Below are 56980 nucleotides of genomic sequence, written 5' to 3'. Positions count from 1 at the left end.
ATGGCCGTTCCCCACAGGCTAGCCCCCAGTAAATTGCACAGTAGGAATTTCCAGTAGGGCATCTGGGCGATACCTGCCAGGGGTCCAGCAAAAATGCGTAGCAGTGCAACAAAACGGCCAAAAATCACCGCCTTGTCCGCATTTTGACTAAACCGATCGCGGATGTTGACCAGCGCTGATTGATCCAGGCGCAGCAGGTTGCCCAACCGCACCAGTAGGGGCCACCCACCATAAAACCCAATCCAGTAACCGATGCTATCGCCAACGACGGCACCTGCGATCGCACTGAATAAGACCCAGCGATACACTAGTTCTTCACTACCGGCTAAAAAGCCCCCCACTAGGGTCACCGTTTCCCCGGGCATAGGAAGCCCCATATTTTCGAGCATGATCCCAAAAAAGATGGCCCAGTAGCCATAGTCTTCAGCCAGAGTTTGGATCGTTTCGAGAGAGAAAAAGTCGAACGTCAGCGGGACAGTGTGCATGCAGGCGGGTTTAAACTTCTTCTATTTTATTCACTTTTTCTTACAATTGGGGGACATCCACGGCAGGAGAAACCAAGATTTTCACCTGTCCCCTAAGTTCGATCCCATTGCTACACAAATAACGTTCCCAGCTATGGGGTGAACTATGGGTGCACACCGATAAATAGAGCTACGAAAAAACCTCCCCAAGGGGAGGTCAGTGAAGAACCTAAGCCATGAGAGGCGGACTTAAGCTTCTGAAAAGCTAGCCATTGATGCCCGACCCAACATGGACTGGGGAAAGGTAGGTAAATCCAAACAATGCTGAGTTCGGCGAGTTCTAACGGCCAAACGGTAGCTCACATTTTGCAATTCAGCATTGAGCTGACGATTTTCCTGTTGAATAAGGGCGACACGATTCTTCACCGCCAACATCCGCTCAGAAAACTTTTGCTTATAGATTTTAGGCAGCTCTTGAACAACTTGCTCCAGCATCCGGGTACGGTCGGTCAGTTCTTCAACGGTCTGACGCATCTGATGAATTTCTTCATCCCGACTTTCTATCTGTTCTTGGTAAAACGCAACCTGGGTTTCTACACCCTGTAGCTGTTCTCGCAGGGCCCGAACCTCAGCCTGATGACGCTCAGAAACATCCGGCGACGGCAGAAAATCTTGGTTTCCTTTCACCAAGCGAAATAGCTCTTGAGACAGCTGTTGTACCAGCTGATCTCTCATTTGCAACTCTTCTTGCAAACGAGCCAATTCTACTTGGGTGTCAGACGTTTTCAACTTAGTCAATGGGGCCACGAGATCACTCCTAAAATACTAAAGATGACTTTTAAACTGTCCCGGTTCGCCGAATTATATATAGACAAGAGCCAAATCACTAACGAACAAACGAGTACACAGGAAAAGGTATTACAGCGAACACCCAAGTGCCCACAAATTTAGCACCAATTCTGCAAAATGCAAGAAATTTATTCTATAGGTTTGTGATTATCACTTTGCTCGCCTAATTCACCCCAGGGAAGCGCACCAGAGAATACACCAGGGGGAGTCGCGAGAACCTTAGGAAACAGCAGCTATAGGCGGTGCAATCCGATGCATGGATTCATTCAGATGCCAAACCCCAAGACTTAAAAACGCTGACTTTATCAAATGGCCAGACCCCAATACTTAAAAAGACCGCTGCTCAAAAACGAAGCGGCGGTCTTGATGTCTATTCAGATGGACTACTGTCAGATGGACTACTTGCCCAACCAAATCAAAGAAAACTGTTAGGAGCCCAAAGGAGCAGCCTGAGCTGGAGCTTCCTCAGGTTCAGCTTCGCGGGGTTCATCAATGACGAGTGTTAAGTAGCGAATAATATCCTCACTAAGGCGCATGTCACGTTCCATGGGAGCAATGGTTTCCCCTGGAGCATGGTAGTTCATCTGAATATAAATGCCTTCACGATACCGGTTGATTTCATAGGAGAGACGACGCTTACCACGATGCTGAGTTTCTAAAATCTCACCACCCTTCTCCTTGATCATTCCTTGATATTTACCAATGGTATTATCGACGGCCTCATCGCTAATATCGGGCCGCATAATATACATGGTTTCGTAAAAATTACTCATGCTACTCCTTATGGACTAAATGGTCTGGCATCAGAAGCGCGCCAGACAAGGGTTCACCATCATAGCAGAAAGGAAACCACCATTAACAGGCCATAAACCAAACCGCTCACCATCCACTAGCGGATCTGCATGTGAACCGCTTCCGAAATCGTTGGAATCTCGGGATAACGCCCCATCAAACATTGAACAATAGAGTAACCAACGGCAGCTATGCCACCAAATAGCAACACGTTATAGAGCGTATCGGTAATTAGCTCCAAACCTGGCAAGGTCAATAAGCTCAACAAAAGGCTGCCAATAGAAATAATGAAGCCGATCAAAATTGCCTGCAGCGTATTGAACCGAATAAAGTGGCTAATGTTTTCGTTACGCACCACTAAAAGGAACAGGGCAAAGAACACCGCCAATGACCCCAGCCCGAATGGGACAAGCTGATAGACAAACATAACGGGAGAAATCAGCAATAAGAGCACCTCACCCACGGGTGCCAATGCAGGAAAGTTTGCAATTAACTTAAACAGAGCCCCCCCGACCACAACAGCGTCAAATAGGGGTAGCAAGTAGGGCAGTCCCCCCAGTACCTTGTCAGAAGTTTCATTTGTGCCGCTGCGCCAAGTCATAGGAATACTCAAAAATAAATACTATTAGTAGCTAAAAATTTTGGCAGCCTTGTGGTTTACGGTTGGGTAACCGGCCAGCTGTCTCAAAACTATCCCTAGGATAGCGCAGCTTCCAGAGACCGTTCTACGGTTTCTACGAAACGGTACGGATGCAACCGTTTTATAGCTAATAAAAAACGAATAAAAAGCCCATAGATACCATAGACCTCATGAGGCTGGCCAGGATTCAATATTGGCCAGCCGAAAACCCATTTGACACTGGTAATGGGGAAGTGGGGTGGAAGAGTCTAGCGGTTGAGCACAGCCTAACTTACCATCGTGAAAACGGGGTTGGCCGCTCTGATTGGCCATGAGGCAACTGGCGCAAACCGTGGCTGATGGAATCACATGGTTGTCTAGCAGAATCACCAGCATAGTATGACACCCCTCCTAGAACTTAACCCCATTTTAAGTGAGGTTTAGGGGGATTGGGCAATCCTTAGGCCGGACTTTACCGGACTAAAACATACTTTTAGATACAGGTGACTGAATCCGGCGACGACGAGCCCGTTGGCTCCGTTGACGATTGGGCTCTTCCTCAGCGAAATAGGGTTGATCTTCATTATCCCCACGCATCCAAACCGGACGGGTTTGGTCGTAGGCCATTTGCAATGCGGCAGCGGCCACCGTGTGGGGATCGTATTCTGCCGTTAGCTGGGACACAATGGGTAAAAATGAAGCTAGGCGTTCGCTGGTGACGGCCTCTTTGATTTGGGTTTGCAATTTTTCTAGGGAGCGGGCAGCAATTTCTGCTTGGGTAGGTACCTTGCAGAAGGCAATCTCTTGCTGAATATGCCGCTCTACTTGACGCAGCTGATACTTTTCTAAGGGATGGACAATGGAAACCGCTCGGCCTTCTTGACCAGCCCGCCCAGTGCGACCAATGCGATGCACATAGCTATCGACGTTGTCAGGTAGCTCGTAGTTAATCACATGGGTTAAATTGTCCACATGGATACCCCGGGCGGCAATATCGGTGGCCACCACCCAACGGACTTGGCCCTGCTTAAAGCGAAGTAGGAGACGCTCCCGCTGAGGCTGGTTGAGATCACCGTGGTATTCGTCAACGCTGTGGCCGGAAAACTGTAGCTGCCGGGTAAGCTCGGCAGCTGTGCGGCGGGTACGGACAAAAATGATCGCCGATTCTGGGTCTTCCATTTCTAGAATCGGCATTAGTGCCCGGGGTTTACTCCAACCTGGGGGTACCACATAGGCCAACTGGGTAATCCGCAGGGGTGCGGTATTTTGCGCCTTCACTTTAACCGTGACCGGCGATTTTAGAAATTTAGCCGCTAGCTCACGGATCGCTGGTTCCATGGTGGCGGAGAAGAAAGCGGTTTGGCGATCTGCCGGAGCATGGTTCAAGATAGTTTCCACATCTTGAATGAAACCCATATTGAGCATTTCATCAGCTTCGTCTAACACTAGCCAACTCAGCTGATCCAGTTCCAGAGAGCCCCGATTGAGCAAATCGAGCACACGACCTGGGGTGCCTACTACCATGTGGACGCCCCGCTGTAGCTGACTGAGCTGGCGTTCAATGGCTTGACCGCCGTACACCGGTAACACTTGGAGTTGGGAGTTTTGCTTCAGACCTTGAACGGCCTGACATACCTGCATCGCCAGCTCACGGGTGGGGGTCAGGACTAAGGCCTGCACCGCCCGCTTGTTAACATTGATCTGCTCCAAAATCGGCAGGGAGAAGGCTGCGGTTTTGCCAGTGCCAGTCTGGGCTAAACCCACCACATCATGCCCAGCAAGCATGTGGGGAATAGCTTGGGACTGGATGGGGGTGGGCTCTTTAAAGCCAAGTCCATCTAAATGTTGAGCTTGGGGTTCAGACAAACCGAGATCGGCAAAAGACAAGGTCATTTAGACTCCTTTGTTTAAGATCGTTTGAGGTTGTTTAAGACCGCTAGGGATGGACAAGGGGGATTTAAAGAGAAACTCTTACGGTCCCAGGAGCGGCTAGGGGGGACTTGTCAGATACAACTGTGCCAAACAAGTCATAGGTATCAGCGCCACTGATCTGCACAGGGACTATCTGGGCTAGGGGGGGAGCACCGTTGACATAAACTAGGCCATCGACATCGGGCGCAAAGCGAGCAGAACGGCCAATACATTCACCCTGCCCTGGGTTTTCCTGTTCGATCAACACATCGACGATCTGTCCAATCTGGGCCTGATTGCGCCTGAAGGAAATCTCCTGTTGGGTCAACATCAGCTCTTCTCGACGTTGATGCATCACCTCTGGTGCAACTTGGTTGGGCAGGGTGGCCGCCGGGGTACCCTCTTCGGCGGAAAAGGTGAAGACACCCACGTGGTCAAACTCGTGGCGTTGCACAAACGCTTTGAGATGCTCAAAGTGGGCATCGGTTTCACCGGGGAAACCCACAATAAAGGTGGTGCGCAGCACCGCATCGGGCAGGGCGGCTTTGAGCTGATGCATGATGTCGTCGTTTACCCGCCCCTGCCAAGGGCGATTCATGGCACGCAGAATCTCTGGGTGGGAGTGCTGCAAAGGCAAGTCTAGGTAAGGCAGAACATTGGGTGTAGTACGAATGGCTTCCAGTACCTCTGGGGTGAGCCCCGTGGGGTAGGCATAATGCATTCGGATCCAGGGCACATCCACATCGCCCAAGGCCCGAAGAAGCTCGGCTAACTGGGGTTTACCGTAGAGGTCAACGCCATAATTGGTGGTGATTTGGGAAATGAGCACCAGCTCTTTGACACCTTCCGCCGCCAGCTGATGAGCCTCGGCCACAATGGATTCGATCGGGCGGGAGCGCTGGTCACCGCGCAGGTGGGGAATGATACAAAAAGCACAGCGGTAATTACAGCCTTCGGCCACCCGGATGTAGGCCACACCTTCACTGGTGGTGCGATAGCGTGGGACCGTTTCGTCTGCAATGTAGGTGGGCTCGGCGGAAACCAACTTAACCCGTTCACCGGCTTCGGCCCTCTCAATGACATTCACGATGTGGTGATAGTCACCGGTGCCAATGAGGGCCACGGCCTCGGGAATTTCGTCGAGCAGTTCGGATTGAAAGTGCTGGGCTAAACATCCTGTAATCACAATCTTTTTGTCAGCTTCAGCTAGCTCGACCAATGTCCGCACTGACTCTTGACGGGCTGCCTCAATGAAGCTGCAGGTATTGACAATGACGTAATCGGCCAGTTCCTCGTTGGCGTCGACTTGATAGCCGGCCTGCACCAGGAGGCCCAGCATATGCTCAGTATCGACACGATTTTTCTCACAGCCTAGGTGAGATATGGCAATCGTTGGCTTATGGACCATGAATTCTTATGTAGACGGAAAATGCTGATATCCAAGCAGGCGTTGCGATCGCAAGGATGACTCAGCACCCTACCCTATCACTTCCAATTTGCCATGGCCACTATTAAAGGACTCTATTAGGAAGTAGCAATTAGCTACTAACGGCAGTGGATTTCTAAACAGGTAGCGATTGTTTTTGCCCGGTTGAGGAAATTATAACATAACTATACAATTCTGTGAGCCGTTACCGGAAAAAGCTGATTTACCTGGGATACAGCCTTATGGCCTAAGCCACAAATTCAGGCATGCTTAGGACTAGAGCAGCCTAAATCTGAAAAAGCTGGGCTAATGCTGTTCATTCAGCTCAATTCATTCTGAAAATCAGCAATGGCAGAAAATATTGCTTTTCCCTTCTTTGAGGCTTTGTGGAGTTAAACGCACTTTTTCAAACATCAACCCCCGTTATTGGGGTCGTTCATTTACTGCCCCTGCCTCCGTCGGCCCGCTGGCAGGGATCGTTACAGGCCGTAATCGAACGAGCAGTGCAGGAGTCGGTAGCGCTGGCCTCCGGTGGTGTGCATGGGATCATTGTGGAAAATTTTTTTGATGCTCCCTTTACCAAGGGAGCGGTGGACCCGGCGGTGGTCAGTGCCATGACCCTGGTGATCAGTCGGCTGCAGCAGCTGGTGGCGGTGCCCATGGGGGTCAATGTATTGCGGAATGATGCCCATAGCGGCTTGGCTATCGCCGCCTGTACTGGCGCTAAGTTTATTCGCGTCAATGTACTGACAGGCGCGATGGCCACGGATCAGGGGGTGATTGAGGGAGATGCCCACCGCCTGCTGCGCTATCGGAAAGAATTGGGAGCCGATGTCAAAATATTTGCCGATGTGCTGGTGAAGCATGGGGCACCGGTGGGCAGCATAGTCCCAGAAACCGCCATGGCCAGTGCCGTAGCCGATACCCTCCATCGAGGTCTGGCGGATGCTGTGATTGTTTCCGGTGGAGCTACGGGGGAGCCTCCCACGGTGCAGGATCTGGCTAAGGCCAAGGCAGCGGCGGGGAAGATGCCGGTTTTGGTGGGCAGTGGGGCCAATGTGGACAACATTCCCCAGCTGATGCAGTCAGCGGACGGAGTAATTGTTTCCAGTTCCCTGAAACGCTGGGGACAGATTGAGCAACCGGTGGACCCTCATCGGGTGGGGCAATTTATGGATGCCCTATGGGCATCAAGATAGAGTCTGGGTAGAGTCCGAATATGATGGATAATTTCCTTACCGAACCCCCCGTTTTTTGTCTAAGATGCAGTCGGGGTTGTCTTGAGGATAATTTGCCCAACCGGGCATGACTCATTTTCGACTTGTTTTTGTGTACTGATTAGCTTGGATCCAGCCATAAGACTATGGGACGTCGCCGTAAAGAAAATCGTGGGATTTATCGTTGGTCGCGCCCGGCCATTGGTGCGATCGCAACCGTCGGAGCCTTAGGCACAGCCTATCTGACGGTGATCAAATTGATGGGAAATAGCGCCGCTTGCCCGGTCAAGGGCTGTGACCAGGTCCTAACCAGCGCCTATGCCGATGTTTTTGGTATTCCCCTAACACTGTTTGGCTGTCTGGCCTATTTGGCCATGATGGCCCTATCGTTGGCCCCCCTAGCCATCAATGAAGACACCAACCAGGAACAGCGGCAAAAATTAGAAGATACCACCTGGCCACTTCTATTCATTGGCGCGACCGGCATGATGGTCTTCAGCGGATACTTAATGTATCTCCTGGCTACAGAGCTGAAAGCTGCCTGCCTCTATTGTCTGGCCTCAGCTAGCTTTACCGTGATCATGTTCCTGCTAACCATCCTCGGCCGGCAATGGGACGATCAAGGAGCATTAGTCTTTCGAGGGGTCATCATGGGATTGGTCACCCTGGTGGCCACCATTGGTATGTACTCCATCAGTATCAACGGCCCAACCACCAACGCTAGCGGCAACGCCGGTCCGGCTGTCACCAATACCTCTGGTACGGCGGAAGTCGCCTTGGCCAAACACCTCCAAGAAGTGGGAGCAAAAATGTATGGGGCCTACTGGTGCCCCCACTGCTTTGATCAAAAGCAGCTGTTTGGTATAGAAGCCAAGAAATACATGCCCTATATTGAGTGCGCCGATGACGGCGTCAACTCCCAAACCGCCCTCTGTAAGTCGGTACCCGAGGTAACTGGGTTCCCCACCTGGGAAGTGAATGGCAAATTTCTTCCAGGCACCCAATCCTTAGCCACATTAGCTGAAGCCTCTGGCTACCAAGGACCAACGGATTTCAAGAATTAGAGTCAGTCATTAGGAGCTTTGGTTAGGGTCATTAGCAACTACGCCAAAACCGCTGGCAAATAAATTGCTCAGTGGGCGGCCATGGCCCTAACCAAGCTAACCAAAATTGATCTCTAATAATGAGAGATCATCCAACAATGGAATCTCTTCACCCACCGCAGCATTAAGGTTGGGCATCGTCGCATAGCTAATCAGCTGATCGAGCTGGCCAGGGCGAGGACATTTAACAATATGGTCAATAAAGCTATCTAGACCCAAAATTTCCCCCGTTTCAGCAACGGAGGTTTCCGGCACCTCATAAACACCATCACTAAATATATAGAGGTAGCTGTTGTCGGGTATCGAGCAGCGTTTCCAGGTATAGGACGTATCCGGCATCATGCCAATGGGCATGCCAGGTGTCCGCAGCCGCATAGCCTCTAACATGTGGCCCTTGGGCCCCGCCCCATTAGCCGCCGCCCCATTGGCCTGTCCAGGTTCCGCTTCAGGCGGTTGCGACAGCAAGACGGCGGGGGGATGGCCAGCACTAGCGTACATCAGCTGCCGGTTCACTCGGTTATAAACGCCGTACCAAATGGTGAAATATTTTTCGTTTTGATCGGTCATCTGAAACATATTGTTCAGACTTTCCAACACTTTGTCGGGGCGATAAAAGTTGGTGCCGGGTAGGGATTGGGAGCGCAACACATTGAGCACAGAGGTGGAAAGTAGAGCTGCCCCTAACCCATGACCGGAAACATCCAACAGGTAAATCACCAAATAGTCAGGATCTAACCAATAGAAATCAAAACAATCCCCCCCCAGCTGTTGGGATGGGAGAAAACGGGTTTGAATTTTGACCGGAGCCTGATCGGTATCTTGGGGTAACAGGGACTGAACATAGGCGGCGGCCTCCGCCAGTTCATTTTCTAGATACTGCTTTTGTTTCTTTAAGTCTCGGGTCAGCTGACATAGCCGCATGCCGGATTTTACCCGCGCTTTCAGTTCTGCCATGTCGATGGGCTTCATCAGCAAGTCATCGGCCCCTGCCTCTAGGGCTTCCACACGGCTGGCGGTTTCAGCATGGGCCGTAATCAGCAGAAACGAGCTCATGGATAAATCCGGATACTCTTTCAACCGACGACAAATTTCTAAACCATCCACCGTTCCCGGTAAACGCCAGTCGCAAAGAATGACCGGTGGTGTGATCGCCAACGCCTGCTCTAAACCGTCCTCTGCGGTTTCTGCCATGGCAACGCGATACCCCTGGCTTTGCAGCATCCGCTGAAGGATACGCCGAATGATCGGATCGTCATCGATCACTAAAATATCTGCGATAGGATTAGCTGCCTTAACCATTACACCGATACGACGCAGAGGTTTGTTTGATAGTGCCATGACCCTAGACCCATGTTGGCGTTTTTCCATGGGCCATTGTTAGTTTCACTACTCATGGCATTCAGGTCCTACCCAAGTCATAGCAAGTGACCAGCAATCGAATGATGTCAAAATGTAAAAGGGAACAGTCTCAATAAACAAAAATTATTGGTTTCAGCTAGAGTGTACCCGTTTCAACCAGACATATGTAGATATGTAGATGGTTGGCTAAATATGCACATTACAGACTTCCAAAGGGCAAGGGGCAAAAACAGCAAAACAACGGTGATATTTTTTGAGCCTCCAAAAACAATAGCTAGCTACCGGCACCATAATCGCCTATTTTATCAGCCTAAAGAGAATATCTGTGATGGAGAATTCGTTCGTTACGACGCTAAACCGGAAGCATTGGCTATAGCTTTGACGTCCCCAGTCAAAAAAGTGTGCCCTTTAGGGCCCCTGATTAAATCTAGAAGTTAGATTCAGGAGTGAGATCCAGGAAGCGCAGCATCAAATACCCGACCTTCATGTCAGCAAGACATAACCCAGCAAGTGAAAAATTATTGCGAGACCAGTCTGGGTTCAGAAGTGATTTCTAAGCTAAAGGGGCGCCGCTAACGTTTGAATAATGAACTATGGACATCACCTGCGATCTGCCGACAAGCTGCGTTTTACCCGTTCTTAAATCACCTAATGATTACCAGGTATTTCGCATAAGTCACAATGATAAAAACCGATTGGCGCTACTGGTAGACCCCACCCTGGGCCACGCTAAGTTGACGTGCTGCATAGAAATTTTTGACGTGGGGGGACGAACACCGTCCCACCGCCATCAGGTGGCAGTAGAAATGTTTTACGTGCTCCAGGGGGAAGGCCGCGTCGTCTGTGATGGAAAGAATTCAGTCATTCGGACAGGGGACAGTATTTTAGTGCCGTCCCATGGGATTCATTTTGTTGAGAATACGGGCTCCGCCCGCCTTTATCTCCTCAGTGTGATGGTACCTAACGAGGATTTTGCAGAGTTGATTCGTCAAGGTGTACCGGCGGAGTTAGATGAGGAAGATCGGGCGGTGTTAGGCCGGACCCACTGTGTTTAATGCCCTCTGAGGTTTTGTCGGTGAATTTGTCGGTGCAACCGAAGCAGGTGCAGTCACTGCTGACCCGCGATGGTGTACGGCTGGATGCGGATGTGTACGTTCCCAACGGCGAGGGTCCATGGCCGGTATTGCTGATGCGCCAGCCCTATGGGCGTGCGATCGCATCCACCGTCGTCTATGCCCACCCCACCTGGTATGCCGCCCAGGGCTACATTGTGGTCATTCAAGACGTGCGGGGTCGAGGCAGTTCAGAGGGTCATTTCGACCTGTTTGCCCACGAAGTAGAAGACGGCTACGACAGCGTACAATGGGCCGCCCAGCTCCTCGGCAGCGATGGTCAGGTGGGCATGTATGGGTTTTCCTACCAGGGCATGGCCCAACTCTATGCCGCCCAGGCCAAGCCTGAGGCCCTCAAGGCATTGGCTCCGGCCATGGTGGGGTACAACCTCTATCACGATTGGGCCTACGAGAATGGTGCGTTGCGGTTACAGGCTGGGCTAGGCTGGGCGATCCAGATCGCAGCGGAAACTGCGCGTTTAAGGGGCGATCTGGCTGCCTTTAATGCCCTGCGGGCAGCATCGCGAAATCTACCGCTGAATGAATCTATCGCCGCCTACCCCGAGGTTCTCAAACAGTACGCCCCTGATTCGTTCTGGTACGACTGGGTGGCCCATCCCCAGGACGATGACTATTGGCAGGGGTTAAAGCCTGATTTGTCGGGGGTAGATCTGCCCATGCTCCATGTGGGCGGATGGTTTGACCCGTATCTTACGGGGGATATTCGGCTATTTCGGGAAATGGCTGGCAGTCAGCATCCTCAGCATTTATGGGTGGGCCCTTGGGGACATCTTCCCTGGAGTCAGCAGGTGGGGGCTGTGGATTTTGGCCCCCAGGCCATGAATCCCATTGATCGGTTGCAGGTGCGCTGGTTTGATCACGTCCTCAAAGGAAAGGATACGGACCTCTGGCAACAGTCTCCTGTAAATCTTTTTGAAATGGGCAGCAACCGGTGGCGCCGGTTTGACCAGTGGCCAACTGACGTTAGCCCCCAAACCTACGGATTAACCAGTTCTGGACTAGCGGCCATGCGTGAAGACGATGGCACCTTGGTCTTAATGAGTTGCCAAAAAGTAGCGGCGCCAAATATCGCTGATACGTTCGTGCACGACCCATGGCGGCCTGTGCCGTCCCTGGGGGGACATGCTAGCTTTCCATCGGGATCCTTTGACCGCAGTGCCTTAGATGGTCGCAGTGACGTTCTCACCTACACCACGGATGGATTAAAAACAGACTTAGCCGTGGCGGGGGACATCACGCTGCAGCTAAATGTCCAGGCCAATGCGCCTAGCTATGACCTGTGTGCTGTGTTATCGGTTGTTCGTGATCGTGGTGTGTTTAATCTGACCCAGGGCTACAGACGCATCCAGGGAGGTCAGGCTCAAACAATTTTGATCCCGTTACAACCCACCTGTTTTCGCTTGATGGCTGGAGAAGCTCTCCGATTAAGCCTCAGTGCAGCTTGCTTTCCAGCCTATGCCGTCAACCCTGGTACGGACACCCATGACCTGAATGCCGTACCCAATATAGAACATCGCATAATCACCCTGACGTTATATCAGGACAGTGGTACTAGGCTGACCTTGCCCCTCGCCGGATAAGGCCCCATCCAACTTAATCATCTAGCTCGATTCCTTGAGCTTTGAGTTTTGCCTTGAGCGCCCTTAGATCTGCTTCTGCCTGGTCCGCTCGCTGGGCTTCCTGGTCCGCTCGCTGGGCTTCCTGGTCCGCTCGTTGGGCTTCCTGGTCCGCTCGCTGGGCTTCCTGGTCCGCTCGCTGGGCTTCCTGATCAGCGAGTTCCCTCTGTTCCTCGGGAATTAAGAGCTTGGTGCCGGTTTCTAGCTCATAGAACTCAATCAGGGTGCCTACAGCAATTAATCGTAGGCCTAGCACTTGGCTGATGCTATCCGTAATCGGTTGGTAGCTATCGTTCTCCAGACGATACCCGCGCAGCTGCTCAGTAATCCATTCGCCTTTGGGATCAAACTGCCAATATTCAAGTACCCCCATGGCTTCATAGAGTTCGTACTTACTAACTTCATCTTTTTGGCGAGTTCCTTGGGACGTCATTTCAAAGACCACCGCTGGCACAGAACCTTCTTCCCAAACCTTATAGCTGTCACGGCCACCGGGCTCTACATCAAAAATAACCATGACGTCGGGAGCTATCCTGAGATTGGGTAGCCCCTGGGCGTAGTACAGAAACTGATTACCTAAGACCGTGGCTTGCTGCCCTTGCAAATACTGGCGGAGCACTTCAAGGGTGACAAAGAGGGCATAGAGATGGTCATAGGTTTCCGCCACGGGGGTGCCGTCTCCTGCGGGATAGATAACGGGTTGGGGGGTCTTTTTTGGGGTGTTGGGGAGTATGGCTGTCATCACATTCTCCAGCCCTAGGGCTTGTAAAAATTCTGGCTAATAGCCCTGGGTACTACAGGGTAGGGGACCAAGGGGTACCCCTACTCGGATCTTACTGACGATGTCGGGAGCTGTCACCTAGAGCTGTAAGACTCCTTTAGAACTGGGGATAGCATGGGCACGGCGGGGGTCGATCTCGGTGGCCATGCGCATGGCGCGGGCAAAGGCCTTAAAGGTGGCTTCGATGATGTGGTGGGAGTTGATGCCGTCGAGCTGACGGATGTGGAGGGTCATGAGGCTGTGGTGGACGACGGCCATGAAAAATTCGCGGACCAGCTGGGTGTCGTAGGTACCGACGCGCTGGGTGGGAATGTCCAAACCATAGGCCAGGTAGGGACGACCGGAGAAGTCTAGGGAGACTTGGACGAGGGATTCATCTAGGGGTGCGACAAAGTGACCGAAACGAACGATGCCTTTGCGGTTGCCAAGGGCCTGGTGGAGGGCCATGCCCAGGGTAATACCGACGTCTTCGTTAGTGTGGTGGTCGTCGATTTCTAGGTCGCCTTGGGCTTGGATGTCGAGGTCAAACAGTCCGTGGGAGGCGATTTGGTGAAGCATGTGGTCCAGAAACGGAATGCCGGTGTGGGCATTGCAGTTGCCCTGGCCATCGACGTTGATGGTGACACGCACGTCGGTTTCTTGGGTGGTACGGGTAACGGTGGCGGTGCGGGTGGGGAATTCGAGGTTTGCAGTGGTGGGGATGTCTTTTGTTTGCATGGTGATTATGGGATGTAAGGACTGCCTGGTGGCGGCCCTGGACAGGATTTAACTAGACCATTTTCTCTAAAACACTGCGCACAATGTCGTCAGTGACCTGGTCGGTGACAAAGGCTTCGCCGATACGTTTGGGGAGGACAAAGCGAACTTTGCCGGATTTAACCTTTTTGTCGCTGCGGAGGGCAACGAGGATATCGTCAATGCTGATAGTTGATGGCAGTTGGGTGGGGAGACCGGCTTTTTTGATCATGGCCAGCTGGCGGTCGGTAGCGGTTTGGGGCCAATGGCCTAGGGCGGTTGCGATCGCACCCGCCGCCACCATCCCAATCCCCACCGCCTCGCCATGGTTCACCAACTTGTAACCCGTCAGACTTTCCACCGCATGGCCAACGGTGTGACCATAGTTGAGGATGGCCCGCAGGCCTGCCTCCTTCTCATCCTGGCTGACCACATCGGCCTTAGCTTGGCAAGAATGCTTCAGGATATCGTGAAGCAATGCTTCACCCACATAGCGCATCTGATCCAGGCGTTTAGCCTGCTCTAGCTGGTCAAACAGCCCTTCATTCCAGATAATGCCGTACTTGATTACTTCGGCCATGCCCGCCCGAAACTCACGCCCCGGCAACGTAGCCAGCACATTGGGATCAATCAGGACCAAACTGGGCTGGTGAAATGCGCCAATCAGATTCTTGCCCTGGGGATGGTTGACCCCGGTTTTGCCCCCCATGGAGGCATCCACCATGGCCAGCAGCGAGGTGGGCACCTGCACAACACCGATACCCCGCAGCCAGGTAGCCGCCGCAAAGCCCGTCATATCACCGATCACGCCTCCCCCTAGGGCCACCATGGTGGAGCTACGCTCTAAGTGGTTTTCAAAGGCAACGTTGTAGATTTTTTCGATGGAACGCAGGGTTTTATAACGTTCCCCAGGGGGCAAAATGCATTGGCAAACATCGAAACCAGCCTCAATGAGAGAGGTTAAGGCGGTGCCACCATAGTGTTTAAAAATGGCAGGATTGGAGACCAGCAGCACCTTACCCCGCTTACCGAGGGCCGAAAGCCAGGACCCTAAATATTGCAGCCCGTCGGTAGCGATCTTGATGTCATATTGCAGTTGGGGTAGCTCGACGGGGATAACGGTCTTCATGACATGGAAGTTGCGATGTACTCCCCTATATCCTACTGCCCCCGATGCGTCAGGCTAAGGGTCTGAGTCAGGCTGTCCCTAGCCTAGGCACCAGGGTTAAACACTTGAAAGATTTGTCGACAGCAAGCTTTAATTTTTTCGCCAGCGGTGGTTTGGGGCGGAGCCACCCCCTCAAATTGCCAGTTGTTAATGGTAGAAAGATGCCACTGCTGGCCCAAGTGATTAAAGCCCACCACTTCAACTCCAATTACTTTGGCCATATTGGCCATGGGATGGGTAGTCGAGGTGTCATCCTCGGTAACCTGATGCAAACGAATTTGCACCAACAAGCTGCGGCAATTGAACGAGCGGCTAAACCCGGGAAAATGGAAACCAATATCAATGGAGTCAGGATCGACTAGCTCCCTCGTATCCGGGTCATTGGCCCAAGGTTTAAGATCGGAGCGCAGGTCGGGAAGCTGACCTTTAAAGGCACCGACCGTGGCAGCTATTTTACTAGCGTATTCGATACTAAGGGCTTGTTCTGCTGCGTTCACACCTACGACCAATGGAAATTAAGGATTTTCATTTTCTACGATAAAACAATGCCTCAGCATATAGCCAAGGCATCATTTAAGCGTTTTCATTAGGGAGCTTCGTTAGCTAATGCTACTAGGAAAATAAAATAGCTCGGCTAAAGAAACTGTAGCTGATTAAACGGAAGCAGTGGACAGCGCGCCAGCCAAACAACCTAAATGGTCTCGTTGTAACTGGCTTGGCAGGTGTTTAACATACGTAGATCGTTCTCACTCACTGCGTCCAATTGGTGAAATCCTTCAATGGCAAATTGATTGCCCCCTGCCCCAGCAATCGCCGTATCTTCCAGATTCAGATTATAGGCGTAGTCTTCCTGGGAATAGGTTTCGGTAATGACCAGGGAGAGCTGGGTATTTTGCACATTGCCCCGAAAACAGTCAAAGGAAGAATGGGGAGAATAGAAAGCCCCAACCACCTGTCCGGCCCGCGCTTCAAAAATCATATAGGCGGTTTGCAACTGGTCAGGCAAGGGCTGCTCGCCAAAAAGATAAATGCCGTTGGCAAGGCTGCCAGCAATAGTGGGAGCTGTTTGAGTCAGCAGGGGCTGGACAATGGCGGTATCAGACTGCAAGGACGTCTGGATTCTGGCCTGGGCTGGGGCGGCAAGCAACGTCACGGTGCCCAACAACAAGGCCCCTGAATGCAAAGTATGATTAGTAACCGTTTTTTGGCCCTGCTGCTGACGGATGTAACGTTGGATAACTGATAAAAATTGCATGACCACCGCGCCTCACTGTGCCTACCGAGTACCGCTCAAGAATGACTAAATGCAATCCAAAGCAACTCCCTTAAACTCACTGTAGGTGAGAAGTTCACAGTGAACTTATTTAAGGTTGTTACTTTAATATCTCTTTAACGACTGCAGTCAATCTTTAGGTCCGCTACTCATCCATTATGGTGCTCTACATATTCAGGGGGTTTGATTCCGCATGGACGGGTTTTACAACTGGCATATTCTGCCATATTCGTTGAATATGGTTTTGACCGGACGAGGCGATCTGCATAATTCTTTCGTCCAGCTGCCGCTATCGAACCTGGGAACGAGGTAGTCTAAAGAGATATGTGGCTAAGCAAGGCACCAGCCATTGGATATCCCGTATTGCTGAGCAGGAGTCAAACGTTCATCTATGCCGTCCCTTGAAGTGCCGCTCAAGCTATTGCTGTTTATTGATAAGCGGCCGAGTTCTGCCGAGCAGGTTCGTCAGATTCGGGAGCATGTTGAGGGGCTAGAAGGCGAAACAGCTCCCGTTTTAGAAATTGTTGACGTCACTGAACAGCCCTATTTGGCCGAACATTTCAGACTGGTGATCACCCCTACGTTGATTAAGATTTCAGCGGTGGGACGCCAAACCCTGACCGGCAGCAACATTATTTCCCAAATCGACTACTGGTGGAGTCGTTGGCAAGCAGAAGTGAATAATGGGAAAGCCACCTTGGATGAGCGGCTACTTGAAAGTGCCTCCATTGCGCAATCCACGGAAATTATTCACCTATCGGATGAAATTTTTCGGCTCAAGCAGCTCAATGCTGAGGCGAACGCCAAGCTAGAGTTTAAGGACCGGATCATTGCCATGCTGGCCCATGATTTGCGGAATCCACTCACGGCGGCCTCCATCGCCATTGAAACCTTGGAGATGGGCTACGATCCTGAGCACGCACGCCACTCTCGATTCCGACCTGAACTGACGATCAAGCTGTTGCACAATGCCAAAACCCAGATTCGCTCCATTGATCGGATGATTACGGACATTTTGCAGGCAGCCCATGGCCCCAGCATCGATCTGCATATTTTTCCCAGGGATTTGAATTTGTATGATCTCTGCCAAGAGGTGGTGGATTCGATGGTCGCCAAGGTGCAAACCAAAGAGCAAACGATGACCCTGGATATTCCCCAGGATTTACCCCACGTACATGCGGATATCAATCAGGTGCGCCGAGTGATCGTAAACCTGTTGGATAATGCCGTAAAGTACACCCCTATGGGGGGTAAGGTGATGATTACGGCCCTCCATCGCACCACACAAAAGGTTCAGATTAGCATCCAAGACACGGGGCCGGGCATTCCTGCAGATCAGCAGATGCGTATTTTTGAAGAGAGTTTCCGACTCCAGCGAGACCAGTCCAAGGACGGCTATGGTCTAGGATTAGCCCTGTGTTTGCGCATTGTCAGGGCACACTACGGCCAAATTTGGGTGGATTCGGTACCCGAACAGGGCAGTACGTTTCACTTTACGCTGCCGGTGTATAAGCAATCGAATAATCGTCAGAGGTTATTGGAGGAGGAGTCAGACGTGTAGGGTGGCCGCCTTCCGGCCCACCGCCTTCCGGCCCACCGCCCATCTTTACCCTCCATCCTGGGGAATGACTAGCTTTCAGGCAGTTGCAAACGAGATTTTAGGGCCGCTAGCTCAGCCTCCACCGGATTACCGGCGGCTTCTAGGGCGGAGAACTTCTTTTCTAAGGGGTCTTGGCTGAGCTGGTTAATTTCAGCGGCGGCGGCAGCCTTTGCTTCCATGGCCAGAATTTTGTCTTCGATTTGGTTAAAAGCTCCCCCGTTCACCTGGGTCATCATTTCGTTGAGCTTTTGACTGGCTTTGGCTGAGCGGGCCCTGGCGATGTACATATCCTTTTGCGTGCGCGCTTGGGCAATTTTGCTCTCCAGGGTGCGCATGTTGGTCTTGAGCTGCTGGACGCTGATTTGCTGTTGTTTCAGCTGTCCTTCCAAGGCTTGGGCCGTTTCTAAATAGCTTTGACGGCGGTTTAAGGCTTCACGGGCGAGGGTCTCATTCCCTTTTTCGAGGGCGCTCTGGGCCCGGTTATAGAACTCGCGCGCCTGGGTGTAGGCCTGCTCGTATTGACGTTCACTGCGTTTTTGGGTGGCGATCGCAACTGCCACCGCCTGCCGCAGCTGTAACAGGTTTTCCTGCAGATCTGCAGTTGTTTGTTCTAAGAGCTTCTCAGGATCTTCGGCCCCATTAAGGGTGTCATTGAGGCTGGCCCGAACTACCCGAAAAAGGCGATCTAGCAATCCCATAGGTTTTTTCTGGCTGGGCAAAGGGGAACGGCGAACCAACATAGAATGCCTGTCACAGCCGTTTTCCCTAGGATAACAGGGCTATTCGTTCGTGGGGCCAAATAGCTCTACGGTGGCCCCCTGTTGTTTTAATGCCGTCACTTGCTCCTCCGCCTGGGCACGATTGTCGAAGGCCGCTAGCTGAATGCGAGCTCCGGCCTGGAAATTGCGGACAAAGGCATCGGGGACCAGTTCACGGGCTTTATTTAGGGAGTCATCACCGGTATAGCTGGCGATGACATAGAAATTAGAACCGGTGACCGCCGTGGGGGGCGGTAATGTTGCCGGGGTTGGTGCCAGGGTGGCACCTGGGACCGTGGGGCTAGCCCCAGGCTGGCCCGCTGGGGTGGGCGTCGCAGCCGGAATGGGGGTTTGGGCTGGATTGGTCAGCGGTGGAATTGTGGGTGCAGTAGCACTGCCGTCATCAACATCCAAGGTGCTTAAACTTTCTAGATCCAGTTCTTTAAACTCTCGGGTAGAAAGATCGGGACCTGGGGGTTTGTAGCCGTCGGGGTTAACCTCTGGAGCGGTTGCAGTGGCCCCAGGAGCGGTATCAGTAGCCGTGGGGGGCACCTCGGCCCCTTCTCCAGCCGGTGTTTCGGGTGTAGCGGCATCGGGTAGTTCGGTACCGGCGGGCCAAAATTGCGATCGCAACTTTTGTAACTGGGATGGGTAGGTAATGGCAAACCCCACCCCCACACCACCGAGCAACACCAAAATCAAACCAGCCATCTTTAGTAACCCGTTATTCTTCCGCTCGGGGGAATAGGGTTCCGGCATGGAATCGGGTTCTACCTGGTCCTCGGCCATGCTTTTCAGCAACTCTTCCGACGACTCCAAATACCCTTCAGTCGGTAAGTCATTAGCATGGACCGGCAGGGCCATATTGGCCTCGGCTTCAGCCTGCGCGATCTCAGCCATCAGACTATCTAGCTCTGAGGTTGGCTCGGCATCGGCGCTCCCTAGGTCCATGTCAGGCAAATCCAGATCCGTCCCTGACTCAGCCTGATCTAGAAATGGATTGGGTGGAACCGGAGGTGGCGTCGGTCGCTGGCCAGATGGATTGGGTGGAGGTGGCGTCGGTCGCTGGCCAGACGGAACCGAAGGTGTAGTTACATCGTTACCCTGTGATGCCCCCCCTGATGACCCTGCCGCCGTAGCTGGCACAGAGATCAGATCAATGGTGTGGCGTTGGGCCATGCGCCGTGGCGGTGGCGGTGGCGGCACCTGACCATGACGCTGACGCCGATAGCGAATCAGTTCGTCCTCGAGGTTAACGTTAAGATTTCGCAAAACATTCTCTAGCTGAGGATCAATGTCGGGGGTAGATCCTGAACCAGATCGGGGTGGCATGGCAGCCGATGGGCTGGAGGGGGAAGAAGCCATGGGACACAGCTAAAATAACAGGTGCAAAATTGGCCGATGTAGGTAGATGATAACCGTTGACGCTGCTAACCCTCGGGATGGTTTAACCTACAAAAACCCGTCATAGCAGCATGGGTTCAGAGCGGTGCATTCGCCTAAACCAACAACAACCAAAAACGAACATTTGGCCGATGATAGCCCATACGTTAGCACGTTAGTCAAAGGTTGTTAGGGTTAAATCAACAATTAAAACTCAACCATTAAAACTGAGGTCGAAATGGGTCTTTCTGGATTGCAGTCACTGATTACGGACATTGAAAGTCAACCAGGCTGGCAAGCCCGACGACAGTTTAGCCAAGTGGTGGACTATTGGCCCAAGGCGGTGGGCTACGTGGTGGCCCGCCAAACCAAGCCCGCCAGCATTCAGCGCCACGTCCTTTACGTCACCGTGGCCAATGCCTCCTGGGTACAGACCCTCACCCTAGAGCGGCGGCGCGTCCTCCATCAGCTCAATCGTCTCCTCGCCCTCCCGCTAGAGGACATCCGCTTTTCCAGTGCTAAATGGCACGATAAACCCGTCCGCATAACTCAACCCGATAGTGACTGGGTGAAAAACCACCCCAGCTATATGGGACCAACCGGGGCACCAAGGCAAGCCAAAATTCAGGGAACAGCCGCCCCAGACCAGGCCAAAACCCCAGAAGAAGCCTATGCCCTTTGGGTAACCCGAAAAAAAATGCAGCAAAAGTCCCAAGAAACTTGCCCAGAATGTCAATGCGCCTGTCCACCGGGAGAAATCGCGAGGTGGACCATGTGTGCCCTATGCATTGTCAAAACCTGGAAATAAATCATGAAGTTTTTATTGAACTTCATCGAAAATAATTACCACTTTTAGCCCCAGCTGACCTCCAAGATTCTGACTATTTGCTAATCCAAATCATCCTTGGGGATCACCTACCCAAAGGCGATCCCCGTCAAACAAAAAAATTATTGATTTATTTAAATAGAATATAAAGAAAACATTAATTGGGATCACCGACCTGATGGACTTCCAAGGCTTGATGTATCAAGCTTCTAACTTTTTTGCGATACAAGTTTTTCCTTAGAAACTAATTCACAATGTCAAAAGAAATGCTTCTTGCCCTGATTCTCTTGATTTTTTTTCATGAACATTAAAAAAAATGAGACTGCACGATGTGGCGCTTGCCGATTTTATACACCTGTCGGTCGTCGCGGAGGGGAATGTTCACAGTTTACGGTGCCAGTTCGCTCTGAATGGACGTCATGTTGTTTAGCAGAATCCCCGTTTCAAAAAGTAACTAAAGTTAGTAATTCAGAAATAAAAGAAATAAATTTGACCAAGGTAACCGCAGACAAAAAAGTGATGGCAGAATCTTTATCGTTACCAACAGGTCGGTTTGCTGCCTCAGACAAACAGCTGGCCGTCCACCTGCAGAAGTAACCCCCTGGTAGAAAATGCCTTGGTAACCAGTAAACATGACCTTCCCAATATTTACAGACGAAGGGGCAACGATAATTTCTATCGTTGCCCCTTCGTCTGTAAACCCAACTGCACTTGATGGAAGCTAGCCAATCAATCGTCTCGATTACACACTTCCGCCAGAATCTTACCTTTGTTTTCTAAGACGCTTAGAGCCTCTACCCTAGCGCGGGTCAAGGTCGCAGCCACGCCCCAGGCTAGGCTGCGATTGTATTCTGCGACGGCACCACAACCACGAAATGAGACTCGGATGGAACAGTTGACATCACCACAGCTGCGGAGAGCTTCTCGCTCGGCATTGGTGACTGATAAGTAATTGGCCGCCACACCCCAATCACCGGAGCGCGATATGGCGATCGCACCATAGCGATGAGACGCCTGGGCCTGGGTGGCCAGGAGAGTGCTCAATATCAATAGACTCAGAATAGTAGGCTTTAGCATGGGAGAATAAGGAACAACAAGACTGCTGATACAACATCAAACGTGCACAAGCGACAATGCAGAACGGCTCCGTAGTCCTCTTTACGGAGCCGTTCTACATAATCCGAAGCTACCTAGGAGAGATCATCCTTTTTGTTACTCTCACTAGATGTAATCGTTTTTTCGGTGCGGGCGAGGAAGTCGGGTACGAGTACTTCGCTAAATCCGGCGATAAATGCGATCGCAAAGTACAAATACTTCGACTGGGTTTCAGTCTCAGTGGGGTTAAACCCAGACACTATCACCACCTCCGACTCAATCAGGGCCACAGCCAAAAGGCTAAAGGCCGTCCCCACCACTGGCTTAAAGAAACCAATAAAGAAGGGAATCACCGACTGGGAGCGGTTGCGGTTTTCTAGCTTGCGCGATCGCAACATCACGCTCACAATACTGCCCAATCCGCCAGCCGCCAGCACCAGCTGAATATATTGCCATTCCTGGGACGAAAACAGCTCCACCTGGGACCCTTGGGTTTCACCCTCCACAATGGTAGTGGCCCCCGACCGTTCGCCTTCGACCACAATCGGATCAGCGTCGATAGGGCCTTCCGGCGGTTCAGCAATCGGCTCAGCCACTGGCTGGGCATGGTTAATGCCATGTTGATAGCCAGTTTCATATTGATTGGCCCAAAACATCCGGGCAGCGGTACTACCCCCAATCAGCACCATAATGGTGATAGTGAACCAGGTGAGACCTGATATTAACTGCGCAGCCGGAGAGCCCCCAGCGCTCAGCACCGCCACCAGCGGATTGCGATAAATCCGAATCTCACGGGCGACGCGTCTACGAATATCCCGCGCCAAGGACACCCGTTCGGCCATGGACATAGCCGGGGATTGGTCCTTTTGAGGCGTTGCCTCTGTCGGTAACAACAAACTCACCGCCAGCTGCATCATGGGCATGAGCATTTGGTCATTGGTCAGTTCTAGATGGGGCACTTGCTCTAGCAACTTACCCAACTCGCGATAGGCAGATTTGGATAGATGCTCAGACGCCAGCCCCTGATCAATGCGGTCGATTAACTCCCGCACATCTTGACGAATAATCAGATCAATATCGTCTATTAGGCCTGATGGTAAGCCTATGGATTTTGCAGCCATTACTTTGTGTGCATCCTGAGGGTGACAACGAAAGAGTAATTACATGCCGCTGCGGATATAAACACACCTGATTCTGACATGGCAAATGTCCTGATACACTAAGCTTTCTGAGCGTCACACTTATACAAAGATAAGAATTTGACGCCGACATATATGGGAACTGTCTTGACTAAATGTCTTGACTAAATAAGGAATTGTCTTGACTAACGGTCTTGACTAAATTGTCTTGACTAACGGTCTTGACTAATAAGATAGAAGTTCGAAGGCTCTGCGAGGAGAACCTATAGATAGCACCCAGCGGCATTAACTAGACCCTAGCGATCTGTTCTTGAAACCATACGAAACAGAGGCCATTCTTCTAAGCGGCACAGGTGGAAATGTTGTTATTCCGTTGTTAGAGGCGGGGTCACCACCGTCTACTGGGGACCAGTTACCAAACTGTTCTCTAGCCAGGAACAATAGGATCCAGATCAAGGCACTTTAATCTGGGGAGATGTCATCAAACGGTAAGATCTGCCTCACCGGTTGGAGTGATCGGTATCGTCATAGCATCCCCCGAAGAAAGAATAGAACTGGGCCAGTAGGTGACCATCACCTGACAATCACCACATCAACAGCTTTTCAAAACTTCATCACAAAAACTTAAAAGGAGCTTACAAAGCCTCCCCTACGGAATCCAATCTACTAGGCTAGTAAAATCCACTTGCATTAGGAGGTCGCCCATGGGAAGACGCGATTCTAAGCGTTCCTTCAGACAGTTATCGAATCTCTCGAAACCGTCATTAGGTGACCAAATTAACCAATGTTACGACCAGGGCCTCTATCAGCAAGCCCTGACAAAGCTAAAACAGGCCCAGAAAATCAATCAGGCCAGCGATATCAGCCTCAGTGAAGCTGATATCTTGCTCGCTTGGGGCATCGACGATAGCAAGCAAGGGGCCTACCGTAAAGCCGAAAAAACCCTGCGCCAAGCCATGGAACTAGGGGCGGTCGGCGAGAAAGGAGAAGCCTACTATTGGTTAGCCAAAAGCTTAGTCGAACAAGAACAGCCCCAAGCCGCCTTAGACCTAATCCAAACGGCGTTTGAAACCAACCAATTACACAAGCAGCAAGGGGGATGCTATCTCAAGCTGCTAGTACTCAACGATCGCCTAGACACCTTGGCAGAGCTGATCGAAGCCAAAAAACATCGCTTCTATGCCGCCCAGCTCCACTGGGCACGGGGGGTGCTATCGCTACACCAAAAGTCCCCCGCAGACGCCCTGACCCATTTCAAAAAAATGGGTAATCACATCACCCCAGGAGATTGGTCCTCTGCCTGGACGATTTATACCAAACAGCAAACAGACCAGTGGAGCGGTTTAGAGCAACCCCTAGGGCTGAGCCGTCCGACCTTTGGCTATTCGCCCCTGTCAAATTTGACCCCAAAGCGGGACAAACATCCGGCTATCGTGCGTCTTGCCCTGGTGCAGCTGGCCCATACCTTTAGTGATGATTTTTCAGAGCATATTCCCCTGGACGCCCTCCCACCAGCCCAAAAACGAGCGGTAATGGTGTTAGAAACCCTGCGCATGATCGACGAGGACGAAGTCCATGACGCGGCCCACCTGTTTCTAAATATCCTCAAGGAGACCCTCGATGATTTCCCCCTCCTGCAGGAGCTGCACGACCCGCTGATGACCTTGGCTGGTGCAGACGCGATGAGAACGGATGAGCCCCACTGTGCCGAAAAATTCTGGTCCCGTCTGGTCACCCCCACCCTCAAGGATCCACAAATAGCGATCCATCTGCGTCAGGCCATGTTTGAAAATGGCTCCGAACAAGCGGCCATGGGCCTGATCAAACAGTTAATTCAATGGGTAGAAACCCAGACTATCTGGAGCGATCAGCAGCGGCGGGCCATCTTGACCCAGCTCCACTGCTGGACCTGCGATCATTTAATTAACCTCAAAAAAATCGGCCAGGCCGAACAAGCCCTCAAGGCAGCCATCAAACTAAATCCAGATGCCGCCCCTGTTGTGGGTCGTCAAGGGTTACTAGCCGCAAACCGTAAGCACTATCAGCAGGCTATTCCCCTCCTCACCCAGGCCCTCAAGGGAGGCTCTGATTTTGTCAATATCTATGAAACACTGACTGACTGTCTAGAAAAAACCGGGGATACCGCCACCCTCAAACAAATTCGCCGTGAGTATGGAAAAGCCTTCGGAGACCTGGACACCGAACCAGATATTCCCCGCTGGCAGGAGATCTTTACCTACCGTCTCTTCTTTATGCTGCAGGATGCCACGGGGAATCTAGACCGTAAAGATTTTCCCAGCCGTGCCCTCAAGATCTTTGTCGATGCGGTGACCGATACGCCCAACAAAGACCAGCGGGTGACCTTTGACCAAACCGAAGCCGCCGACAAATGGGAGGCGCTACTAGCCCCCCTCAGCCCAGCCCAGCAGGTGCCCGTGCTCCAGGCCATCTGTTTGGTGATAGCCATCTATGCCAAACGCAAAAAAGGGGTCGCTGCCCTGGAAAGCCGTTATCAGGCCCAGCTGATTAGCCTAATCGATGCGCAGCCCGAGGCCCGCATCGCTAACCTGGTATACCTAGCGGTGAAAGAAACTAAAGCCGAGCGCCTGACTCCACCCATTGAGAGCTATCTCCGGTCTACGGCCCAGCCCTACCAGGCCATCGCCCAGCTCCAGCTCAATGTACGCTGGTTTGTCACCACTCCTGTGCTGCTGCCATGGATAGACCAGGCCCTGGCCAAAGAACCCCAGAACCCCCTACTGCTGATCGCTAAAGCCACCCTCTACCCCTATCAAACCCGCGAGTATCAGAAATTTTTCGATCAGGGGTTTGACCTTGCCCGTCGACTCCAGCAAACCGATGCCTTAGACGCCTATCGCGATGAAGAATGGCTCCAGTCCCAGGCCATGACCCGCTCTGCCATGTCAGGCCTGGGCCGCTCCGGTCGCCCCCCTTCCATGCAGGACATGGTAGATATGATCACCAAAATGGCCCAGGCCCAGTTTGGCGACGAGATTCCCCCTGAGTTAATGGAGCAGATGATCTTACAAATGCTAGCCGCCGAAATGGGAGAAGCGATGCCGCCTGGGGGACCATTCGGCAATCTTCCTGGCGGCGGCGGATTTCCCCTGCCCATGTTTGGAGGGTTTGAAGACGAGTCAGACGGATTTGAGGATGACTTTTTTAGGCCGCTACCGGGGGCAAGAAAAACTAAAAAGTCCAAACGATCTAAACGATCTTGATAGACTGGCCAGCCAATCTACCAGGCATATTTCTAGCCCTAGCCTAGGATGACTCCCCCGGTTACTCCCTATTTTCAAGCTCTCTCACCCTGCACCCTGTCCTATGAGCACCCCTTTTGAACAGTTAGGCATTGCCCCAGATGCCAGCCCCAAAGACATTAAACGGGCCTACCACGCCAAACTCAAACAATTTCCAGCCCATACCCACCCCCAGGAATTCAAGGCTATCCGCGCTGCCTACGATGCCCTGCGCCAAGGCAGTACCGCCACCGTGGAGGATTTTTTTAAGCGCAAACCGTTAGAGGCTAGCTTTGCCCCCCAAACCCTGGCTACCCTCAGAGAACAGGCCACTGCCGCTGTTCAGATTGACCTAAAAACTCTCACCCGTCTAACCTTTTAATTTAACTTCTAGAAAGAATTCTAATGACCCAGTCTCCTCGCGATCGCATCGCCCAGCGGCGTCAGCTCCAAAAGCAGCAATCCCAGATTTTTCTGGAGCTGTTACCCGTTTTGGACGATTTAGATCGCGCCTGTAGCCATTGGCAGCAGGCACAGCAGCAGTGTCAGATTCAACAAGCAGCAGCGGAGCAGGCTACCTCGGAGGGTTGGTGGCAAACGTTGATTAGCTGGTGGGTCACTCGCCCTGGGGCTAACCATCACTCCCCACTCCCCACGGCTGAACTCAGCTCTACGGTAGAAAGCGCCTACGAAGGCGTATTCCTCATTCGTCAGTCGCTGCTAGAAATATTGGAGCGTCAGGCAGTTACCCCCATAGAAACCTTGGGGCATCCCTTTGATCCTAGGGAGATGAGTGCCATCGGGCGAGAACCCAGTGCAGCGCAGCCAGCCAATACGGTAATTAAAGAAATTATCAAGGGGTATAGGTGGCAGGATCGGGTCTTGAGGGAGGCCCAGGTGATTGTCGCTGAGGCTACCGATCAGGCGTCTTCGGCGTCTTTAACGTCTTCTTCGTTGTAAAATTCTGACGGATAGCGCCGGTTGTCAGGGCTGGTGCAGGCTGCTAGGGCTGGTACAAGGCACAGCCCCTACAAGTTTTTTTACTGATCGGGGATTTATTTGTACTATGGCTATTATTGGCATTGATCTGGGTACGACTAATTCGGTTGTTGCCGCCTTGGACGGGGGTCAACCTTGGGTGATCCCCGATGGGGATGATGAGCTGCTGCTGCCTTCCTGTGTGGGGTTGGATAGTGATGGCACTTTACTGGTGGGGGCCTATGCGCTACGTCAATACGCCTCTGCCCCAGAGCGGACCATCAAATCCATCAAGCGACAGATGGGAACGGACTTTGAGGCTACCCTTGGCGGTCAAACCTATTCGCCCCAGGCCATTTCGGCCATGATTTTGCGAACCCTAAAGCAACAGGCAGAAACGGTGCTAGAAGAGCCGGTGACCCAGGCGGTGATTACGGTACCCGCTTACTTTACCGATGCCCAGCGTCAGGCGACAAAAGAAGCCGGAGAGATTGCGGGGCTCGAAGTGTTGCAAATCTTGAATGAACCCACCGCCGCTGCCCTGGTTTTTGATAACCGCAGCGAAGAGGGAGAAACTGTTTTGGTGTACGACCTGGGTGGAGGCACCTTTGACGTATCGATTGTAGACATTGCCGGGGATGTGACGGAGGTGCTGGCCAGCCATGGCAACAATCGCCTCGGTGGGGATGACTTTGACCGGCAGCTACAGCGTTACTTGAGCGATAAGTTTCAGCAGATCCATGGTGAGCAGCTCCCCGACGATGCTGCGGTTGAAGCCCGGCTGCTACGGGCGGCAGAAGCCGCAAAAATTGAACTGAGCGACCATGGGTTTGTGGCAGTGCGAGAGCCATTTTTGGTGAGTCGGGGGAGTACGGCCCTGCACTTAGAAACAGAAGTAGCCCGAGAAGATTTTGAGCATTTGATTACCCCCATGCTCAAGGGGACATTAGAAGCAATTGATCGCGCCCTGAGTGATGCCTCCATGAAGGGCGACGACCTCGACCGCATTGTGTTGGTAGGAGGCTCGACACGAATTCCTTTGGTGCAACGACTGGTGCAAAACCATTTGCCGGGGGTGCCCCTGAGTAGTTTTGAGCCGGACCTGTGTGTGGCCATGGGAGCGGCAGTCCAGGCAGGGGTGTTGTCTGGAGCCGAGATCGGGTCGATTTTGGTGGATGTGGTACCCCATTCCCTGGGCATTGCCGCCATGATGGATGTGGGCATGGGCATACCGATACCGGGGATGTTTAGCACAATTATTCCGCGCAATACGGTGATTCCAACATCGCGCTCTGAGGTGTATTCCACCGGCAGCGATGGGCAGGAAAAGGTGGAGGTGGAGGTATTTCAGGGGGAAAATGCCATCGCCAAAGAAAACGTTCCCCTCGGCTCCTTTATGATTGAAGGCTTACCCCCCAAACCCGCAGGCGCTATCCAAGTAGAAGTCACCTTCGACTTTGACATCAACGGCATCCTCACCGTCACCGCCACCGAAAAAGGAGCCGGACAGCAGGGCTCACTCGTGGTCAACGATGCCGAGACTGGACGCCTATCCAGCAGCGAACTAGACCAGGCACGGGAGACTTTAGACGAGCTATTTGACCTGGCCAAAAGTCCTTTGATGGCTGCCCTAGAAGGCGCAGATGAAGAAGAGTAGGGGCACCCTGGTGGGTGCCCTAGGGGGTCAGATTAGTGGGTTTTTGCGGGGCTCAACGCCAACCTACGGTTGGGGGAGTTCCTCAACCCGTTTGGTCAAAATAGCCATCACTTCACCGGGGCGTCCGGTGGGCAGAGGCTGGCTCCAGTCGTTGGGTTCGGCGTAGCCGCGTTTATGCAACTCCTTGATGGTGAGCTGGATGGCGGCGAGGGTGCCGAAGATGAGATGGCGGACTTTGTCGGGTTGAAAAGGGGAAGTGGTCGCTGGGATGGCGGGTAGGACGACGGGGGCAGGCACGTCCTCGAGGAAGGCGGACGGTGCTGCGGTGGATGGCACTGCGGACAGGGCTGCGGTCTGGAGGACAGACGGCAGTTGAGTGGTAACGGGCATGGTTCTGGTTTCCTACTAGAACAGGACAAGGAAGCCAGAACTCGCTCCTTAGCTGCCCCGAAATAGGCACATCGGGACAGCTAAGGTACCATAACCAAAGCCTCCGACTGTCTGGATCAGCGGGGGTTAGCCGTTGGTTGGGTGTTGCCGCACTCACCAACGGTGCCAAAGATTGAGTTCTGTATGATCACCGCACCGAGCGCGGCTTGATAGAAAAGAATACGGGCACATTTGTACTCAGTCAATGGGCGAAACGTGATAAATAATCGCCACAGCCAGAATGCCGAGTGCCCCGTAGATTGGGTTAGATTTGCGCCTAAATTCCAGCATTTTTGGCCCCCCAGACCATGAAACCCAACAGCCAAGATTTTTCGCCCCATTATCCGAATTTCATATAGGGGTTGCCACCTCAATCGCCATAGGTTTCATCAGGCATAAAACCATCAGGATTGTTGGGTTTCGCCAATGGGGTTAGGATCAGAAATATAGGTTAAGCTAGCTCCACCCAACCTCCGGGTAATCTGCTCTAACTCAAGACTTTGCCACGTCTGGGATACTATGCCGACCGATTTTGAAATCCTGAAGAATATCTACAACTCCTTTGATCCGTTTGAGCCGTTGCAAGCGGGAGATCCGGTGTATGTGAACTGTAGCCAGGTGCGGGGCGAGGAGGACATTTTAATCGATGTGGGTCGGCAGATTACCTATGCCGACCGCATTACCCATCAGCTGTATACGGGACATCGGGGGGCGGGCAAATCCACCGAGTTACTACGCCTGCAGGCAAGTTTGGTCGAAAAGGGGTATCAGGTAGTTTACTTCGCGGCGGAAGAAGCGGACATTGACCCCGAAGATGTGCAGTATACGGATATTTTGCTGGCCTGTACCCGCAATTTGTTAAACGCCCTGAAAGGTGACGAAACACCGATTAAAAGCTGGTTGAGATCGCGCAAGACAGAGCTAATAGATGCCTTGCAAAGTGAAGTGGCCTTGGGGGATGAAATTGGCGTAGACGTACCTTTCACGAAGCTGACCACCACCCTCAAGGTAAGCCCAACGGCTCGTGCTCAGATTCGTAAAATTGTGGAGCCCCATACGCCGTCTTTGATTAATGCGCTCAATGCTTTTATTACTGAGGCGATGCAGCAAACGCCCCAGCAGACCACCGATAAGTTGGTATTGATTGTGGACAGTCTGGACCGGATTCCGCCGATTAAGCGAGAGAATGAATCCAGCAACCATGAGCAAATTTTTGTGGACCGCAGCGAACAGCTAAAGATGCTGGGTTGCCATGTGATTTATACGGTGCCGATTTCCTTGGTGTATTCCAAGCGTGGGGCAGATTTGCGGGATATCTATGATGCGGAGATTCCGGTGCTACCCATGGTGATGGTGCGGCACCAAGATGGCACGGTTTGTGAGCCTGGTCTGGCAGTGATGCGGGATCTCGTGCGGCAGCGGGTGTTTGATGACAATGGCTTGGCGAATACGACGCAGCTGGTGGGGGATGTGTTTGATGACCCGGAAACACTGGACCAGATGTGTTTGATGAGCGGTGGCCACATGCGTAATCTGATGCAGATGGCCCAGGAAGCGATCAAGCAAAGTGATAGGTTGCCCATTACTAAACGGGCAGCACGGTTAGCCGTCACTAAAGCGCGCAATGTGTATCGCAATACGGTGAATGATGATCAGTGGGCGCTGTTAGCTACAGTTCATAAAACGAAAGAGATTTTGAACGATCAGGCCCATCGTAATCTGTTGTTTAACCGCTGCATTTTGGAATATCGCTATCTGGACGATGACAACGAGATTGTTTGTTGGCGAGATGTACATCCCTTATTGCGGGGCGTGAAAGAATTTAAGTCTGCATTGGGAGATCTATAGAATTATGCAGAACGGTAATTCGTTGTTATCAACAGTTTGGCGACGCTTGACTTCTAAGTTCATCAAGGAACCTGAAAGTAGCACAATAGACGAGTCTGAATGGGATGGGGATTGGGATAAAGACCTAGAGCCTTCGGTGGACCAAGAATATTCAGCACTGCTACGGTCAATTCGCTGGGCTAAGGGGTTTGGGCTGCTATTTTTGCAATGTTCTCCAGCTGAGGGGGAACGGCTGCTAAAGCGTATAAAGAAAGATATTGGTGGCAAGCGATTTAATCGGCTGGCATTGGATAAATCGGTGACGGATTTATATCAATTGTTGCAAGCGGAGCCGGATATTGACCAAACTGACGTTTTGTTTATTACGGGTTTAGAGAAGTCGTTAATTGACTATATGGAGCCGGGACCAGAACGCACCTATACGGCCCAAGACTTTTATGCTGAGGACAAGATTCCGCGCTTGTTGGGGCAGCTAAATTTGCAACGGGAGATTTTGAAGGAAACGTTTCCCCTATGTTTTGTCTTTTTAGTGCCGCGCTATGCAATTAAGTATCTGGTGCGGAAGGCTCCTGACTTTTTTGATTGGCGGGCTGGGGTGTGGGAGTTTGTGTCACCCGATGCAGAGATACAACAAAAATCGCAGCAAATTTTGCAAGAAGGAGATTATGAAGAGTATCTCAGTTGGTCCTCTGCCCAGCGGCGGGAGCGTATTTTTGAAATTAATGATCTGGTTTCTGAGGGAAGTCTTGAAGATGAGGAAGTTGCGAGTTTAAGGTTTGAACAAGGCAATATTTATGCTGCTGATGGCCGCGACGAGGACGCGATCCAGGCCTATGACGCGGCGTTAGCCATCAAACCGGACAAACACGCAGCGCTCTCTAACAAGGGCAATTCGTTGGCTAATATGGGCCGCTACGAGGACGCGATCCAGGCCTATGACGCGGCGTTAGCCATCAAACCGGACAAACACGAAGCGCTCTATAACAAGGGCATATCGTTGGATAATATGGGCCGCTACGAGGACGCGATCCTGGCCTATGACGCGGCGTTAGCCATCAAACCGGACAAACACGAAGCGCTCTCTAACAAGGGCAATTCGTTGGCTAATATGGGCCGCTACGAGGACGCGATCCTGGCCTATGACGCGGCGTTAGCTATCAAACCGGACCTACACGAAGCGCTCTATAACAAGGGCAATTCGTTGGCTAATATGGGCCGCTACGAGGACGCGATCCTGGCCTATGACGCGGCGTTAGCCATCAAACCGGACCTACACGAAGCGCTCTATGGCAAAGGTATATCCCTACTTTCTCTAGAATTTTATGAGGAAGCGATCTTAAGTTTTGATCAGGCTTCAACCTATACATCTCCTGTCCCAGAGGTTTTAATCTTGAAAGGTTTTGCCTTGATCGGGGCTAAAAAATATCATGAAGCACTTTCGAACTGTGGCGAGATTTTGAAAGCCAAACCTGATAATGACTATGCATGGATTGGTCAAGGTTATTCATATCTTAAGTTGGATCAACTTTCTGAGGCAAAGAAGAGTCTAGATAAAGCCCTTGAACTGAATCCTGAAAACACCACAGCTCTGGAAAGCATGGCGTTGTATTTTCTGCTCGGTGACAATCCAAATCAAGCCCTTGATTATTTAGAAAAATCTATTCAATTAGACCAAGCTCGCAAAGCTGAAATTGCTGATGACGAAGACTTTGCCCCCCTCCACCACGACCCACGCTTCTCAGACCTCATTAATCCCACTGAGCTAAGCTAGACACTAACAACTATCCTAATGGCCCATGAGCCTCATCCAAATCGAAGTCCCTGATGAAGTCCTCATCAGCCTCAAAGAAACCAAACAAACCATCCATCAGCAACTGTGCCTGATGGCCGCCATCAAGCTATTTGAACTCGGCAAGCTATCCTCTGGTCGGGCAGCCCAGCTAGCAGGACTATCACGGGTTTTATTTTTAATAACCATCGGCCAATACCAAGTTTCCCCCTTCGACCTAACACCTCAGCAACTTGCCCAAGACGTTAGCAATGCCTAAGCCAATTGTTATCGTCAACACCTCGCCACTGCTTTACTTACACCAAGCATGCCAGCTAGATCTCTTGCCAAAGCTATATGGGCAAGTTTTTACCCCAACCGCAGTGCAAAAATCGCCAGTCTCTACAAACTCAAATACACAGGCACCCTTGGTGTCTTGATAAAAGCCAAGCAACAAAAGCTGATTCCCACGATTCAGCCCATATTAGATTCATTACAGAAACAGGGAATGTGGCTGAGTCAATCAATCATCACCGAAGCACTTAGACTAGCTGGAGAAATAGATTAAACCCGCTACCCCAGAGGGATCACGCCAAGTTTTTGGTACAGCAATAGACAAACTACCAAAAGCTCATCGTCTCAAAAATCGTAACCAACCCCTCCGCCCCAACCCCCAAAGCTAGAGTAGACCCATCCACTTCAAGAGGTCTAACCATGCGCTTTATCCCCCTACTATTGCTGAGCGTTCCACTCCTCCTCAGCTGCACCCTCCAACCCCAACCACCCGAGCCCGTTCCCAACCCGCCGATGGCCGACTTACCCCCAGACACCCTACCCAACAACATCCCCACCCAAATCCGCACCGACCTCGCCAACCACCTCGGCGTCCCCACCAACCAAATCACCATCCAAAACTCCAGCCGCCAAACTTGGTCCGACGGCTGCCTCGGCCTCGGCGGCCCCGCCGAAAGCTGCCTCGCCGCCCTCACCGAAGGCTGGCAAGTCGAAGCCATAGATACCGCCACCAATGAAACCTACATCTATCGCACCAACCTAACCGGCGACCACATCCGCCGTGAACCCTAAGGCAATAGGCGTTGCTGAATCGGGGCATGACTTGGCAAAAATTTGAACAAGGCTCTAATACCTACAGCGCTCGGTTCATATCTGGAATCAGCAACGCCAGGAAATAGACTCCTCCTACAGTTCATCCTCATAAAACCGATAAAACAAATACTCATCCTTAAACGGATGCTCATCCGTCACATGGTGAAACACCCCCTTCTCCACCAGCGACTGACCAATCCTCACCGCTGCCTCCCGCGTCGCATTCTGCGTCTTAGCCAGCCACGTCACCACCTCACTCCCCACAAAACAATGCTGATACACCGTTAACCGAAACCGCCGATCCTGAATATCCACCCCACCGGCCGACCGCATCTGTTTCACCAGTCGCTCCAGCACCGCATCCTGCAACCGCTGATGACTCTCCAACAAACTCGAATAGTCCCGCACATCCGCCAACAGATCATTAGGCATTAGCCCACTAGACCCGAGCCCAGCTGTTTTTTCTGGCTTTTGCCGCCCGCCCTCTGCCTGCTGTATCCCCTGGGTCCAGACAACCGGATCAACCTGGAGCGACCGAATATTCAAATCCTGCTGGGGAAATGGAATCTCAATGTGGTGCCGCCGAAAATGCGCCTCCAGCATGTAGTAAAGATCGCTTTTTAGATCAAACTGCAGCCGTGGGTCCCGAATCCACACCAGCACATCAAAATCCAGGGAACTATCACCAAAACCAAGAAACCGCAGCCGAGGCCGGGGATATTGCAACACACTAGGGTGAGCACCCGCCACCTCCATCACCGCCGTATGCACCTGGCGAATATCGGAACCGTAGGCCACCCCCAAGGGCAAATGCACCTGGGACACCGGATTACCATGGCTCCAGTTGATCACCTTATTCGCCAGCAGATCCCCATTGGGCACGATGATCGACACCCGATCCAGGGTACGAATTTCCGTACTGCGCGCGCCGATGCGTTCCACCGTCCCAGCCAAATCCCCCAGATTAATAAAATCCCCCACCTGAATCGAACGCTCGAAGAGCATCACCCAGCCGCTGACAATATCGTTGGCGATCTTTTGCAGGCCAAAGCCCACACCCACACCGACCACACTGGCCAGAATTGCTAAGGCGCTGAGGTCAATGCCCAACACCTGCAAAATCAGGAAAAGGCCAAGACCTGTCAGACCGACCTGCATGAGGGTTGCGATCGCATCCTGCACCCCCCGATCCGGAATAGCCGCCTGCAAAAACCGCGACTTCACCACCGAAGTAACAATTCTCACCCCAATCCACAGGACCAAGGTGAGCAGCACCAGCCGGAATACATCCACCAGGGAATATCCCTGGCCATCAATATCCAATAGGGGGCCAGTAAAGGTGCGGCCTAAAAACTGAAAAATCTGATATCGGTGCGACCGGGCAATGGGAAACAGTTCGCAGAGGTAAACCCCAGCGACCATCCACACCAGCACCTGAGCCAACAACAAAGAGGGCAACATCCACAGGGGCAAGGTTTTGCCACTGCGGGTATGCCACCGCCACAGCCAGCGCCGAACGTTATGGAGCAAAGCCCAGACAGCAATAGCAATGCCCACCACCCCCAAACTCAACCAGGCCACCCGCCGCTGATAGGCAGGTTGCCGTTCTATCTGAGCCCGATCCAACGCGGCTTGCAACCGCTTAGCCCACAGTTCCGCCTGCACCTGGGGCGGCACCCCGGCCATCAAGTCACCCCTGGTTACCGTCAGCAAATGACGCCCATTGGCCCACAACGTCACCACACCATCCTGCTGCCGGGTCCTCACCCGAATCGGCGGCGGCGGGCTGGACTGCCGAACAGAATCCGCCAACACTTGCTCCAGGGCCTGGTTAGCAAGCTCTGCTCGTTCCTTGGCCGTAAACCCATCAATGCTGCCCAGCTCTACTAGCACCCGGCCATCGATCACCACATTTGCGATCGCGCCAGATGAGGCCACCTCGTCAGATGGCTGGGCTACCCCCGGCGATACCGTAGCCAGCGCCAGCCCCAACACTAGCATCAGCCCCCCTAACCAGCGGCAGCCACGCCCCAACCATCGCCCCAGATTCATACCCATCGCCAAAAGGCCCCAAAGCCCACCCCAATCAGACCGCGATTACACCCAAATCACACAAAAACCGAAAGCCCCAAAGTCCGTCGCAAAAAATAACCTTTTTCTCAGGATCACTATCTACTCAGAAACCAATCAAACCCTGCTCCTCCAGAAGTCCTCAGTAGGACTGAATTACACCGTTTCACCATGAGCAGTTGCTCAAGGAAAAATCAATGTTCCGCAAGAAAGGTGCCCCCAAAGTAGAAAACTAGTCCATCTCCCATGTGTCAGAATATAGGCGGTTTTGCCAAACACCACGGGCAACCAAATAAAAATATTATGGAATCCTTGGAAGCTCTCTATTCTTATGCATGGCTCATCCCTGTACTGCCACTCCTAGGGGCAGCCATCGTCGGCATGGGTCTAATTAGCTATAGCGACGCCACTAGCAAGCTGCGTACGCCCAGCTCAGTATTTATCGTTACCCTGATTGGGGCAGCGATGGTGATGTCATTCGGCATTTTCTGGAGCCAGTGGAACGGCCACGAGCCCTACTCATACATGTTTGAGTGGGCCTCAGCGGGCGATTTCACCATCCAAATGGGCTACACCATCGACCACCTGGCCTCACTGATGCTGGTCATTGTCACCACCGTAGCCTTCCTGGTGATGGTCTACACCGATGGCTACATGGCTCACGACCCTGGCTATGTCCGGTTCTATGCCTACTTGAGTTTGTTTAGCTTCTCCATGTTGGGTCTGGTGATCAGCCCCAACCTGCTACAGGTCTATGTATTTTGGGAGCTGGTGGGCATGTGCTCCTACCTGCTAATCGGTTTTTGGTATAACCGCAAACCAGCCGCAGACGCCTGTCAAAAAGCATTTGTCACCAACCGTGTGGGTGACTTTGGCCTACTGCTAGGCATGCTCGGCCTGTTTTGGGCCACCGGCAGCTTTAACTTTGAGATCATGGGCGAACGGCTGACCCACCTGGTGGAAGTCGGCAGTATACCCGGTGGCGTAGCCGCCCTGTTTGCCATTTTGGTCTTCATGGGTCCCATGGCCAAGTCGGCCCAGTTTCCCCTCCATGTGTGGCTACCCGATGCCATGGAAGGCCCCACCCCCATTTCCGCCCTGATCCACGCAGCGACCATGGTGGCAGCGGGGGTATTCCTGATTGGCCGCATGTACCCGGTGTTTGAAGATATCCCCTTGGTGATGACCACCATTGCCTATGTGGGGGCCTTTACCGCCATGATGGGGGCCACCATCGCCATCACTCAAAACGACATCAAGAAAGGTCTGGCCTATTCCACCATGTCCCAGCTGGGTTACATGGTGATGGCCATGGGGGTGGGAGCCTATAGTGCGGGCCTGTTCCACCTGATGACCCATGCCTACTTCAAGGCCATGCTGTTCCTCGGATCTGGCTCTGTAATCCACGGCATGGAAGGGGTGGTGGGCCACAATCCCACCTATGCCCAAGATATGCGTCTGATGGGAGGACTGCGAAAGTATATGCCCGCCACAGGCATTACGTTCTTGATTGGCACCCTGGCTATTTCTGGGATTCCTCCATTTGCAGGTTTCTGGTCTAAGGATGAGATCCTGGGTTCCACCTTCCAAGTCAGTCCTGTCCTTTGGGCAGTGGGCTGGGTAACTGCTGGGATCACGGCGTTCTATATGTTCCGCATGTACCTCTCCACCTTTGAAGGAGAATTTAAGGGTACTAACGAGACCATTAAGGAACAGCTCCGGATTGAGCACCTACAGCGGATGGGAGCGTCCCTCGGTCCTGGGGCTATGAGTACCCAGGAAATGCCCACGGCGGAAGAAGAGCATGAGCACCATGAGGAGCACCACCATGCTTCTGAACCCCATGAGTCTCCCCTATCCATGACCTTGCCGCTGATGTTGTTGGCGGTCCCGTCCATTTTGATTGGTCTGATGGGCACCCCATTTGGCAACTACTTTGAGGCATTTATTTCGGCTCCTGGGGAAGTGGTCACCGTGGCTGAACTGGCCGAAGAAGTTGATCTCCATGAGTTTGCAGTGATGGCTGGCAGCTCCGTGGCTATCTCGGTGGTGGGGATCACCCTGGCGGTGTTGATGTATGTGACGAAGACGATAGATCCGAGTGCGATCGCAAACAAGATCAAGCCGCTCTATAACTTCTCCCTCAATAAGTGGTACATCGACGACATCTATGAAGTTCTCTTTGTCCAAGGCAGTCGTAAGCTGGCCAAAGGCGCTCTAACCATCGATGTCAAGCTGGTGGATGGCATTGTCAACCTCACCGGCTTCCTCACCCTGATTACCGGTGAGGGCCTTAAATACCTAGAAACTGGCCGAGCCCAGTTCTATGCCCTGATTGTATTTGGTGCGGTCTTAGGACTGGTGCTGCTATCGGGTCTAACCTAATCCGCGTTGAATGCAGCCAAGCATTCACAATCAACCAAAAAGCAGCCGCTTCTTTACTTGAAACGGCTGCTTTTATTTATAAAAACTATAGCCGTCCCTTTACTCGACACGACTGCCTGAACCTGTCACACTACGGCCGATTCTTTGGTCGGCACGACTCTGCTTGAACCTATCACACTACGGCCGATTCTTTGGTCGATACGACTCTGCTTGAACCTATCACACTACGGCCGATTCTTTGGTCGACACGACTGTCTGAACCTGTCACACTACGGCCGCTTCTTTGGCCGACAGCGGCTGTCTGAACCTGTCACACTACGGCCGCTTCTTTGGCCGACAGCGGCTGTCTGAACCTGTCACACTACGGCCGCTTCTTTGGCCGACAGCGGCTGTCCCAACCCCGGCAAAAATCGCTTCGCCATGGCCGGACTTTCCTCCAACAGGTAATTCAAAAAGCTCTCAGCCACTACAGAAAGTTGCTTGCCCGCTAAATGCCCCACGTACCACTGGCGAGGGATGGGAAATCCATTGATGTCCAGAATGGCAAATTCCCCCGTACTCCCTTCCGAAATAATCGTGTGCTGCGATAGGACCGAAACCCCCAAACCACCTGCAATTCCCTGCTTAATGGCCTCGTTACTCCCCAGCTCCAGGCGCACCTTGACCTCAATATTATGGGCCGCAAACAGTTTTTGCACCGCTGAACGGGTACCTGAGCCCGGCTCCCGCATAATGAAGGGTTCATCATTCAGCACATCGATCGGGATGTTGCGCTTGCCCGCCAAGGGATGGTCCGTCGGGGCAATCACCACTAACGGATTATCCAAAAAGGGATAAGTCTTTAGATCCGGCTGGCTAGGGAGTTGGCTAAAGATAAACAGATCATCCTGGTTGTAGAGCATCCGCTCTTGAATATTCTGATGGTTGGTTACCTTCAGGGAAATGTCGATACCGGGATAACGCTTGCAAAATGGCCCCAGTAACCGAGGCACAAAGTACTTAGCTGTGGTAATCACGGCGATGCTCAGCTTGCCCTGTTTCATGCCCTTAAGGTCGGCAATGGACATTTCAAACTGGGATAGCCCTTGGAAAATTTCTTGGCAGGTTTCCAGTAACTTTTTACCCGCCTGGGTCAGATAAAGCCGCTTGCCAATCTGCTCAAACAGGGGCAATCCCACCGCCTTTGTAAGCTGCTTGACTTGTATAGAAACCGTTGGCTGGGTTAAATAGAGTTCTTCAGCTGCACGGGTAAAACTACCGTGACGCGCAGTTGCTTCAAACACCTTGAGTTGATGGAGCGTCGCATGAATCACAGGGTAAATCCTCGTTGTAGCTGTCAGCAATCTATCGTGAATCGCCAATCGATAGATTCTATTCTATCAAACAAACCTACTATAGTGGATTTTTTCTATGAATCCCCAGATAAACCGTCTACAGGAACTGGCTGTGCTGTTCCTAAGGTTAGGGTCTATAGGCTTTGGTGGGCCCCAAGCCCACATCGCCATGATTAATGATGCAGCCGTAGAGCAACGGGGCTGGCTCAGCACCGATGAGTTTACTGATGGGCTGGCGGTGTGTGAAATGCTGCCTGGCCCAGCTTCTACGCAAATGGGAATTTACACGGGCTATGTCCATGGCGGGTGGCTAGGGGCTTTGGTGGCAGGTCTGGCCTTTATTACCCCCGCATTTTTGATTGTGGTGGTTTTGAGCTGGGCGTATTTTCGGTTTCAGCAGCTACCCCAACTGGTGGCCCTATTCTTTGGTCTATCCCCTGTGATGGTGGCGATCATTCTGGGATTTTGCTATAACCTAGGCCGCAAATCTATTAACACTTGGATCGGTGGGTCCATCATGGGTCTGGCGTTTTTGGCCAGTGCATTTAGCAATCTCAGTACCCCGGTTCTATTCTTGCTGGCCGGACTGTTGGGCATGGGGCTTTACGGTCCCAAGGGGCTGAGGCTCCATGGGTTTATGCCCTTAGGATTATGGGCGATGGTACACCCTAGTTTTTGGGGCACCGAACGGATCACAGCCCATGGGTGGCCCCTCTTTATATTCTTTCTTAAGGTAGGTACGCTGATCTTTGGGGGTGGGCTGGTGATTATTCCATTGCTGGAGTTTGAGCTGGTCCAACGGTTGGGATGGCTCTCCACGCAGGACTTTATCAATGGGGTGGCCATCGGTCAGCTCAGTCCGGGTCCAGTGGTACTTACGGCAGCCTTTGTGGGGTATAAAATGGCGGGGTTTTGGGGGGCGTTGGTCTCGACTGTCGGTATTTTTACACCCTCGTTTTTGTTTATCATGCTGGCGGCCCCCCTATTGGTGCGCCTCCGGACCAACCCTTGGGTCCAGGCATTTCTCAAAGGCATTAAACCGGCGGTGGTCGGGGCAATTTTGGCGGCGGCAGTCCCCCTAGGTCACACCAGCTTTGGTCAGACCACGTGGCCTCTGTCGGTGATGGCGGTGGCCATTGCGATCGCATCACTTATTGCCATCATCCAATTCAAAATTACCGCTTGGAAACTTATTTTGGCCGGTGCAGCCCTGGGCCTATTGGGGTATCCCGTACTAGGGGGAGGGACTTAAACGCCATACCTGCCCCGGACAATGTCACCGCTTAATGTGAGGGTGGGACATTTTCAAAAACATCTCTGTGTAAGACTTCTATAGATCGGCAACCCTAATTTTTAGCTGTGGCAGGCCCCTAGGGTGCAACACTGATCATTCAAAACTCAAACACCCGTGTGTTCACAACCATGCATCTCCAACCCCACCATCGCATTGCCATTTTGCTCCACAACGGTATTACCGGCGCCAAAGGTAAAACCGGCCTAGCACTGCTGCGCTACAGCCAGAATCCCATCGCCGTCATCATTGACGAAACCTGTGCCGGGAAATCCATCAAAGACTTGACTGGCATTGACCGCGATGTGCCCATTGTCGCCACCATGCAGGCAGCCCTGGCCCACAAACCCGATGTGCTAGCGATTGGGTTAGCGCCCTCCGGCGGAAGGTTGCCAGCACCTTGGAAAGAAGAAGTGGGCGTTGCGATCGCAGCAGGCCTCAACATCATGAACGGTCTCCACACCTACTTCAATGCCGATCCCAGCCTCACCCAGCATCTAGATCCCACCCGCTATCCCGATCAGTGGATTTGGGATATGCGCCAAGAACCCAGCGACCTCTCCGTCGGCACCGGCAAAGCCCGCCACCTCAACTGCCGTCGGGTATTGGCCGTCGGCACCGACATGGCCGTTGGCAAAATGTCCACCTGCATTGAGCTGAACCGAGCCACCCAAGGCAGGGGATTAAACTCACAATTAATCGCCACAGGGCAAACCGCTCTGATGCTGGGGGCTGAGGGCATAGCCCTCGATGCCGTGCGCGTAGACTTTGCCGCCGGAGCTGTTGAGCAAGCGGTGCTGGCCCACGCAGATCACAATGACGTTCTATACATCGAAGGCCAGGGTTCACTATTAAATCCTGCCTCCACCGCCACATTGCCCCTATTGCGCGGATCCCAACCAACACACCTAGTGCTAGTACACAAAATTAACCTGAAATCCATTCAGCACTTTCCAGAGTTTGCCATTCCCCCGATTCAGGAGGTAATCCATCTCTACGAAACGGTCGCCGCCGCAGGCGGAACATTTACATCCCCCAAAATTGTCGGCATTGCCTTAAACACCTTTGGCGTGGATGAAAATGAAGCTAGGGAAGGGATCTCAGCTCTATCAGAAACCACCGGACTTCCCTGTACAGACGTCGTCCGCTTTAGTCCAACCCCAATCCTAGATATCATCCTCAGCTGACAGTTACTAACAGCTACCGTTATGCCCTGGAAGTCATGCCAAAACTCAGCACTCCAAAAACTTTTACCCCTTATTTCTTCCGCAAGCGATAGGTAATACGTCCTTTTGTCAGGTCGTAGGGCGTAAGCTCAACCTTCACCCTATCTCCTGGCAAAATCTTGATGTAATTGCGGCGGATTTTGCCTGAGATATGGGCCAATACGTTAAACCCATTGTCCAAATCTACCCGAAACATGGCATTCGGAAGAGATTCGGTAACAGTCCCTTCCATTTCAATCAAATCTTGCTTAGACAAGTAGCTATTCCTCAACTCAGTAAACAATCAAATACATAGCGGACGGACCCATAGGTCTAGCCGCTCCTAAAGTAAATATCCCGATGTTTTAGGATATCTACCTACCCCTTTGGCATCACCTAAAACCGTGATATCCGTCCAAAGTTCTAGCCTATATGAGCCAATGCTACAAGCGTAACAAATGATACATACAATACAATTTTGCCAGGCGTGGGAATACCCATGAATCAAATGGCCAAATTAATTTATCCGCCCACATCCTATGGCTGCAAAACCTGTTTCAAGTCAGCCGCGACCGAATCCATCGGCTGATTACCATTGATCGACACCAGCTGCTGGCGACTACGAAAGAACTCGATCAGCGGTTCCGTCTGCTGGCGATAAACAACGAGTCGATTACGAATCACCTCTTCATTGTCATCTTCACGACCGCGCCCTAATAACCGTGAGATCAAAACGTTATCGGGCACGTCTAGATTTAGCACACACTCACAAGGCTGCCCAATCTCCGCCAGCAACTTATCTAGAAAATTGGCCTGACTCACATTCCGAGGGAACCCATCCAGAATCCATCCCTTGCCAGCATCTTCTTGATCCAGACGCTCACGGATGAGATCCAAAATCAAATCATCCGGCACCAATTCACCCGCATTCATGTAGGATTCAGCTTTTTGGCCCAGCTCACTTTTAGCCGCCACCGCTGAACGCAAAATATCCCCAGTAGAAATATGAGGAACGCCAAAATCTTCAGATAGAACAGCCGCCTGAGTACCCTTACCAGCCCCGGGAGGACCTAAAAAAATTACTCTGATCACTATTTTTTCACCATGCCCTCGTAACGTTGGGAAATCACATAGGTTTGAATCTGCTTGGCCGTGTCAATCGCCACACCGACCAAAATTAGCAAAGATGTAGCTCCTAAGCCTTGAAATACAGTTACGCGCAAACCGCTTTCCACCATACTAGGAACCACAGCAACAACACCCAGGAACAGTGCGCCCAAAAACGTCAGCCTATTTAATACCTTACCAATGAAGTCACTCGTCGCCTTACCAGGACGAACACCGGGAATACTAGCCCCCATTTTTTTAAGGTTGCGGGACATATCCTCAGGATCTACCACCAACGACGCATAAAAGTAGCTGAAGAACAGAATCATCACCAGGTACATCAGGTTGTAGGGAATCGACCCCGGGCTCAAAAATTCATTTACAAAATTTGAAACACCAGGATTCGATAATGTACTGGCAATGTAAGGAGCCGCCTGAAGAGGCAGAACAAGGATGGCCGAAGCAAAGATAATCGGCATCACACCACCTTGGTTAAGACGCAGAGGTAGGTAGTTGCTCTTTTCCAAATAAAGCTTACGGCCCACTTGACGGCGCGCAGACACAATCGGGATCCGTCGCATGCCCTCTTGAACAAACACAATTCCCACCACCATGGCCAAATAAACCACGCTGACAATGACAATGCCAGCCACATCTTGACGCGAGGATGTGGGGGACTGGGCCACAGCTACCGCACTATTCAGCAGTCGGGGCAGCGATGAGACAATATTTAGAAAAATCAGCAGCGATGCGCCATTACCGACACCGCGCTCAGTGATTAACTCCCCCACCCACATGACAAACATTGAACCGGCTGTCAGTGCTATGGCGGTTTCAGCAATAAATGCCACCCCCGGTTGATTGGCAAAAGGACTTAGCAAGAAGCTCGCCAGCAGCGTACTCTGCAATACAGCCCAACCCGCTGCTAAATAACGGGTAATTTGGGAAATTTTACGCCGCCCAGCTTCCCCCTCGTTCTTTTGAAGATCCTCCAATTGAGGAATAGCGGCCGTCAGCAGCTGCATGATGATAGAGGCATTAATGTAGGGCAAAATGCCCAAGGCAAAAATACCCAGGAGGGATAAACCACCACCCACAAAGATATCTAGAAATCCCAGTAGACCTCCAGCATCAACCTGCTGTGAGAAAGCGACACGATCAATTCCTGGCACAGGAATATACATTCCAAAACGTACCAGCACCAATAGTCCTAGGGTAATCAACAAACGATCCCGCAGACCAGCCGCTTGGGCCATCTGCAAAAACGTTTCCTGGGCACTAGGTGTCTTTCCTCGACTGACAACCATAAGTTTAGATTCTGATTTAGATTCTAATTAAAAGTAAGCTGCACCTAGGCTAACCACCTAAAGCACAGCTACCTGATATATACGTTCATTCTAGAGGCTTACGCCACGATTTCACAGGTACCGCCAGCCGCCTCGATCTTAGACTTAGCGCCTTGGGTAAATGCCGCTGCTTTAACCGTCAGCGCCACATCCAGTTCACCATGCCCTAAAATTTTCAATGGCCCATCGTTCGACGTAACAATCCCAGCGTCCATCAGGGATTCCATCGTCACTTCTGATCCAGCAGATAGCTCAGCCAGGTTAGCAACATTCATCACAGTAAACACCTTCTGATTAACGATGGGAAAGTGCTTAAGCTTTGGAATTCGTCGATACAAAGGCAGTTGACCACCTTCAAATCCTGGACGGGTAGGGCGACCTGAACGAGCTTTCTGACCACGCATACCAAAACCGCAGGTGGCACCCTGGCCTGCTGCAATACCACGTCCTAAGCGACGACGGCGACGCCTTGAACCGGCTTTAGGCTGAGCATCCTCTAGTCTCATTGTTTTAAAACCCAATAAATCCCAATAAATTCAATTCTTTCCAACCTAAGCTGAACTTAGGCCTAAGCGTAAAGCTTCTCAAGGGGAACTCCTCGCTCCTTCGCCACCTCAGAGAAGGTTCTCAATGAGGCCAGTGCCCTGGCAGCTGCTCGGGCATTATTTAGCTGATTGTCAGACCCTAATTGCTTGGCCAGAACATTCCGCACCCCTGCCAGTTCAAGCACAGTTCTGACAGCGCCACCAGCAATTACACCTGTACCAGGAGCAGCAGGGCGCATAAAGACACGCGCACCACCCGCTTCGCCAGTAGATGGGTGAGGTAGTGAATAGGCCTTATTTAAGGGCACTTCCACCAGGTTCTTCTTACCATCAGCGACACCTTTTTTAACGGCACCAATGACATCGCTGGCCTTACCGACACCAACGCCAACCTGACCTTTCTCATTGCCAATCACCACAATGGCACGGAAGCTGAGCTTTTTACCACCCTTGACTACCTTGGTTACACGACGGATTTGGACCACCCGTTCCTGCCACTCTGATTCCTTCTCTTTAGTTTTATTTCCCTTACGACGTTCCTTTGCCATGATTTAACCCCTTTAGAAGTCTTAGAAATCCAGACCGGCTTCACGAGCAGCCTCTGCCAAGGCTGCAACTCGACCGTGGTAAAGATTACCACCACGATCAAAAACAACTTGCTTTACTCCCTTAGCCAAAGTTCGCTCAGCAATTAGCTTACCAACCTTGGCAGAGGCATCCTTATTTGAACCGCCCTCATCACCCTTGAGTTCAGAATCCAATGTGGAGGCTGCCGCTAAGGTGTGGTGCGTATAATCATCAATGACCTGGGCGTAAATATGGTTATTGGAGCGATAGACTGCTAGTCTAGGCCGTTCAGCCGTGCCTTTGATCCGACGGCGGATACGCACATGGCGGCGGTGGGTGGACTGTTTACGCGTAGCTTTCATAACTCAATACTCAATTATTTCCCTGATTTACCAGCTTTACGTCTAACCATTTCACCGAGGTAGCGTACTCCTTTACCTTTGTAAGGTTCAGGGGGGCGAGCATCGCGAATCTTCGCGGCTATTGTGCCAACCAACTCTTTGTCAATACCCGTAACAATTACATTGGTATTGCCTTCTACCTGAAAGTCAATACCTGCTGGTGGTTCAAACTCAACCGGATGACTGTAGCCCAGACTCATGGTTAGCGTCTTACCTTTCACAGCGGCACGATAACCCACACCTTTAATTTCAAGTCGCTTTTCGAAGCCCTTAGAAACACCCTCTACCATATTGGCAATTAAGGTGCGGGACAAACCATGACAGGCACGCGCAGTACGCGAGTCGTTTTGGCGGGTTACAACAATCTGCTCCCCTTCCTGGGCAATGTCGACTTCACCGGGCAACACCAGGGATAATTCACCCTTAGGCCCCTTTACCACGACTGATTGAGAATCGACAGACACGGTTACACCTGAAGGTACAGGCACCGGCTTTTTACCAATCCGAGACATTTCTAATCCTTCCCTAACCGCAAGCAACAGCCATGCAAATAACTACTAAGCCTACTAAACACAAGTGTGAGGCAATAGGTCACCAGATGTAGCAGAGAACTTCTCCACCCACGCCTTTTTGACGGGCATCCCTGTCAGTCATAATTCCACTTGAGGTAGAAACGACAGCAATGCCGATACCACCTAACACTCGGGGTAGATCCTTACAGCTTGAATAAACTCGCAAACCAGGCTTACTCACTCGGGTAAGATTGCGAATGATGGGCTGCTGCATTTTCCCTTTATATTTCAGGTTCACAGTCATCATTTGAGCAATTCCCTCAGTTGACTCAGAAGTATCACCGATAAAGCCCTCTGACTGAAGAACTTTGGCAATATTACGAGTAACTTTAGTAGATGGGATTTGGACAGTCTTATGCCGCGCAAGGTTTGCATTTCGGATGCGCGTCAGCATGTCTGAAATCGTATCGTTAGACGCCATATTTTTCTCTTGTATAAACCTCAGCTATCCCGGAACGGCATTCCCAGTTCCTTCAGAAGGGCGCGCCCTTCTTCATCTGTCTTGGCACTGGTCACAATTGTGATATCCATGCCGCGAACCTGATCCACTCTGTCGTACTCGACTTCGGGGAAAATCAGCTGCTCCCGCAGTCCCAGAGTATAGTTGCCCCGCCCGTCAAAACTCTTAGGGTTGACACCGCGAAAGTCACGAATTCGAGGCAATACCAAATTAATTAAACGATTGAGGAATGCATACATACGCACAGAACGGAGGGTAACCATAACCCCTACCGGCATACCTTGCCGAATCTTAAATCCAGCAATCGCTTTCTTTGCACGGGTGATCACAGGTCGTTGCCCCGTGATTACACCTACCTCAGCTACCGAGGCTTCCAACGCTTTAGCGTTTTGTGAAGCTTCCCCTAAACCACGGTTAATAGTCACTTTGACTACTTTAGGTACCTGATGGATGTTTGTGTACTCAAATTGCTCCATCAACTTAGGAACAACTTTCGTATTGTAAAAATCTTTTAGCTGCTCAGCCATTATTTCTTTCCTCTCCCTGGTCTTGGTCAGGGACAAACGTTAAGCTAATCAAGGATTTCGCCCGTCTTTTTCAAGATGCGGACTTTACGACCATCGTCGGTAAAGGTGTGACCAACACGACTTGCCACTTTCTCTTTTTTGGAATACAGCATCACATTTGAACTGTGAACTGGAAACTCAGTTGTCACAATCTGTCCTGACTCTCCTTCTTGACGAGGCTTAACGTGCTTGGTTCGAACGTTGACACCTTCAATCAATATCTGACTCTTCTTGGGCAGAACAGCAGTCACTTCACCAACTTTGCCCTTATCTTTACCGGTGATGACCTGGACGGTATCACCTTTTTTGATGTGCATTTTATAGCGCACAGTTTGCTTGTCAGCCACTACAGTACCTCCGGTGCTAAGGAAACAATTTTGGTAAAGTTTTTATCTCGCAGCTCACGAGCCACCGGGCCAAATACCCGAGTACCCTTGGGATTATTGTCAGGGTTAATCAGTACAGCGGCATTATCGTCAAAACGAATGCTCATGCCACTGCTGCGACGAAGATTTTTTTTAGTACGCACCACCACAGCGCGCACTACGTCAGACTTTTTCACACCCATATTGGGCAAGGCATCTTTAACGACGGCAATAATCACATCGCCTACGCTGGCATAGCGACGATTACCACCAAGGACACGGATACACATAAGCTTACGTGCACCACTGTTGTCCGCCACATTCAGATATGTTTCCTGCTGAATCATTAGTTGGCTCCCCTACACTTTTTCGGAACGGCCTAGGATGTCGGCGACAACCCAGCACTTAGTTCGACTTAGGGGGCGAGTTTCGCGAATGCGAACAAGATCCCCAGACTTGCACTCATTGGCGTCGTCATGGACTTTGTACTTCTTAGTACGAACAGTAATTTTTTTATACTTTGAGTGGGGAACGCGACTTTCAACAGCTACAACAACTGTCTTGTCCATTTTATCGCTCACAACTCGCCCTGTTAGCTCTTTTGCTGCCATAGCTGTTTAACTCCTATTGCTCGCTACTTACTGTGGCACCGGCACTAGCTGCTGCTGCAACCAGCTGACGCTCACGTTCGATGGTCATTAGCTGAGCTAACTTACGACGAGCGTGTTTAAATTGATGGAAACCGGTCTCCATCTGACGAGTAGCCTGTTTAAATCGCAAGTCAAACAGCTCACGTTTTATCCCTGCGATCGCAGTGGCAAGCTCATCATCACTCAGCTCACGTAACTCTTTAACCTTAGAAAGCGCCATGATCTAATCCTCCAATCCTTCACCGATAACGAACTTAGTTTGGAATGGCAGCTTAAAGGCAGCTAAGCGCATGGCTTCTCGCGCAACGTCCTCAGACACGCCGGTAATTTCAAAAAGAATTCGACCAGGTTTGATCACAGCAACCCAAAACTCCGGATTACCTTTACCAGAACCCATACGAGTTTCAGCCGGACGCATCGTGACAGGCTTATCTGGAAAGACTCGGATCCAGATCTTCCCGCCACGTTTGATATAGCGAGTCATGGCACGACGACCCGCCTCAATCTGACGGGAAGTCATCCAAGAGCACTCAGTTGCCTGGAGAGCGAACTCACCAAAGTTCAGTTTGTTGCCTCGGGAGGCCATACCGCGCATACGGCCGCGATGCTGTTTACGAAATTTTGTTCTTCTAGGACTCAGCATGGTGCTTAAACAGGCTAAACAGTTACAGAGAAATACTTATGAATCGTTGGAACGATCATCAAACTGCTGACGGCGACGCGGTTGACGACGACGGGGCTGATTGTTAGGAGGCTGAGGAATATCCTCTTGCCCTGGAATGATTTCTCCCTTAAAGACCCAAACCTTAATACCTAAAATGCCATAGGTAGTCTGGGCAGTTTTGTAGGCGTAGTCAATGTTGGCCCGGAGAGTATGTAAGGGTACACGCCCTTCACGAGTCCACTCAGTACGGGCAATTTCAGCACCGTTCAAACGACCACTCACTTGAATTTTGATCCCTTCAACGCCAGCCCGTTGAGCCCGCTGAATGGTCTGCCGCACAACGCGACGGAAAGAGACCCGACGCTCTAGCTGCTGCGTAATATACTCAGCAATCAAAGCCGCTTCGGCATCAACCCGCGCAATCTCGATCACATTGATCCGAATTTGACGCGTATTATCCTTCAGCTTCTTCTGCAATCCGACTCGCAGTGACTCGATACCCGTACCACCACGCCCAACAACCACACCGGGTCTAGCAGTATGGACCTCTAGATCAATTTGATCGGCCTTGCGGGCAATCTTGATCTCGGAAATGCCAGCATTATTCAGACTCTTCTCAATAAACTGACGAATGGTGTGGTCTTCTTGCAGCTGATTAGGGTACTGCCTCGAATCGGCATACCAACAAGAAGAATGCTCCTTGGTAATACCGAGCCGAAAACCAATTGGGTTAATTTTCTGTCCCACAGATCCTTCCTTATACAGAGCTAACAGTAAAACAACTAATCAGACCTAGCTAACGGAGCCAGGAGCTACTGCGATGGTGATGTGACAAGTCGGTTTCCGAATCTGATAGGCGCGCCCCTGGGCTCTTGGGCGAAAACGCTTCAGCACGGGTCCTTGATCAGCAAACGCTTCGCTGATGTACAGCTCCACAGGATCCATACCATTGTTATGCTCAGCATTCGCTACCGCAGAGCGCAGCACTTTAAGAATCGGTTCACACGACTTATAAGGCATAAACTCAAGAATAATGAGTGCTTCCCGATAGGAAAGACCACGAATCTGATCGAGCACCCGACGCACCTTATGGGGCGACATCCGAATATAGCGAGCGACAGACTTCACTTGATTACTACTATCGATTTCAACCATGGCTAACCTTCCTAACGTCTCGCCGCCTTCTTATCGCCTTTGACATGCCCACGAAACGTTCGCGTAGGGGCAAATTCACCCAGTTTGTGACCCACCATTTGCTCGCTCACATAGACAGGCACATGTTGATGACCGTTATGGACAGCAATGGTATGACCAATCATCTGAGGAATAATTGTGGAAGCACGAGACCAGGTTTTGATCACCTGTTTCTCGCCTTTTACATTGAGATTTTCAATCTTTTTGAGCAGATGATCCGCTACAAAAGGACCTTTTTTGAGAGAGCGAGACATAGTTACGCCAGCCTTAAAAAATCGGTTGAACAACAAAGACATGGGTGGTAAACCGCCAAATCCACCCCGTTGGATAGACACCTATGTATCACGACCACCGCGACCACGCTTGGAAGAACGACGACGACGACGCACAATCAGCGACGTACTAGCCTTCTTCTTATCGCGAGTCTTGTAGCCAAGAGCAGGCTTACCCCAGGGAGTAACAGGGCCGCTGCGACCGATGGGAGCACGGCCTTCACCACCACCATGGGGGTGATCGACCGGGTTCATGACACTACCACGCACTTCAGGACGTCTTCCCAACCAACGCTTCCGACCGGCTTTACCCAGGGTGACGTTACGTGCTTCGACGTTGCCCACCTGACCAATCGTGGCGTAACACTCACGTCGAACCATCCGCACTTCACTGGAGGGCAGCTTGAGGGTGACATAGCCACCTTCTTTGGCCATCACCTGGGCAGAAGCACCGGCAGCACGAACAATTTGACCACCACGACCGGGATATAGCTCAACATTGTGAACAGCGGTACCCAGGGGCATCTTATGCAGGGGCAAGGCATTGCCAACTTCCAGAGGGGCATCAGGACTGGCCACAATGGTCGAACCAACCGCCAAGCCTGCGGGGTGAAGAATATAACGCTTTTCACCATCCTCGTATTGAACGAGAGAAATGCGAGCATTCCGGTTGGGATCGTATTCAACCGAGAGCACTTCAGCCGTCATCTCTAACTTGTCACGCTTGAAATCAACCGTGCGATAGAGGCGCTTATGCCCACCACCACGATGACGACAGGTAATTACCCCGCGGTTATTTCGCCCCTTAGCACGATGGATAGATTGCGTTAGTTTCTTTTCCGGCTTGCTCCGAGTAATTTCTGAAAAATCAGAAACACTGCGCTCACGAGTACCTGGAGTCAGAGGCCGATAAGTACGAATTCCCATGATTTTATCTGAAAACTAATGGAGTGCTAAGGTCGGTTCTAGACATCGGGGAAGAGGGGAATACTATCACCCTCGGCCAGGGTGACAACTGCCCGCTTATAGGTAGGTTTATAGCCAACAAAGCGGCCCAACCGCTTTTTCTTGCGGGGAGGATTCATGGTGCTAATACCAGTTACCTTTACCTCAAACAACGCTTCAACCGCTGCTTTGATTTCGGGCTTTGTCGCCTTGGGTGCAACCTCAAATGTGTACTGGTTATTTTCCAGATTCAAAGTTGCTTTTTCGGTAATCAGCGGTTTCCGAATAATATCGGGTAGATTTCGGGGGTCAATCGCCTTAGGCACTGTACACCTCCTGGATTTTTTCGAGAGCAGCAGCGGTCACAACCAGTCGATCGGCCAGAACGATGTCATAGGCATTCAGGTTGGTAGCCAGAATGAGCTTAATATTGGCGACGTTTCGCACAGAGCGATAAACCACGTCGTTTTTTTCGGCCGTGATCATTAAAACCTTCTCATCGGACTCAACACCCCAACGCCCCATGGCGGCAAGCACCTCTTTTGTTTTAGGTGCAGAGAGCTGATCGGCAAAGTTTTGGACCACTACCATGTCTTCAACCCGGCTTTGAAACGCTGTACGCAGCGCTAAGCGCCGCTCTTTGCGATTCATCTTGACTTCAAAGTCGCGGGGCTTAGGGCCAAATGTCACACCACCGCCACGCCATAGGGGTGAGCGATTCGAACCGGCACGAGCACGGCCAGTTCCTTTTTGACGCCAGGGTTTACGACCACCGCCTCGCACCTCAGAACGAGTCTTGGAGGATAACGTACCTTGGCGAGAATTGTGCATCTGACGCACGATGGCACGATGCACAATGTGGGCGGCGTTATCTTCGTTTGCAACTTTTAAATCAAGGATGGCCGTACCGGCGTCGGCACCCTGCCAATCTTTTACTACGCAATCAACCATAGTGAGTTCCTAGCCCCCTTACTTCTCGCCGACGACATTTGCAGGGGCAATGTTCAACAATGCGCCCGGCTTACCGGGAACGGCACCTTTAATAAGCAAAACATTACGCTCGCTATCAACCCTGACCACAGAAAGCTTACGCACTGTGACCTGGGCATTACCCAGCTGACCAGCCATCTTCTTGCCGGGATAAACTCGGCCGGGCGTTGTACCAGGACCAATGGAACCGGGTTGACGATGGTTCTTAGAACCGTGGGTCATGGGACCACGGCTAAAGTTGTGCCGTTTCTGGAGACCTGAAAATCCTTTACCGATGCTCTTACCGGAAACATCCACTAGCTGACCCGCTTCAAAAATGTCTGCGGTCACGGACTGCCCCAGTTCAAACGTCGAACTGTCCTTAATGCGATATTCGCGCAGATGACGCAGGGTAAAAGACCCGGCCTTTTTGAGATGGCCTAATTCAGGCCGACTCAATGCTTTCTCTGCCACTTCCTGATAGCCAATCTGCACGGCGCAGTAGCCATCGGTTTGCTTCGTTTTAACTTGGGTGACAACACAGGGTCCAGCTTGAATGACCGTTACTGGCACAGCATTGCCAGTGTCATCAAACACCTGAGTCATGCCCAGCTTTGTTCCGAGGATACCGACAGACACAATCAATCTCCGACTAAACGTTTTAGCTAAACTGCAATGATTGCAGCCAGCATTGTGAGCCCCTTGTTTTTTCACAGCGGGGGCAATTGTCTAGAAAAGCACATGGATACCCGGAGGAATCCAGCATGTATCCCTAGAAATTCAACCGTATTGGATTGAATACTTTCATCAATAGCTAGGACTTAGTGATTGCTTCAGGGGCTTTAACCGCACTGAAACCAAGTCCTTTGAGCCGATAAAACCGTGCCTTAGACTTAAGCAGCGTTACCGCCTAGTATCTAGTTTGGCAGCGGTCTACAATAATACAGAGAATTAGAGGACTTGTCCATTACTTTAAAAAAATTGTCTGTAACAGTCGTTAAGACATGCCGCTTGAATTTGAATTGAGTATGAATAAATGGGGGCAACCTCTGGCCATTTTTGTCAAAGTTAGCGGTTAACCGCCTTAGTATATATAGGTATACGAATAGACGAACCATAATACAGACGCTGTTTGCATAAGCTATGGGATTACTTGTACTCGGCAATCAATTTGTGCGTGATTTGGAAAGCAACGGTGCCCTGGCAGTGCGGATACCGTTGGAAGGTGGTTTTGAAGGCCGCTATCAGCGACGAATGCGGGCAGCAGGCTATGAAAGTCTCCATATGACAGCCCGCGGTCTGGGAGATTTATCAGCCTATCTGGGCGATGTCCATGGTGTTCGTCCTCCCCATTTAGGCAAGAAGGATATAGGGGATGCCGCCGTTGGTGAGCGCTACTTTATCCCGCCAGTGCTGGGGTATCGCTTAGAGCGCATGGCTCCAGGCATGAAAGGAATTCTGCTCTGGTTGATTGAAGGCCATGTATTGTCCAGCCAGGAATTGTCATTTTTGGCGTCTCTCTGTGCCTCTGACAATCGAGTCAAAGTGGTGGTTGAACTGGGTGGGGACCGGTCGTTTAAATGGTTCCCCCTCAAGGATGCTGTTAAATCGGCATAAATAACGCAACCTTAGTAATAAGAGCGTTAGTACCGTCAGCGTTATGGCAAACAGGCCAAACAAGAACATTTGTTCTAAAGCACTGCAGACTCCATCGATAATAGATAGCATAGGTGGGTGACTACTCCACGCGATCCGTTAGAGGCCCTCAGGCTGGGACATTGGTTCAAGCTTATTTGCGGCGCTAGCTACCAAGATGTCTCGAAAGTTCGTAATTTGTCCCTGGTGTACAGTCTGGCAGGGGCAGATTGTATTGATGTGGCGGCCGATGAGGCAGTTGTCCATGCGGCCTGGGAGGGGATCACGGCCTCCCAAGCAATTGCCCCATCAACGGCACTATCGCCCATAGGGAGTCGTCCCTGGTTGATGGTGAGCCTAAATGATGGGCAAGATCCTCATTTTCGTAAGGCCTGGTTTGATGGCCAACAATGTCCGGTTGACTGCCCCTGTCCCTGCCAGCGGGTATGTCCAGCCGAGGCCATACTGCCACCCCCTACATCCCAAAAGGCGAAGACGGCTGGTGCATCTCCTAACTTGGAGGTAATGGCAGAGCGGTGCTATGGCTGTGGCCGCTGTTTGCCCGTATGTCCCCACGGGCTAATTGAGGAGCGAGCATTCACGGTGGCAGCCGGGACAATCCTGCCGAGGATCATTCCCCAAGTAGATGCGGTTGAAATTCACACCCAAATGGGTAGGCAGATGGAGTTTCAGCATCTGTGGAGGCAGCTCGCGCCCTACATTTCTCAGCTACAGCTAGTGGCTGTCAGCTGTCCTGATAGTTTCCCTGGCTCCAATACGGCTATCGTTGATTACCTCGCCCATCTCTATGGACTCATGTCCCCTCAGCCAAGGCAACTACTTTGGCAGACTGATGGTCGTCCCATGAGTGGTGATATTGGCAGGGGTGCTACCCGCGCCACGATTCGGTTAGCTCAAAAGGTTTTAAACGCCCGTTTACCTGGCTATGTTCAACTGGCGGGGGGAACGAATCACTATACGGTGGCCAAGTTGCGATCGCTAAATCTCCTCAAAGCAACCCATCGCATCAACCCTGGAAATCAGGTGGAACCGCCCACCATCAACGGCATTGCCTATGGTAGCTACGCGCGGCAGTTAGTCAATCTCGGAGACAGCCATTTAGAAGACCGTCCCGAGGAGCTATGGCAGCAGGTTAGCCTCGCCCGCGAATTAGTCCACCAGCTCAAACTAAACACCCACCAGGCCATCACTACTGCCGCTGCCCACTCAACCACCCCAGTTCCTCCATAGGTCAGAGTCCTTTAGGGACCAAGCCCCCACAAAGCTTCTGTCATGACTGCGGTTAAGGCATTGCAATCTCCGCCGTTGTTTCTAAATTCTCTGTTTAACTTCCGAATCTATGGCTCGTTCAGACGAATATCAGCCCACGCCGGAATCCACTGCTGCATCACCCAGGATCACCCCTCCCGTCCATGACGATTTGGAGCAGCTGCTCAGCATCTTGCCCTCAGAGCTGCGAGAGCCCCTCAGTAACCATCCCCAACGGCATCACCTCATTGAGGTGATCCTGGACTTGGGTCGACGCCCCGAAGCCAGATTCCCAGGAACGGCAGACTATCTTTCGGAACAGGTAGTTTCCAGTCAAGACCTAGAGCATTGCATTGACCGGGTGGGTCAGTTTGGTGGGGATAATCGAGCGGGCATCGAAAAAACCCTCCATCGCATCAGCGCCATGCGAAATCGCAGCGGCACCATCATTGGCCTCACCTGCCGAGTAGGCCGCGCCGTCTTTGGCACCGTAGAGATCATTCGTGACCTGATCGAAGCGGGACAGTCAATTTTACTGTTGGGTCGTCCAGGAGTGGGCAAAACAACGGCCCTACGGGAAATCGCCCGTGTCCTGGCCGATGATCTGAATAAACGTGTCGTGATCATTGACACGTCAAATGAAATCGCTGGCGATGGGGATATTCCCCACCCGGCTATTGGCCGCGCTCGTCGCATGCAGGTGGCTCAACCCGAACACCAACATCAGGTGATGATCGAAGCGGTGGAGAATCACACCCCTGAGGTCATCATCATTGATGAAATTGGCACGGAACTAGAAGCCTTGGCAGCTCGTACCATTGCCGAACGTGGCGTACAGCTAGTGGGCACAGCCCACGGCAACCAGCTAGAAAAT

The 56980-nt window shown here is 51.7% G+C and carries 63 protein-coding genes (2 of these 63 only partly in view); 22 read left to right on the top strand and 41 right to left on the bottom strand.

The features are described from left to right. The 7 genes from VB741_RS15380 to rimO all read right to left on the bottom strand — a co-directional run. On the bottom strand, positions 1 to 485 hold the 5' portion of the coding sequence (locus VB741_RS15380; protein ID WP_323366060.1) for a DedA family protein. Its footprint begins 157 nt before the window's first position; only the first 485 of its 642 coding nucleotides appear in the window; its start codon is at positions 483 to 485; its stop codon lies off the left edge, out of view. A gap of 228 nt (positions 486 to 713) precedes the next feature. After that, complete coding sequence (locus VB741_RS15375) at positions 714 to 1271, bottom strand: Npun_F5560 family protein (protein ID WP_323366059.1); 558 nt, start codon at positions 1269 to 1271, stop codon at positions 714 to 716. Between the two features lie 470 nt (positions 1272 to 1741). Continuing rightward, on the bottom strand, positions 1742 to 2086 hold the full coding sequence (gene rpsF, locus VB741_RS15370; protein ID WP_323366058.1) for a 30S ribosomal protein S6: 345 nt from the start codon (positions 2084 to 2086) through the stop codon (positions 1742 to 1744). Between the two features lie 116 nt (positions 2087 to 2202). Continuing rightward, positions 2203 to 2706: a Tic20 family protein gene (locus VB741_RS15365; RefSeq protein ID WP_323366057.1), complete on the bottom strand. Its 504-nt coding sequence runs from the start codon at positions 2704 to 2706 to the stop codon at positions 2203 to 2205. 207 nt (positions 2707 to 2913) lie between these two features. Then, a complete protein-coding gene (locus VB741_RS26450; RefSeq protein WP_442786369.1) occupies positions 2914 to 3120 on the bottom strand; it encodes a hypothetical protein in 207 nt (68 codons plus the stop codon). An 84-nt stretch (positions 3121 to 3204) separates the two neighbouring features. Next, positions 3205 to 4617: a DEAD/DEAH box helicase gene (locus tag VB741_RS15360; RefSeq protein ID WP_323366056.1), complete on the bottom strand. Its 1413-nt coding sequence runs from the start codon at positions 4615 to 4617 to the stop codon at positions 3205 to 3207. A 64-nt stretch (positions 4618 to 4681) separates the two neighbouring features. Continuing rightward, positions 4682 to 6043, bottom strand: coding sequence for a 30S ribosomal protein S12 methylthiotransferase RimO (gene rimO, locus VB741_RS15355; RefSeq protein WP_323366055.1), 1362 nt, complete (start codon positions 6041 to 6043; stop codon positions 4682 to 4684). Between the two features lie 404 nt (positions 6044 to 6447). Here rimO and btpA point away from each other — a divergent pair, with 404 nt between their 5' ends. Continuing rightward, positions 6448 to 7260: a photosystem I biogenesis protein BtpA gene (gene btpA / locus VB741_RS15350; RefSeq protein WP_323366054.1), complete on the top strand. Its 813-nt coding sequence runs from the start codon at positions 6448 to 6450 to the stop codon at positions 7258 to 7260. Between the two features lie 164 nt (positions 7261 to 7424). Next, positions 7425 to 8342: a vitamin K epoxide reductase family protein gene (locus VB741_RS15345; protein WP_323366053.1), complete on the top strand. Its 918-nt coding sequence runs from the start codon at positions 7425 to 7427 to the stop codon at positions 8340 to 8342. A 96-nt stretch (positions 8343 to 8438) separates the two neighbouring features. Here VB741_RS15345 and VB741_RS15340 read toward each other — a convergent pair whose 3' ends face one another. Next, positions 8439 to 9719 (bottom strand): PP2C family protein-serine/threonine phosphatase, encoded by a 1281-nt coding sequence (locus VB741_RS15340; RefSeq protein ID WP_323366052.1) that lies wholly within the window; start codon positions 9717 to 9719, stop codon positions 8439 to 8441. Positions 9720 to 10333: 614 nt separating this feature from the next. On the opposite strand from VB741_RS15340, the gene VB741_RS15335 reads away from it, so the two are divergent. Then, positions 10334 to 10795: a cupin domain-containing protein gene (locus VB741_RS15335; RefSeq protein WP_323366051.1), complete on the top strand. Its 462-nt coding sequence runs from the start codon at positions 10334 to 10336 to the stop codon at positions 10793 to 10795. After that, positions 10795 to 12453: a CocE/NonD family hydrolase gene (locus VB741_RS15330; RefSeq protein ID WP_323366050.1), complete on the top strand. Its 1659-nt coding sequence runs from the start codon at positions 10795 to 10797 to the stop codon at positions 12451 to 12453. The genes VB741_RS15335 and VB741_RS15330 overlap by 1 nt, the downstream gene beginning before the upstream one ends. Positions 12454 to 12466: 13 nt before the next feature. Here the strand turns inward: VB741_RS15330 and VB741_RS15325 are convergent, their stop codons facing one another. The 5 genes from VB741_RS15325 to VB741_RS15305 form a co-directional block, all read right to left on the bottom strand. Next, positions 12467 to 13231 carry a Uma2 family endonuclease gene (locus tag VB741_RS15325; protein WP_323366049.1) on the bottom strand — a complete coding sequence of 255 codons (765 nt, stop codon included), beginning with the start codon at positions 13229 to 13231 and terminating at the stop codon, positions 12467 to 12469. Between the two features lie 117 nt (positions 13232 to 13348). Next, the gene (gene hisB / locus VB741_RS15320; RefSeq protein WP_323366048.1) at positions 13349 to 13987 is read right to left on the bottom strand and encodes an imidazoleglycerol-phosphate dehydratase HisB; all 639 of its coding nucleotides are present in this window, start codon (positions 13985 to 13987) and stop codon (positions 13349 to 13351) included. A gap of 52 nt (positions 13988 to 14039) precedes the next feature. Further along, positions 14040 to 15134: a 3-dehydroquinate synthase gene (gene aroB / locus VB741_RS15315; RefSeq protein ID WP_323366047.1), complete on the bottom strand. Its 1095-nt coding sequence runs from the start codon at positions 15132 to 15134 to the stop codon at positions 14040 to 14042. A gap of 83 nt (positions 15135 to 15217) precedes the next feature. Continuing rightward, a complete protein-coding gene (locus VB741_RS15310; protein ID WP_323366046.1) occupies positions 15218 to 15670 on the bottom strand; it encodes a hypothetical protein in 453 nt (150 codons plus the stop codon). A 194-nt stretch (positions 15671 to 15864) separates the two neighbouring features. Beyond that, the gene (locus tag VB741_RS15305) at positions 15865 to 16428 is read right to left on the bottom strand and encodes a hypothetical protein (RefSeq protein WP_323366045.1); all 564 of its coding nucleotides are present in this window, start codon (positions 16426 to 16428) and stop codon (positions 15865 to 15867) included. A 409-nt stretch (positions 16429 to 16837) separates the two neighbouring features. Between VB741_RS15305 and VB741_RS15300 the strand changes: the two genes are divergently transcribed. Continuing rightward, the gene (locus VB741_RS15300) at positions 16838 to 18007 is read left to right on the top strand and encodes a histidine kinase (protein ID WP_323366044.1); all 1170 of its coding nucleotides are present in this window, start codon (positions 16838 to 16840) and stop codon (positions 18005 to 18007) included. 68 nt (positions 18008 to 18075) lie between these two features. Here VB741_RS15300 and VB741_RS15295 read toward each other — a convergent pair whose 3' ends face one another. Both VB741_RS15295 and VB741_RS15290 read right to left on the bottom strand, forming a co-directional pair. Then, the gene (locus VB741_RS15295; protein WP_323366043.1) at positions 18076 to 18744 is read right to left on the bottom strand and encodes a PspA/IM30 family protein; all 669 of its coding nucleotides are present in this window, start codon (positions 18742 to 18744) and stop codon (positions 18076 to 18078) included. A gap of 81 nt (positions 18745 to 18825) precedes the next feature. Then, on the bottom strand, positions 18826 to 20169 hold the full coding sequence (locus VB741_RS15290; protein ID WP_323366042.1) for a hypothetical protein: 1344 nt from the start codon (positions 20167 to 20169) through the stop codon (positions 18826 to 18828). A 256-nt stretch (positions 20170 to 20425) separates the two neighbouring features. On the opposite strand from VB741_RS15290, the gene VB741_RS15285 reads away from it, so the two are divergent. Both VB741_RS15285 and VB741_RS15280 read left to right on the top strand, forming a co-directional pair. Beyond that, complete coding sequence (locus tag VB741_RS15285; protein WP_323366041.1) at positions 20426 to 20995, top strand: DUF721 domain-containing protein; 570 nt, start codon at positions 20426 to 20428, stop codon at positions 20993 to 20995. 318 nt (positions 20996 to 21313) lie between these two features. Beyond that, positions 21314 to 21610 (top strand): hypothetical protein, encoded by a 297-nt coding sequence (locus VB741_RS15280; protein WP_323366040.1) that lies wholly within the window; start codon positions 21314 to 21316, stop codon positions 21608 to 21610. Between the two features lie 132 nt (positions 21611 to 21742). Here the strand turns inward: VB741_RS15280 and VB741_RS15275 are convergent, their stop codons facing one another. After that, positions 21743 to 22090, bottom strand: a complete 348-nt coding sequence (locus tag VB741_RS15275) for a DUF4189 domain-containing protein (protein ID WP_323366039.1) — start codon at positions 22088 to 22090, stop codon at positions 21743 to 21745. A 113-nt stretch (positions 22091 to 22203) separates the two neighbouring features. Then, positions 22204 to 23229, bottom strand: a complete 1026-nt coding sequence (locus tag VB741_RS15270; protein ID WP_323366038.1) for a hypothetical protein — start codon at positions 23227 to 23229, stop codon at positions 22204 to 22206. A gap of 722 nt (positions 23230 to 23951) precedes the next feature. Here VB741_RS15270 and VB741_RS15265 point away from each other — a divergent pair. The 4 genes from VB741_RS15265 (at position 23952) to VB741_RS15250 (ending at position 29142) form a co-directional block, all read left to right on the top strand. Continuing rightward, on the top strand, positions 23952 to 26489 hold the full coding sequence (locus tag VB741_RS15265) for a tetratricopeptide repeat protein (protein WP_323366037.1): 2538 nt from the start codon (positions 23952 to 23954) through the stop codon (positions 26487 to 26489). A gap of 103 nt (positions 26490 to 26592) precedes the next feature. Beyond that, the gene (locus tag VB741_RS15260; RefSeq protein ID WP_323366036.1) at positions 26593 to 26889 is read left to right on the top strand and encodes a J domain-containing protein; all 297 of its coding nucleotides are present in this window, start codon (positions 26593 to 26595) and stop codon (positions 26887 to 26889) included. A 23-nt stretch (positions 26890 to 26912) separates the two neighbouring features. Then, complete coding sequence (locus tag VB741_RS15255) at positions 26913 to 27467, top strand: nucleotide exchange factor GrpE (protein WP_323366035.1); 555 nt, start codon at positions 26913 to 26915, stop codon at positions 27465 to 27467. A gap of 106 nt (positions 27468 to 27573) precedes the next feature. Further along, positions 27574 to 29142, top strand: a complete 1569-nt coding sequence (locus VB741_RS15250) for an Hsp70 family protein (protein ID WP_323366034.1) — start codon at positions 27574 to 27576, stop codon at positions 29140 to 29142. Between the two features lie 63 nt (positions 29143 to 29205). Here the strand turns inward: VB741_RS15250 and VB741_RS15245 are convergent, their stop codons facing one another. Then, complete coding sequence (locus tag VB741_RS15245; protein WP_323366033.1) at positions 29206 to 29439, bottom strand: hypothetical protein; 234 nt, start codon at positions 29437 to 29439, stop codon at positions 29206 to 29208. A 651-nt stretch (positions 29440 to 30090) separates the two neighbouring features. On the opposite strand from VB741_RS15245, the gene VB741_RS15240 reads away from it, so the two are divergent. The 5 genes from VB741_RS15240 to VB741_RS15225 all read left to right on the top strand — a co-directional run bounded on the left by VB741_RS15240 (position 30091) and on the right by VB741_RS15225 (position 34273). Beyond that, a complete protein-coding gene (locus VB741_RS15240) occupies positions 30091 to 31419 on the top strand; it encodes an ATP-binding protein (protein ID WP_323366032.1) in 1329 nt (442 codons plus the stop codon). Positions 31420 to 31465: 46 nt separating this feature from the next. After that, complete coding sequence (locus VB741_RS15235; RefSeq protein ID WP_323366031.1) at positions 31466 to 33190, top strand: tetratricopeptide repeat protein; 1725 nt, start codon at positions 31466 to 31468, stop codon at positions 33188 to 33190. A gap of 25 nt (positions 33191 to 33215) precedes the next feature. Then, the gene (locus tag VB741_RS15230; protein ID WP_323366030.1) at positions 33216 to 33467 is read left to right on the top strand and encodes a UPF0175 family protein; all 252 of its coding nucleotides are present in this window, start codon (positions 33216 to 33218) and stop codon (positions 33465 to 33467) included. 48 nt (positions 33468 to 33515) lie between these two features. Further along, positions 33516 to 33755 carry a DUF3368 domain-containing protein gene (locus VB741_RS26445; protein WP_442786368.1) on the top strand — a complete coding sequence of 80 codons (240 nt, stop codon included), beginning with the start codon at positions 33516 to 33518 and terminating at the stop codon, positions 33753 to 33755. 146 nt (positions 33756 to 33901) lie between these two features. After that, positions 33902 to 34273, top strand: a complete 372-nt coding sequence (locus tag VB741_RS15225; RefSeq protein ID WP_323366029.1) for a hypothetical protein — start codon at positions 33902 to 33904, stop codon at positions 34271 to 34273. A 114-nt stretch (positions 34274 to 34387) separates the two neighbouring features. On the opposite strand, the gene VB741_RS15220 is transcribed toward VB741_RS15225, so the two are convergent. Next, on the bottom strand, positions 34388 to 36346 hold the full coding sequence (locus VB741_RS15220) for a mechanosensitive ion channel domain-containing protein (RefSeq protein ID WP_323366028.1): 1959 nt from the start codon (positions 36344 to 36346) through the stop codon (positions 34388 to 34390). A 330-nt stretch (positions 36347 to 36676) separates the two neighbouring features. Between VB741_RS15220 and VB741_RS15215 the strand changes: the two genes are divergently transcribed. Then, on the top strand, positions 36677 to 38749 hold the full coding sequence (locus VB741_RS15215; protein ID WP_323366172.1) for an NAD(P)H-quinone oxidoreductase subunit 5: 2073 nt from the start codon (positions 36677 to 36679) through the stop codon (positions 38747 to 38749). Positions 38750 to 39105: 356 nt separating this feature from the next. Here the strand turns inward: VB741_RS15215 and VB741_RS15210 are convergent, their stop codons facing one another. Further along, positions 39106 to 40062 (bottom strand): LysR family transcriptional regulator, encoded by a 957-nt coding sequence (locus VB741_RS15210; RefSeq protein ID WP_323366027.1) that lies wholly within the window; start codon positions 40060 to 40062, stop codon positions 39106 to 39108. Between the two features lie 97 nt (positions 40063 to 40159). Here VB741_RS15210 and chrA point away from each other — a divergent pair, with 97 nt between their 5' ends. Both chrA and VB741_RS15200 read left to right on the top strand, forming a co-directional pair. After that, positions 40160 to 41335, top strand: a complete 1176-nt coding sequence (gene chrA / locus VB741_RS15205; protein WP_323366026.1) for a chromate efflux transporter — start codon at positions 40160 to 40162, stop codon at positions 41333 to 41335. Between the two features lie 170 nt (positions 41336 to 41505). Then, positions 41506 to 42561, top strand: a complete 1056-nt coding sequence (locus VB741_RS15200; protein WP_323366025.1) for a DUF1611 domain-containing protein — start codon at positions 41506 to 41508, stop codon at positions 42559 to 42561. A gap of 70 nt (positions 42562 to 42631) precedes the next feature. Here the strand turns inward: VB741_RS15200 and infA are convergent, their stop codons facing one another. From infA to rplC, 21 genes are all read right to left on the bottom strand, one after another. Then, a complete protein-coding gene (gene infA, locus VB741_RS15195) occupies positions 42632 to 42856 on the bottom strand; it encodes a translation initiation factor IF-1 (RefSeq protein ID WP_006276978.1) in 225 nt (74 codons plus the stop codon). A gap of 260 nt (positions 42857 to 43116) precedes the next feature. Continuing rightward, entirely contained in the window at positions 43117 to 43671 is a 555-nt protein-coding gene (locus VB741_RS15190; protein WP_323366024.1) for an adenylate kinase, read from the bottom strand. Next, positions 43671 to 44993, bottom strand: coding sequence for a preprotein translocase subunit SecY (gene secY / locus VB741_RS15185; RefSeq protein ID WP_323366023.1), 1323 nt, complete (start codon positions 44991 to 44993; stop codon positions 43671 to 43673). Before secY ends, VB741_RS15190 begins: the two co-directional genes overlap by 1 nt. Before the next feature lie 98 nt (positions 44994 to 45091). After that, positions 45092 to 45538, bottom strand: coding sequence for a 50S ribosomal protein L15 (gene rplO / locus VB741_RS15180; RefSeq protein WP_323366022.1), 447 nt, complete (start codon positions 45536 to 45538; stop codon positions 45092 to 45094). Between the two features lie 62 nt (positions 45539 to 45600). Beyond that, a complete protein-coding gene (rpsE, locus tag VB741_RS15175) occupies positions 45601 to 46125 on the bottom strand; it encodes a 30S ribosomal protein S5 (RefSeq protein ID WP_323366021.1) in 525 nt (174 codons plus the stop codon). A gap of 21 nt (positions 46126 to 46146) precedes the next feature. Continuing rightward, positions 46147 to 46506, bottom strand: coding sequence for a 50S ribosomal protein L18 (rplR, locus tag VB741_RS15170; RefSeq protein WP_323366020.1), 360 nt, complete (start codon positions 46504 to 46506; stop codon positions 46147 to 46149). Between the two features lie 14 nt (positions 46507 to 46520). Continuing rightward, entirely contained in the window at positions 46521 to 47057 is a 537-nt protein-coding gene (gene rplF, locus VB741_RS15165) for a 50S ribosomal protein L6 (RefSeq protein ID WP_323366019.1), read from the bottom strand. Between the two features lie 79 nt (positions 47058 to 47136). Continuing rightward, positions 47137 to 47538, bottom strand: a complete 402-nt coding sequence (gene rpsH / locus VB741_RS15160) for a 30S ribosomal protein S8 (protein ID WP_323366018.1) — start codon at positions 47536 to 47538, stop codon at positions 47137 to 47139. Between the two features lie 20 nt (positions 47539 to 47558). Then, positions 47559 to 48104, bottom strand: a complete 546-nt coding sequence (rplE, locus tag VB741_RS15155) for a 50S ribosomal protein L5 (RefSeq protein ID WP_323366017.1) — start codon at positions 48102 to 48104, stop codon at positions 47559 to 47561. Between the two features lie 44 nt (positions 48105 to 48148). Next, on the bottom strand, positions 48149 to 48460 hold the full coding sequence (gene rplX / locus VB741_RS15150; protein WP_323366171.1) for a 50S ribosomal protein L24: 312 nt from the start codon (positions 48458 to 48460) through the stop codon (positions 48149 to 48151). A 29-nt stretch (positions 48461 to 48489) separates the two neighbouring features. Beyond that, a complete protein-coding gene (gene rplN / locus VB741_RS15145) occupies positions 48490 to 48855 on the bottom strand; it encodes a 50S ribosomal protein L14 (protein WP_323366016.1) in 366 nt (121 codons plus the stop codon). Positions 48856 to 48867: 12 nt separating this feature from the next. Continuing rightward, complete coding sequence (gene rpsQ, locus VB741_RS15140; RefSeq protein ID WP_323366015.1) at positions 48868 to 49119, bottom strand: 30S ribosomal protein S17; 252 nt, start codon at positions 49117 to 49119, stop codon at positions 48868 to 48870. Positions 49120 to 49132: 13 nt separating this feature from the next. Beyond that, positions 49133 to 49378, bottom strand: a complete 246-nt coding sequence (gene rpmC / locus VB741_RS15135) for a 50S ribosomal protein L29 (RefSeq protein WP_323366014.1) — start codon at positions 49376 to 49378, stop codon at positions 49133 to 49135. A 3-nt stretch (positions 49379 to 49381) separates the two neighbouring features. Beyond that, positions 49382 to 49801, bottom strand: coding sequence for a 50S ribosomal protein L16 (rplP, locus tag VB741_RS15130; protein WP_323366013.1), 420 nt, complete (start codon positions 49799 to 49801; stop codon positions 49382 to 49384). A gap of 36 nt (positions 49802 to 49837) precedes the next feature. Continuing rightward, positions 49838 to 50569, bottom strand: a complete 732-nt coding sequence (gene rpsC, locus VB741_RS15125) for a 30S ribosomal protein S3 (protein ID WP_323366012.1) — start codon at positions 50567 to 50569, stop codon at positions 49838 to 49840. A gap of 45 nt (positions 50570 to 50614) precedes the next feature. Beyond that, complete coding sequence (gene rplV / locus VB741_RS15120) at positions 50615 to 50977, bottom strand: 50S ribosomal protein L22 (RefSeq protein ID WP_323366011.1); 363 nt, start codon at positions 50975 to 50977, stop codon at positions 50615 to 50617. Positions 50978 to 50988: 11 nt separating this feature from the next. Then, entirely contained in the window at positions 50989 to 51270 is a 282-nt protein-coding gene (rpsS, locus tag VB741_RS15115; protein WP_323366170.1) for a 30S ribosomal protein S19, read from the bottom strand. A gap of 81 nt (positions 51271 to 51351) precedes the next feature. Further along, positions 51352 to 52215, bottom strand: a complete 864-nt coding sequence (gene rplB / locus VB741_RS15110) for a 50S ribosomal protein L2 (protein WP_323366010.1) — start codon at positions 52213 to 52215, stop codon at positions 51352 to 51354. Positions 52216 to 52253: 38 nt separating this feature from the next. After that, a complete protein-coding gene (locus VB741_RS15105; protein ID WP_323366009.1) occupies positions 52254 to 52559 on the bottom strand; it encodes a 50S ribosomal protein L23 in 306 nt (101 codons plus the stop codon). Continuing rightward, positions 52552 to 53184 carry a 50S ribosomal protein L4 gene (gene rplD, locus VB741_RS15100; RefSeq protein ID WP_323366008.1) on the bottom strand — a complete coding sequence of 211 codons (633 nt, stop codon included), beginning with the start codon at positions 53182 to 53184 and terminating at the stop codon, positions 52552 to 52554. The genes VB741_RS15105 and rplD overlap by 8 nt, the downstream gene beginning before the upstream one ends. A gap of 18 nt (positions 53185 to 53202) precedes the next feature. After that, on the bottom strand, positions 53203 to 53841 hold the full coding sequence (gene rplC / locus VB741_RS15095) for a 50S ribosomal protein L3 (RefSeq protein ID WP_323366007.1): 639 nt from the start codon (positions 53839 to 53841) through the stop codon (positions 53203 to 53205). A 504-nt stretch (positions 53842 to 54345) separates the two neighbouring features. Between rplC and VB741_RS15090 the strand changes: the two genes are divergently transcribed. The 3 genes from VB741_RS15090 to VB741_RS15080 all read left to right on the top strand — a co-directional run. Next, the gene (locus VB741_RS15090; protein ID WP_323366006.1) at positions 54346 to 54819 is read left to right on the top strand and encodes an NAD(P)H-quinone oxidoreductase subunit N; all 474 of its coding nucleotides are present in this window, start codon (positions 54346 to 54348) and stop codon (positions 54817 to 54819) included. 117 nt (positions 54820 to 54936) lie between these two features. Next, positions 54937 to 56088, top strand: coding sequence for a circadian clock protein LdpA (ldpA, locus tag VB741_RS15085; RefSeq protein WP_323366005.1), 1152 nt, complete (start codon positions 54937 to 54939; stop codon positions 56086 to 56088). Positions 56089 to 56197: 109 nt separating this feature from the next. Further along, positions 56198 to 56980: the 5' end (the start) of a R3H domain-containing nucleic acid-binding protein gene (locus tag VB741_RS15080; RefSeq protein WP_323366004.1), read on the top strand. Its footprint extends 996 nt past the window's final position; only the first 783 of its 1779 coding nucleotides appear in the window; its start codon is at positions 56198 to 56200; its stop codon lies off the right edge, out of view.

It is taken from the genome of Leptothoe sp. PORK10 BA2 (assembly GCF_034932105.1).
GTDB lineage: Bacteria > Cyanobacteriota > Cyanobacteriia > Phormidesmidales > Phormidesmidaceae > Leptothoe.
Note: the sequence above shows the minus strand (reverse complement) of the source record. Positions and strands in the feature narration are given on the sequence as shown.

Coding starts and splice junctions, on each gene's coding strand:
- VB741_RS15090 (WP_323366006.1), top strand. CDS start 54,346: ATGGGATTACTTGTACTCGGCAATCAATTTGTGCGTGATTTGGAAAGC.
- VB741_RS15325 (WP_323366049.1), bottom strand. CDS start 13,231: ATGACAGCCATACTCCCCAACACCCCAAAAAAGACCCCCCAACCCGTT.
- VB741_RS15220 (WP_323366028.1), bottom strand. CDS start 36,346: ATGAATCTGGGGCGATGGTTGGGGCGTGGCTGCCGCTGGTTAGGGGGG.
- VB741_RS15200 (WP_323366025.1), top strand. CDS start 41,506: ATGCATCTCCAACCCCACCATCGCATTGCCATTTTGCTCCACAACGGT.
- rplE (WP_323366017.1), bottom strand. CDS start 48,104: ATGGCTGAGCAGCTAAAAGATTTTTACAATACGAAAGTTGTTCCTAAG.
- VB741_RS15330 (WP_323366050.1), top strand. CDS start 10,795: ATGCCCTCTGAGGTTTTGTCGGTGAATTTGTCGGTGCAACCGAAGCAG.
- VB741_RS26445 (WP_442786368.1), top strand. CDS start 33,516: ATGCCAGCTAGATCTCTTGCCAAAGCTATATGGGCAAGTTTTTACCCC.
- VB741_RS15340 (WP_323366052.1), bottom strand. CDS start 9,719: ATGGCACTATCAAACAAACCTCTGCGTCGTATCGGTGTAATGGTTAAG.
- rpsS (WP_323366170.1), bottom strand. CDS start 51,270: ATGTCTCGCTCTCTCAAAAAAGGTCCTTTTGTAGCGGATCATCTGCTC.
- VB741_RS15255 (WP_323366035.1), top strand. CDS start 26,913: ATGACCCAGTCTCCTCGCGATCGCATCGCCCAGCGGCGTCAGCTCCAA.
- rpsE (WP_323366021.1), bottom strand. CDS start 46,125: ATGGCAAAGGAACGTCGTAAGGGAAATAAAACTAAAGAGAAGGAATCA.
- VB741_RS15250 (WP_323366034.1), top strand. CDS start 27,574: ATGGCTATTATTGGCATTGATCTGGGTACGACTAATTCGGTTGTTGCC.
- rplF (WP_323366019.1), bottom strand. CDS start 47,057: ATGTCTCGGATTGGTAAAAAGCCGGTGCCTGTACCTTCAGGTGTAACC.
- rpmC (WP_323366014.1), bottom strand. CDS start 49,378: ATGGCGCTTTCTAAGGTTAAAGAGTTACGTGAGCTGAGTGATGATGAG.
- rplD (WP_323366008.1), bottom strand. CDS start 53,184: ATGGTTGATTGCGTAGTAAAAGATTGGCAGGGTGCCGACGCCGGTACG.
- VB741_RS15260 (WP_323366036.1), top strand. CDS start 26,593: ATGAGCACCCCTTTTGAACAGTTAGGCATTGCCCCAGATGCCAGCCCC.
- rpsH (WP_323366018.1), bottom strand. CDS start 47,538: ATGGCGTCTAACGATACGATTTCAGACATGCTGACGCGCATCCGAAAT.
- VB741_RS15305 (WP_323366045.1), bottom strand. CDS start 16,428: ATGCAATTTTTATCAGTTATCCAACGTTACATCCGTCAGCAGCAGGGC.
- chrA (WP_323366026.1), top strand. CDS start 40,160: ATGAATCCCCAGATAAACCGTCTACAGGAACTGGCTGTGCTGTTCCTA.
- rplP (WP_323366013.1), bottom strand. CDS start 49,801: ATGCTGAGTCCTAGAAGAACAAAATTTCGTAAACAGCATCGCGGCCGT.
- VB741_RS15225 (WP_323366029.1), top strand. CDS start 33,902: ATGCGCTTTATCCCCCTACTATTGCTGAGCGTTCCACTCCTCCTCAGC.
- VB741_RS15295 (WP_323366043.1), bottom strand. CDS start 18,744: ATGGGATTGCTAGATCGCCTTTTTCGGGTAGTTCGGGCCAGCCTCAAT.
- hisB (WP_323366048.1), bottom strand. CDS start 13,987: ATGCAAACAAAAGACATCCCCACCACTGCAAACCTCGAATTCCCCACC.
- rplB (WP_323366010.1), bottom strand. CDS start 52,215: ATGGGAATTCGTACTTATCGGCCTCTGACTCCAGGTACTCGTGAGCGC.
- VB741_RS26450 (WP_442786369.1), bottom strand. CDS start 3,120: ATGCTGGTGATTCTGCTAGACAACCATGTGATTCCATCAGCCACGGTT.
- VB741_RS15275 (WP_323366039.1), bottom strand. CDS start 22,090: ATGCTAAAGCCTACTATTCTGAGTCTATTGATATTGAGCACTCTCCTG.
- VB741_RS15360 (WP_323366056.1), bottom strand. CDS start 4,617: ATGACCTTGTCTTTTGCCGATCTCGGTTTGTCTGAACCCCAAGCTCAA.
- rpsQ (WP_323366015.1), bottom strand. CDS start 49,119: ATGGCAGCAAAAGAGCTAACAGGGCGAGTTGTGAGCGATAAAATGGAC.
- rplN (WP_323366016.1), bottom strand. CDS start 48,855: ATGATTCAGCAGGAAACATATCTGAATGTGGCGGACAACAGTGGTGCA.
- aroB (WP_323366047.1), bottom strand. CDS start 15,134: ATGAAGACCGTTATCCCCGTCGAGCTACCCCAACTGCAATATGACATC.
- VB741_RS15365 (WP_323366057.1), bottom strand. CDS start 2,706: ATGACTTGGCGCAGCGGCACAAATGAAACTTCTGACAAGGTACTGGGG.
- rplO (WP_323366022.1), bottom strand. CDS start 45,538: ATGAGACTAGAGGATGCTCAGCCTAAAGCCGGTTCAAGGCGTCGCCGT.
- VB741_RS15290 (WP_323366042.1), bottom strand. CDS start 20,169: ATGGCTTCTTCCCCCTCCAGCCCATCGGCTGCCATGCCACCCCGATCT.
- VB741_RS15280 (WP_323366040.1), top strand. CDS start 21,314: ATGAACATTAAAAAAAATGAGACTGCACGATGTGGCGCTTGCCGATTT.
- VB741_RS15270 (WP_323366038.1), bottom strand. CDS start 23,229: ATGGCTGCAAAATCCATAGGCTTACCATCAGGCCTAATAGACGATATT.
- rplR (WP_323366020.1), bottom strand. CDS start 46,506: ATGAAAGCTACGCGTAAACAGTCCACCCACCGCCGCCATGTGCGTATC.
- rpsF (WP_323366058.1), bottom strand. CDS start 2,086: ATGAGTAATTTTTACGAAACCATGTATATTATGCGGCCCGATATTAGC.
- VB741_RS15285 (WP_323366041.1), top strand. CDS start 20,426: ATGGGTCTTTCTGGATTGCAGTCACTGATTACGGACATTGAAAGTCAA.
- VB741_RS15230 (WP_323366030.1), top strand. CDS start 33,216: ATGAGCCTCATCCAAATCGAAGTCCCTGATGAAGTCCTCATCAGCCTC.
- VB741_RS15240 (WP_323366032.1), top strand. CDS start 30,091: ATGCCGACCGATTTTGAAATCCTGAAGAATATCTACAACTCCTTTGAT.
- rimO (WP_323366055.1), bottom strand. CDS start 6,043: ATGGTCCATAAGCCAACGATTGCCATATCTCACCTAGGCTGTGAGAAA.
- VB741_RS15345 (WP_323366053.1), top strand. CDS start 7,425: ATGGGACGTCGCCGTAAAGAAAATCGTGGGATTTATCGTTGGTCGCGC.
- VB741_RS15265 (WP_323366037.1), top strand. CDS start 23,952: ATGGGAAGACGCGATTCTAAGCGTTCCTTCAGACAGTTATCGAATCTC.
- VB741_RS15300 (WP_323366044.1), top strand. CDS start 16,838: ATGCCGTCCCTTGAAGTGCCGCTCAAGCTATTGCTGTTTATTGATAAG.
- secY (WP_323366023.1), bottom strand. CDS start 44,993: ATGGTTGTCAGTCGAGGAAAGACACCTAGTGCCCAGGAAACGTTTTTG.
- VB741_RS15335 (WP_323366051.1), top strand. CDS start 10,334: ATGGACATCACCTGCGATCTGCCGACAAGCTGCGTTTTACCCGTTCTT.
- rplV (WP_323366011.1), bottom strand. CDS start 50,977: ATGGTTGAAATCGATAGTAGTAATCAAGTGAAGTCTGTCGCTCGCTAT.
- rplX (WP_323366171.1), bottom strand. CDS start 48,460: ATGCACATCAAAAAAGGTGATACCGTCCAGGTCATCACCGGTAAAGAT.